Origin of the sequence: Cytobacillus massiliigabonensis, from assembly GCF_900199725.1 — a bacterium.
GTDB classification, from domain to species: Bacteria; Bacillota; Bacilli; order Bacillales; family Cytobacillaceae; genus Cytobacillus; species Cytobacillus massiliigabonensis.
This window is the reverse complement of record NZ_LT904904.1, coordinates 638,930-696,600: the sequence shown is the minus strand read 5'-3', so window position 1 is coordinate 696,600 and position 57,671 is coordinate 638,930. Positions and strand designations below refer to the sequence as shown.

The 57,671-nt window shown below is 38.0% G+C and carries 49 protein-coding genes (2 of these 49 running past the window's edge); 10 read left to right on the top strand and 39 right to left on the bottom strand.

Features of this window, described 5'->3' with window-relative positions:
- The 9 genes from flaG to C1726_RS14415 form a co-directional block, all read right to left on the bottom strand.
- Positions 1-281, bottom strand: partial view of a flagellar protein FlaG gene (gene flaG, locus C1726_RS14455; RefSeq protein ID WP_102273803.1) — the 5' portion only. It extends 85 nt beyond the left edge of the window; the window shows 281 of its 366 coding nt (coding positions 1-281); the start codon lies at positions 279-281; its stop codon lies beyond the left edge, outside the window.
- A gap of 542 nt (positions 282-823) precedes the next feature.
- Positions 824-2,044: a flagellin lysine-N-methylase gene (gene fliB, locus C1726_RS14450; RefSeq protein ID WP_102273802.1), complete on the bottom strand. Its 1,221-nt coding sequence runs from the start codon at positions 2,042-2,044 to the stop codon at positions 824-826.
- Between the two features lie 75 nt (positions 2,045-2,119).
- Complete coding sequence (locus C1726_RS14445; RefSeq protein ID WP_102273801.1) at positions 2,120-2,806, bottom strand: acylneuraminate cytidylyltransferase family protein; 687 nt, start codon at positions 2,804-2,806, stop codon at positions 2,120-2,122.
- Complete coding sequence (locus C1726_RS14440) at positions 2,803-3,855, bottom strand: nucleotidyltransferase family protein (protein ID WP_102275815.1); 1,053 nt, start codon at positions 3,853-3,855, stop codon at positions 2,803-2,805. Before C1726_RS14440 ends, C1726_RS14445 begins: the two co-directional genes overlap by 4 nt.
- A 3-nt stretch (positions 3,856-3,858) precedes the next feature.
- Positions 3,859-4,485, bottom strand: coding sequence for an acetyltransferase (locus C1726_RS14435; RefSeq protein WP_102273800.1), 627 nt, complete (start codon positions 4,483-4,485; stop codon positions 3,859-3,861).
- The gene (neuB, locus tag C1726_RS14430; protein WP_102273799.1) at positions 4,475-5,554 is read right to left on the bottom strand and encodes an N-acetylneuraminate synthase; all 1,080 of its coding nucleotides are present in this window, start codon (positions 5,552-5,554) and stop codon (positions 4,475-4,477) included. The genes C1726_RS14435 and neuB overlap by 11 nt, the downstream gene beginning before the upstream one ends.
- Entirely contained in the window at positions 5,551-6,681 is a 1,131-nt protein-coding gene (gene neuC / locus C1726_RS14425; protein WP_102273798.1) for a UDP-N-acetylglucosamine 2-epimerase, read from the bottom strand. The genes neuB and neuC overlap by 4 nt, the downstream gene beginning before the upstream one ends.
- 4 nt (positions 6,682-6,685) lie before the next feature.
- Positions 6,686-7,846: a LegC family aminotransferase gene (locus C1726_RS14420; RefSeq protein WP_102273797.1), complete on the bottom strand. Its 1,161-nt coding sequence runs from the start codon at positions 7,844-7,846 to the stop codon at positions 6,686-6,688.
- Positions 7,843-8,847: an NAD-dependent 4,6-dehydratase LegB gene (locus C1726_RS14415; protein ID WP_102273796.1), complete on the bottom strand. Its 1,005-nt coding sequence runs from the start codon at positions 8,845-8,847 to the stop codon at positions 7,843-7,845. Before C1726_RS14415 ends, C1726_RS14420 begins: the two co-directional genes overlap by 4 nt.
- Positions 8,848-8,980: 133 nt before the next feature.
- On the opposite strand from C1726_RS14415, the gene C1726_RS14410 reads away from it, so the two are divergent.
- A complete protein-coding gene (locus C1726_RS14410) occupies positions 8,981-11,587 on the top strand; it encodes an IPT/TIG domain-containing protein (RefSeq protein WP_102273795.1) in 2,607 nt (868 codons plus the stop codon).
- 66 nt (positions 11,588-11,653) lie between these two features.
- Here C1726_RS14410 and C1726_RS14405 read toward each other — a convergent pair whose 3' ends face one another.
- The 14 genes from C1726_RS14405 to C1726_RS14335 form a co-directional block, all read right to left on the bottom strand.
- Positions 11,654-13,348, bottom strand: a complete 1,695-nt coding sequence (locus C1726_RS14405; protein ID WP_180968207.1) for a motility associated factor glycosyltransferase family protein — start codon at positions 13,346-13,348, stop codon at positions 11,654-11,656.
- A gap of 1 nt (position 13,349) precedes the next feature.
- A complete protein-coding gene (locus C1726_RS14400) occupies positions 13,350-13,865 on the bottom strand; it encodes a hypothetical protein (protein WP_102273793.1) in 516 nt (171 codons plus the stop codon).
- Between the two features lie 72 nt (positions 13,866-13,937).
- Positions 13,938-14,750, bottom strand: a complete 813-nt coding sequence (gene hag, locus C1726_RS14395) for a flagellin Hag (protein WP_102273792.1) — start codon at positions 14,748-14,750, stop codon at positions 13,938-13,940.
- Positions 14,751-14,886: 136 nt separating this feature from the next.
- Positions 14,887-15,123 carry a carbon storage regulator CsrA gene (gene csrA, locus C1726_RS14390; protein WP_102273791.1) on the bottom strand — a complete coding sequence of 79 codons (237 nt, stop codon included), beginning with the start codon at positions 15,121-15,123 and terminating at the stop codon, positions 14,887-14,889.
- A complete protein-coding gene (gene fliW, locus C1726_RS14385; protein ID WP_102273790.1) occupies positions 15,124-15,570 on the bottom strand; it encodes a flagellar assembly protein FliW in 447 nt (148 codons plus the stop codon).
- Between the two features lie 11 nt (positions 15,571-15,581).
- On the bottom strand, positions 15,582-16,157 hold the full coding sequence (locus C1726_RS14380) for a DUF6470 family protein (RefSeq protein ID WP_102273789.1): 576 nt from the start codon (positions 16,155-16,157) through the stop codon (positions 15,582-15,584).
- Positions 16,158-16,203: 46 nt separating this feature from the next.
- The gene (gene flgL / locus C1726_RS14375; protein ID WP_102273788.1) at positions 16,204-17,091 is read right to left on the bottom strand and encodes a flagellar hook-associated protein FlgL; all 888 of its coding nucleotides are present in this window, start codon (positions 17,089-17,091) and stop codon (positions 16,204-16,206) included.
- A gap of 17 nt (positions 17,092-17,108) precedes the next feature.
- A complete protein-coding gene (gene flgK, locus C1726_RS14370; RefSeq protein ID WP_102273787.1) occupies positions 17,109-18,680 on the bottom strand; it encodes a flagellar hook-associated protein FlgK in 1,572 nt (523 codons plus the stop codon).
- 18 nt (positions 18,681-18,698) lie between these two features.
- Positions 18,699-19,184 (bottom strand): flagellar protein FlgN, encoded by a 486-nt coding sequence (locus C1726_RS14365; protein ID WP_102273786.1) that lies wholly within the window; start codon positions 19,182-19,184, stop codon positions 18,699-18,701.
- An 18-nt stretch (positions 19,185-19,202) separates the two neighbouring features.
- A complete protein-coding gene (gene flgM / locus C1726_RS14360; RefSeq protein WP_102273785.1) occupies positions 19,203-19,466 on the bottom strand; it encodes a flagellar biosynthesis anti-sigma factor FlgM in 264 nt (87 codons plus the stop codon).
- A gap of 234 nt (positions 19,467-19,700) precedes the next feature.
- The gene (locus C1726_RS14355; RefSeq protein WP_102273784.1) at positions 19,701-20,132 is read right to left on the bottom strand and encodes a TIGR03826 family flagellar region protein; all 432 of its coding nucleotides are present in this window, start codon (positions 20,130-20,132) and stop codon (positions 19,701-19,703) included.
- A gap of 89 nt (positions 20,133-20,221) precedes the next feature.
- Entirely contained in the window at positions 20,222-20,926 is a 705-nt protein-coding gene (locus C1726_RS14350) for a ComF family protein (protein WP_322090997.1), read from the bottom strand.
- The gene (locus C1726_RS14345) at positions 20,916-22,412 is read right to left on the bottom strand and encodes a DEAD/DEAH box helicase (RefSeq protein WP_102273782.1); all 1,497 of its coding nucleotides are present in this window, start codon (positions 22,410-22,412) and stop codon (positions 20,916-20,918) included. Before C1726_RS14345 ends, C1726_RS14350 begins: the two co-directional genes overlap by 11 nt.
- 692 nt (positions 22,413-23,104) lie before the next feature.
- Complete coding sequence (locus C1726_RS14335) at positions 23,105-24,601, bottom strand: DEAD/DEAH box helicase (RefSeq protein ID WP_102273782.1); 1,497 nt, start codon at positions 24,599-24,601, stop codon at positions 23,105-23,107.
- Between the two features lie 209 nt (positions 24,602-24,810).
- On the opposite strand from C1726_RS14335, the gene C1726_RS25925 reads away from it, so the two are divergent.
- A complete protein-coding gene (locus tag C1726_RS25925; RefSeq protein ID WP_142385095.1) occupies positions 24,811-25,122 on the top strand; it encodes a hypothetical protein in 312 nt (103 codons plus the stop codon).
- 181 nt (positions 25,123-25,303) lie between these two features.
- Here the strand turns inward: C1726_RS25925 and C1726_RS14320 are convergent, their stop codons facing one another.
- The gene (locus C1726_RS14320; RefSeq protein WP_102275813.1) at positions 25,304-26,146 is read right to left on the bottom strand and encodes a DegV family protein; all 843 of its coding nucleotides are present in this window, start codon (positions 26,144-26,146) and stop codon (positions 25,304-25,306) included.
- 235 nt (positions 26,147-26,381) lie between these two features.
- Positions 26,382-26,534 carry a sporulation histidine kinase inhibitor Sda gene (gene sda / locus C1726_RS14315; RefSeq protein WP_102273779.1) on the bottom strand — a complete coding sequence of 51 codons (153 nt, stop codon included), beginning with the start codon at positions 26,532-26,534 and terminating at the stop codon, positions 26,382-26,384.
- Positions 26,535-26,753: 219 nt separating this feature from the next.
- On the opposite strand from sda, the gene C1726_RS14310 reads away from it, so the two are divergent.
- Complete coding sequence (locus C1726_RS14310; RefSeq protein WP_142385094.1) at positions 26,754-26,978, top strand: hypothetical protein; 225 nt, start codon at positions 26,754-26,756, stop codon at positions 26,976-26,978.
- Between the two features lie 586 nt (positions 26,979-27,564).
- Here C1726_RS14310 and C1726_RS14305 read toward each other — a convergent pair.
- Both C1726_RS14305 and C1726_RS14300 read right to left on the bottom strand, forming a co-directional pair.
- Positions 27,565-28,251, bottom strand: coding sequence for a response regulator (locus C1726_RS14305; RefSeq protein ID WP_102273777.1), 687 nt, complete (start codon positions 28,249-28,251; stop codon positions 27,565-27,567).
- An 82-nt stretch (positions 28,252-28,333) separates the two neighbouring features.
- Positions 28,334-29,494 (bottom strand): sensor histidine kinase, encoded by a 1,161-nt coding sequence (locus C1726_RS14300; RefSeq protein ID WP_102273776.1) that lies wholly within the window; start codon positions 29,492-29,494, stop codon positions 28,334-28,336.
- A gap of 657 nt (positions 29,495-30,151) precedes the next feature.
- Between C1726_RS14300 and C1726_RS14295 the strand changes: the two genes are divergently transcribed.
- Both C1726_RS14295 and C1726_RS14290 read left to right on the top strand, forming a co-directional pair.
- Positions 30,152-30,790 carry a YigZ family protein gene (locus C1726_RS14295; RefSeq protein WP_102273775.1) on the top strand — a complete coding sequence of 213 codons (639 nt, stop codon included), beginning with the start codon at positions 30,152-30,154 and terminating at the stop codon, positions 30,788-30,790.
- Between the two features lie 112 nt (positions 30,791-30,902).
- On the top strand, positions 30,903-31,940 hold the full coding sequence (locus tag C1726_RS14290) for an LCP family protein (RefSeq protein WP_102273774.1): 1,038 nt from the start codon (positions 30,903-30,905) through the stop codon (positions 31,938-31,940).
- A gap of 254 nt (positions 31,941-32,194) precedes the next feature.
- Here C1726_RS14290 and C1726_RS14285 read toward each other — a convergent pair whose 3' ends face one another.
- Positions 32,195-33,259, bottom strand: a complete 1,065-nt coding sequence (locus C1726_RS14285; RefSeq protein ID WP_102273773.1) for a glycosyltransferase family 4 protein — start codon at positions 33,257-33,259, stop codon at positions 32,195-32,197.
- Between the two features lie 322 nt (positions 33,260-33,581).
- Here C1726_RS14285 and C1726_RS14280 point away from each other — a divergent pair, with 322 nt between their 5' ends.
- The gene (locus C1726_RS14280; RefSeq protein ID WP_235822783.1) at positions 33,582-33,806 is read left to right on the top strand and encodes a hypothetical protein; all 225 of its coding nucleotides are present in this window, start codon (positions 33,582-33,584) and stop codon (positions 33,804-33,806) included.
- Between the two features lie 14 nt (positions 33,807-33,820).
- Positions 33,821-35,209 carry a SpoIID/LytB domain-containing protein gene (locus C1726_RS14275; protein ID WP_180968206.1) on the top strand — a complete coding sequence of 463 codons (1,389 nt, stop codon included), beginning with the start codon at positions 33,821-33,823 and terminating at the stop codon, positions 35,207-35,209.
- Between the two features lie 70 nt (positions 35,210-35,279).
- Here the strand turns inward: C1726_RS14275 and C1726_RS14270 are convergent, their stop codons facing one another.
- From C1726_RS14270 to C1726_RS14225, 10 genes are all read right to left on the bottom strand, one after another.
- The gene (locus tag C1726_RS14270) at positions 35,280-36,080 is read right to left on the bottom strand and encodes an S-layer homology domain-containing protein (protein ID WP_102273771.1); all 801 of its coding nucleotides are present in this window, start codon (positions 36,078-36,080) and stop codon (positions 35,280-35,282) included.
- Positions 36,081-36,130: 50 nt separating this feature from the next.
- A complete protein-coding gene (murJ, locus tag C1726_RS14265; protein WP_102273770.1) occupies positions 36,131-37,633 on the bottom strand; it encodes a murein biosynthesis integral membrane protein MurJ in 1,503 nt (500 codons plus the stop codon).
- A gap of 55 nt (positions 37,634-37,688) precedes the next feature.
- The gene (locus C1726_RS14260) at positions 37,689-38,789 is read right to left on the bottom strand and encodes a glycosyltransferase (RefSeq protein WP_235822782.1); all 1,101 of its coding nucleotides are present in this window, start codon (positions 38,787-38,789) and stop codon (positions 37,689-37,691) included.
- A 2-nt stretch (positions 38,790-38,791) separates the two neighbouring features.
- On the bottom strand, positions 38,792-39,943 hold the full coding sequence (locus C1726_RS14255) for a polysaccharide pyruvyl transferase family protein (protein ID WP_102273769.1): 1,152 nt from the start codon (positions 39,941-39,943) through the stop codon (positions 38,792-38,794).
- Positions 39,944-40,205: 262 nt separating this feature from the next.
- Positions 40,206-41,846, bottom strand: coding sequence for an N-acetylmuramoyl-L-alanine amidase (locus C1726_RS14250; protein WP_102273768.1), 1,641 nt, complete (start codon positions 41,844-41,846; stop codon positions 40,206-40,208).
- Between the two features lie 135 nt (positions 41,847-41,981).
- Complete coding sequence (locus C1726_RS14245; protein WP_102273767.1) at positions 41,982-44,279, bottom strand: S-layer homology domain-containing protein; 2,298 nt, start codon at positions 44,277-44,279, stop codon at positions 41,982-41,984.
- A 312-nt stretch (positions 44,280-44,591) separates the two neighbouring features.
- On the bottom strand, positions 44,592-46,025 hold the full coding sequence (locus tag C1726_RS14240) for an O-antigen ligase family protein (protein WP_102273766.1): 1,434 nt from the start codon (positions 46,023-46,025) through the stop codon (positions 44,592-44,594).
- Between the two features lie 124 nt (positions 46,026-46,149).
- Complete coding sequence (locus C1726_RS14235) at positions 46,150-47,766, bottom strand: hypothetical protein (protein WP_102273765.1); 1,617 nt, start codon at positions 47,764-47,766, stop codon at positions 46,150-46,152.
- Positions 47,767-47,929: 163 nt separating this feature from the next.
- On the bottom strand, positions 47,930-49,012 hold the full coding sequence (locus tag C1726_RS14230) for an S-layer homology domain-containing protein (RefSeq protein ID WP_102273764.1): 1,083 nt from the start codon (positions 49,010-49,012) through the stop codon (positions 47,930-47,932).
- Between the two features lie 952 nt (positions 49,013-49,964).
- Positions 49,965-52,760, bottom strand: a complete 2,796-nt coding sequence (locus tag C1726_RS14225; RefSeq protein WP_102273763.1) for an S-layer homology domain-containing protein — start codon at positions 52,758-52,760, stop codon at positions 49,965-49,967.
- Positions 52,761-53,779: 1,019 nt separating this feature from the next.
- Here C1726_RS14225 and C1726_RS14220 point away from each other — a divergent pair.
- The 3 genes from C1726_RS14220 (at position 53,780) to C1726_RS14210 (ending at position 56,793) form a co-directional block, all read left to right on the top strand.
- Complete coding sequence (locus C1726_RS14220) at positions 53,780-54,442, top strand: hypothetical protein (RefSeq protein ID WP_102273762.1); 663 nt, start codon at positions 53,780-53,782, stop codon at positions 54,440-54,442.
- A gap of 15 nt (positions 54,443-54,457) precedes the next feature.
- Entirely contained in the window at positions 54,458-55,666 is a 1,209-nt protein-coding gene (locus C1726_RS14215; RefSeq protein ID WP_102273761.1) for an efflux RND transporter periplasmic adaptor subunit, read from the top strand.
- A 131-nt stretch (positions 55,667-55,797) separates the two neighbouring features.
- Positions 55,798-56,793, top strand: coding sequence for a C40 family peptidase (locus C1726_RS14210; protein WP_102273760.1), 996 nt, complete (start codon positions 55,798-55,800; stop codon positions 56,791-56,793).
- Between the two features lie 70 nt (positions 56,794-56,863).
- Here the strand turns inward: C1726_RS14210 and C1726_RS14205 are convergent, their stop codons facing one another.
- On the bottom strand, positions 56,864-57,671 hold the 3' end of the coding sequence (locus C1726_RS14205; RefSeq protein ID WP_102273759.1) for a 5'-nucleotidase C-terminal domain-containing protein. It continues 1,427 nt past the right edge of the window; 808 of the gene's 2,235 nt are visible here — the last part of the coding sequence; its start codon lies beyond the right edge, outside the window — the gene reads right to left on this strand; its stop codon occupies positions 56,864-56,866.

Here is a 57,671-nt window from a genome sequence, read left to right as displayed (position 1 = left end):
ACTGTTTCCTTTGTAGAATCATCTACAATTCTTACATAATACTCATTCAATTTCTCATGATACTCAAACCTTATAGAAGTCTGCGCTGGTTCTAGGAACGAATTCATACTTTCTACAATTTCCCGAACTTCCTTTTCTTTCGGTTGATATCCCTTTTCGTTATTCAGTTGTTCTGAATAAGCAATCTTATCAATTTTCCCTTGGTAATATGAACTTATTCCTTCTGAAGTTGTGTTTCTAAGCTGTGAGGAAAGGACGTTAGTTGAAAGACTTTCTAGCATCACTCTTGCCTCCAATAGATTTAGTCACTTTTATATCGGAATAATTGACAAAGAATTTAATAATAAAAGGGGAATTCCATCGAATTAGTAAAAAAATTGTAGCCTTTAATGGAATTCAACTTTCATTTCTTTATTGTGATAGTTGATATCCACTTTTAGATAAAGCTGTCATTCACGCTAAGGATATCAATTTATATTTTTGAAACTTTAGATTAAGTAGATAATTATAGACAAGGACTTAGAGGAATATCTAGTAAGTGTAGAGGTGATAAATGGGGAATTGTCAATTGAAGAAACAGATAGTTTGAAAAAAACGTTTTATGAAAATTTTTTATAAAAAAAGATAAGTATTACACTAGTAAATTTAAGCGCTCGAGCTTAAGCTCGGCGCTTTTAGTGAAATAAGAGCCTCAATATTGGTTTCCTTTAGACTATCACCAAACGATTCAGCAAGTCTAAATAGTAGTGAGGAGCCTTTTTCCATCTTATATAATTATTCACAAATACCCACAATTCTAAATGCCACTGAACATAAAACTATTTTAGCTCTTCAGTAACACAACCATATGAGCCATCGTTGTATATCCATTATCAGTTAATAATTTCTGGACATTTGTTAAATATTGAAGGTTATGATCCACTGTTTTAGAAAAAGATTGAATTAACTTAATTACCAATTCAGTTGATAGTTTATCATTATACTTGGCAATACCAATAAGGTGCAGCTTTAGTAAAGCAAAATTCACTATCAACATCACATAACTATCGAAGAAATTTTTTTGATCGTATGGAAACAAGTTTTTAAAAATATAATTCACTAGGAAATTCTCTAATATATATGAATGTTGTTCAATAAATGGCATATAATGATTTTCATAAGCATCCTTATAACTGCTCATAACTACTTCTAAATTAGCACTCTCGTTAAATTTCAAACCTTCTAGCATTTCTTTCACGCATTCAATATACCTTTTACTAGTCACCCGTGAAGAGAAACGAAAATTAATTAAACTTTTGCAAACACTTAATTGAAAAGATATATTACTTGGAATATTTCCAACGGAGGCTAAAAAGGCTCCATTCGATATAGATGAAAAATATTCATCCATAATGATCGGTAGTCGGTCTTTCAAATCATGGGTTGCTATACTTGATATTTTTTGAAAAAACAATCCTAAAATAATTAGTCTATTTTCTATAGAAGTTGTTCTATCTTGCATAATACGGATGGAGAATATCCGTAAATCCCAAAATAATACATTATCTTTATCAGTAGAAAATTTTCCATCAATAAATCCAGGTGTATCTCTTGGTTCCTCCTCTTCTAAAAAATGAATTCCCTTCCCATTAAGGAGCGCTAATCTTGCCGCTTCTGGACAAGATAAAGTAGCACTTTTCTCAACAGTATTATCTACTTTATTTAACACTCTTGGATAAATAGCACATGTATTAGATAAAAATTCTTGACCTAACTCTTTTTGAATCTTACATAAATGATCTTCATCTAAAAATGTACATGCTCCCCCTTTATCCATTTTTATTTTCGCATAATTATCCGAAGAACTATTAGATCGATTTCTAGTAACATTCTTTTTCAATTGATCTTTCAAAACTGGGTTTGTCACTTTTCTATAACTAGTAAACGTCTCTTTATCAATATTAACATTCCATCCCGCACAGCATGTATCTTCACATGCTGAACCAATACATTGAAACTCTTTCATATACTCAGGAATTAAAATTGGTCTTGTATTCGATTTCATTCACATTGCCTCTTCACTTTTAGATTACTAACACTTTAAAGTTTTTCCAACTCTTTTGTAAAGCTATAAATCTATTTACGCTTTGGTCATCTTCCACTCACACAACAAAAAATCCTCTTCTGTATCAATATCATAAGATCTACTTTTTGACATAATAAATGCTGTAGTTTCTTCTGTTACAAATGTTTTTGTTTGAAGTAACCATTCTGTTTTTGCAACGTAGACTGCACCATTCAACATATAAACAGACGGTAAATCCTGACGCGGTACGGCCACTTCTTTTTGAGGGATGAACGGTTTCATCCCTCCATTCTCTAAAACTATATACATCCAGTAAGGTGATTTTTCTGATTCTGTCACACTGACACATGCTGAGGACTTTGTTCTCACCAATTGCTCAATGCATCCATCAATATCCTCTGCTAAGCGCAGCGGCGATGTCGGCTGCAACAAAACCACATAATCATAATCGGGTAACTCTTTTAAGGCATGGATCACTGGGTCTATACCTGGTGTCTTGTCCTCTGCCAGATGTTTCGGACGAATAAAAGGGACATCTGCTCCATAAGCTTTTGATATTCGAATTATTTCAGAGTCATCAGAAGAGACAATTACTCGATCAATATATTTCGATTTTTTTCCAGTCTCTATCGTCCAGGCGATTAATGGTTTACCTGCCAAATTACGGACATTCTTACGTGGGACCCCTTTAGAGCCTCCACGTGCCGGGACAATAGCTAATACCTTTTTATTGTTAATCATAGAAAGCCTCCACTGAATTCATAATTGGCCTTCTCGTAATCATCCATACGGCCAATATCAAGCCAGTACTCCCTCAATGGAAAAGCCGAAACTTCTTTTTGTTCATTCATCAACTGTTTAAATAAGTCCGGCATATCAAAAAATTCATTTTGAGGAACAGATTTCAGGACATCTGGACTCAATACGTAAATACCGGCATTTACAAAGCTTTTATGAACCGGTTTCTCTTCAATCGACAGAAGACGATGATTCTCTGTTGCTAAAACACCATACGGAATTTGATACTCATATTCACGAACACACATCGTCGCAACTGAATCCGTTTCATTATGAAAGCTTAGCAGTTGCTCATAATTAATTTTTGTCAGGAGATCACCATTCATGACAAAAAAGGGGTGACCAGGTTTGTCTGATAAAAGTGATAAGGCTCCTGCTGTTCCAAGTCTTTTTGTTTCTTCTATATACGATATATTTACACCAAGATGTCTACCATCCTGAAAATAGTCCTTAATCATTTCTTTCTTATAATTCACTGATAAAATAAAATTAGTAAAACCAAAACCTTTAAAACTATCAATAATTGTTTCTAAAATGGGCTTGTCCCCCACTTTCAACATTGGCTTTGGTACATGATCCGTCAAAGGCCGGAGTCTTGTACCAAGACCACCTGCCATTAAAATAACCGTATTTTCTTTTTTAAATGCTTGCTGATCTACATCATCTAAAAAAAGGATATCTTGAATCTGCTTTTCCTGATTCACTATCGGTAGTTGTTTCAGTTTTAGCTTTTTCATCAATTCATAATAATAAAATCGTTTCTTTCCCATTTGTTCATACACAGGTAGATCGTTCATAGCTTCTTGAATCGATGTGTCTAAAGACAACCCTTTCAATAACCCGCGTCGAATATCACCATCAGTTACTGTCCCTAGTATACGAGTATATTCATCAACAACAACAGCAAATTGCAAGGTAGTTTCATCAATTATTTTCATCGTATTCATAATAGATGTATGCGGACTAATCAATATATCTTTCCAGTTTTCCATCATCTACACTTCCTTAGCAGGCACCCCGAAAGCTTTGCTATTATCTCCTATAGTCCGTAGCACAAGCGATCCAGCACCGATTAATACTTGACTGCCAATCTGAACATTTTGAATGACTGTCGACCCTGTACCGATATGTGTAAGATCACCCACGGTTACATTGCCTGATAGCGTCGTACCTGGTGCTATGTGGCAATGCTTCCCGATGCGACAGTCATGATTAATGCTAGAAGAGGTATTTATAATAGTATTATCGGCAATTTCTACAAAAGCTTCAGTTACAGTTCCTGCCATTACTTGCACCCCTTCTCCTAACATGCAATAGGGAGAAATGACTGCACTTTGGTGAATAACTTGAGAAAACGTGTAACCTTTTTCTTTAAACTGTAGAAATATTTTTTCCCGTACCTTTGAAACAGCGATTGAACCTAAACCAAGTACAAGTTCAATATCATCGCTATTATATGAATCGATGACATCATCTGTACCTAGGTAAGGAATTCCAAATCGATTTTCCTGAATTGAAGGTGCTGTGAATCCAATAATCGAACAGTTTTGCTGCAGTAAAATATCTGTTAGTACAGTCGCATGCCCTCCATTTCCAATCAAAATAACTGGTTTATTCGCCAATTAGCTCATCCTCTTCATAGCTTTTCGATGCATTCGTTCCAATAATTGACCAATATTGAGAAGGGGACATTCCACTGCCTGGACGCTTAACAGTTACGTTTTCTTCCGTAAAAATTTCTCCTACTTCAATCGCCTTTGCAGCCACTAAGCTTTTACGTGCAGCTATTTGGTTTCGTTGCTCACTCATCGTCGGCTTCTTATCACCATTTCCTAACGATTGCTCAATGTTGCGAATCGTTCTTACCATTTCCGATAATTCATCCGGGTCTAAAGAAGCACGATGATCTGGACCTGGCAAAAGGCGACTGATAGTAAAATGCTTTTCAATCACTTTGGCGCCACGGGCAACTGCTGCAATTGGAACATAAATACCTACTGAATGATCAGAAAAACCAACATTAACTTGAATTTCTTTCTTTAAATGGTCCATCGCCCGCAAATTAATATCGGAGTATGGCGTAGGATACTCAGTCGTACAATGTAAAATCGTTACATAGTTCTTTAACCACTTCTTCGCTTCATCCGTATGATAAAATTCCTGAATAACTTCCTTTTCCACTTGTTTATCTGGATAGGCTAGACCGTATGCCATAAAAGACAAAGCTTCATGGATATCTCCCATCGTTGCCATACCTGTGGATAAAATAATCGGCTTTCGTTTTGTTGAGATATAGTGAACAAACGGCGCATTCGTTAATTCACCTGAAGGAATTTTCACTGTACGAATCCCTAGATCATCTACCAAAAAGTCAACACTTTCACGATCAAAAGGTGTCGATAGAAATTCAATCTTTTTTGCGTCACAGTATGATTTAAGCTGCATAAACTCTTCATAAGAAAGCTCTAATTTCTTCAACATGGCAAATTGAGACGTTTCTTCTCCGATATTATTCACCTGATAAGCAGCCTGCTTTGCCTTTTTCGTTACAAGATTCTCTGTCTTAAAGGTTTGAAACTTTACTGCATTTGCACCAGCTTTTACAGCTGCATCTACTAATGCAAAAGCAAGCTCAAGAGAACCATTATGATTCACACCCGCTTCGGCAATTATGTATGTTTGTTTATTCATAAGTCATAAAACTCCTTCTGAATCCAATAGGAAGGCACTTCTTTGAGAATGTCCACTATCTTCTGAGAAACATTTCCGTCACCAAAAATCTGTTCATAATCTTTATTAAATTGCAGAGCTTCTTCAATGCCTCTTCTAATTGACTCTTCTTTTAACTCAGTATCAAAAACAGAGGATGGTCTTTGTCTCCCAGCCTGACGATCCCCACAATTCACAGTAGGAGACTGAAGATATGGTACTTCAATAAGTCCACTAGATGAATTACCAATGACAGCATCAGCATGTTTCACTGCACTTAAATAGCGCACTTGCCCTAGCGAATCAAACAAATAGGCATGTTCGTTCTGTGCAGTATACCTTTCTATTGCCTCATTAATAAGTCTACCACCATTATCTGCATTGGACTTTGTAAAGACAAGATTCATATTAGAATATCCATTTAATGCTGATAGCAACGAATAAATTCCTTCTCCATCCCCATTCGTTTCAGGGTGATACGTAATAAGGAAAAGTGATTTGTTTTTATCGAGATTTAACTGAGTGTATAACTCATCCTTCGATAAAAGTGGCAATCTTAAAATATTCTCAATTCCCAATGCTCCAACATTCCAAACTCGATTTGGTGATTCACCAAGTTGAATCACTCGTTTTCTATGTTCATTAGTACTGGTAAAGTGCCATGTCGCTATTTTCGTAATCGCATGACGAATCGAATCATCATAAGCTCCGAATGTTAACTCTCCACCATGTAAATGTGCGACTGGGATACCCATAATTAATGCCACTTGTGACACAGCTAGCATTTCAAATCGATCGCCTAAAATCACAAGTACATCAGGCTCCAATCGATCAAGTGCATCAGCAAATCCGATTGTTGCAAGTCCCATCGATTTCACTACACCAACAGGAGTGTCTGATGATAGAAGCATTTCTACTTTCTCATCAATGACAAATCTATCTTTCTCAATCTGCTGATAGGTCAACCCGAATTCAGGAGATAGATGCATTCCTGTAACAATTAACTGTAAATCCAACTCATTATCTGCTTGGATTTCTTTCATCAGCCAATATAACAATCCATATTCTGCCCTAGTTGCTGTGACAACACAAATCTTACGTTTGTTCATTTTATCAGTCTTCCTTTATTGGCGTAGATGGAATATTAATGATTCTTTCGTTTAGCTCATTGGTCACTGATAAATCACCTGCTGGGCAATTTTTATACGGCATCAATTCATTCATTGGCACCCATATCGGTCTAGTCATTACGCCTTCGCTATTTAAAATCCCAAGCACCGCATCTCTGTTATGTTTATGCGCATCCAATATAATGGTTTGAAGCCAATAATTACTCGTCCCCAAAAAAGGTTCAGTAAATAATGTGATTCCTTCTATTGATTCAAATAACTTTTGATATCTCTGTGTTAGTTTTCTCTTAGAAAGGATAAACTCATCCATCTTCTCAAGTTGTGCACATCCTAATGCAGCATTAATATTTGGCATCCGATAGTTAAAAGCTATTTCATCGTGACGGTATTCCCAAGAATGAGGAATTTTAGCGGTTGTAGTAATATGCTTTGCATAGTCAGCTAATTTCTCATCATTCGTTAATATTGCTCCTCCTCCACCTGTTGTCATAATTTTATTGCCATTAAAGCTGAGTGCACTGACCGCTCCAAATCCCCCGGTATGCTTTCCTTTATAGAAAGAGCCTAATGATTCTGCTGCATCTTCGACAAGTACAAGATTATAACGATCACAGACATCTATTAATTCATCAAGAGCAACAGGATGACCAAATGTATGCATTGGAACTACTGCACGAATAACACGTCCAGTCTTTTTATTAATGAGTTGGCCATTTTTCATTTCACCAATTTCACGAATATGTTCTTCAAGCTTTACTGGATCCAATCCTAATGTTTGTTCTGAAACATCAACAAAATGAGGAACTGCTTGCAAATAAGAAACAGCATTTGCGGTAGCAATAAACGTCAGTGCGGGCATAAACACTTCATCATTTTCTTGTATTCCTACGGCTTTAAGCGCGATATGAAGAGCGGCTGTACCATTAACAACAGCAACCGCACGTTTCACCCCTGTATATTCTGCAAGTCTCTTCTCAAATTCATCTACATATTTCCCAACAGATGATACCCAGCCTGTTCGAATACAGTCTGTCACATACTCAATCTCTTTTTCATTGAACGTAGGCTCATGTAAAGGGATAAATTCTTTATTTCCATAAATTCCTTTTATACTTTGAGCTATTTCCTGCCACTCGCTACTCATATGTTGTATACATCTGCCTTATATTGAGATAAATTCTTCGGATTCGTAAACCATTCAGCCGTTTCTTTCAAACCACGCTTAAATCCATCCATTCCACCGTATAACGGCTCCCAGCTAAGCAATTCTTTTGCTTTTTGGTTATCTGCCCATAATCTTTCGACTTCGCTCTTTTCTGGGCGCAGCCGGATTTCATCTGTTTCAATTTCTACTTTTTTCCCCATCACTTCTGCGATTGCTTTAGCTGTTTCACCGATAGTAACTTCATAGTTACTCCCTATATTAATAACTTCGCCAATTGATCTTGCATTATTCATAACTGCGATAAATCCACTTACGGTATCCTTCACATAATTAAAATCTCTAGTAGGGCTTAATGCACCGAGTTTAATTTTCTCTTTACGAGAGGCAAGCTGTGTAATAATTGTTGGTATGACTGCACGCGCCGATTGTCTCGGTCCATATGTATTAAACGGACGGATAATTGAAACAGGTGTCTCAAATGACCGATAGAATGATAATGCCATTTGGTCCGCACCAATTTTTGAAGCAGAATAAGGCGATTGACCTTGTAAGGGATGCTCTTCATCAATGGGAACATATTTTGCTGTTCCATACACTTCACTTGTAGAAGTATGGACTACTTTAGAAACACCCAAATCCCTAGCAGCCTGCAAAACATTGAGAGTTCCTTTTATATTCGTATCGACGTAAGTATCTGGGGAGTGATAGGAATAAGGTATAGCTATAAGAGAAGCTAAGTGAAGTACAATGTCACACCCCTTCATCGCTGCCTTTACCCCATGCGGATCACGAATATCACCTGCAAAGATCTCTATCTCACTTTTTATTTGATCTGGTGATGAATCTAACCATCCCCATGAGTTAAATGAGTTATAGTATACAAATGCTTTCACCTCATATCCTTGCCTCACTAACTCCTCTGTTAAATGAGAGCCTATAAATCCATCTGCCCCTGTAATTAATACCTTTTTTGCCTTCATTTTTTAAAACTCCTTTACAACATATAAAAGTTTGTAAATCACCATACATATTTTTCCGCCCTTACCATTAAACTATCCTTATTTTTGACGATATAATAAATGGTTAGAAAATACTATAAAAGGTGGGAAATCAATGAAAAAGCAACACTACATAAGAACTATACTTTTAGTTGTAGCTCTTATATTCAGCTCCATTCTACCATACTCTGCAAATGCAGCAACACCTTCTGGAAGTGATCTAATGAAGATCACAAAAACAGTTGATGTTAATAGTTTGGTAGAAAACGATATTGCAAATGTAACATTATCAATTAAAGGAACTCCACAGGATTCCACAATTGTTAGACCAAATGATGTCATTTTAATTGTTGATAAATCTGGAAGTATGCAAAGCGACAATCGCTTAACTGCAGCCAAAAATGCAACAAAAGAATTTATTGATTTAATGGATCTAACTAAACATCAAGTGGGAATTGTTGATTATAGTGACACAGCATCTTCATTTCCTTTAACAACTGATGCGACAGCCGCAAAAGCATATGTAGATACAATCCAACTTGGCGGGGGAACAAATACGGGTGATGCAGTAAGAAAAGCAACTGCAATGCTAGCAAACCATCGCCCAGAAGCACAGCCAACGATTGTAATTCTTACAGATGGCGCTGCAAATAGTACTCCTGATGCGTTAGCAAGCGCAAAGGCTGCTAAAGATGCTGGAATTATTTTTTACTCAATTGCATTATTAGGAGCTAATGAAAACCCAGATACAAGTGCACCAAACAAATTATTAAAAGATATGTCTACATCAGCAGACCACCATCATTTTGTACTAGGTTCAGTTGGTTTATCTGATGTATACAAGAAAATTGTAGAGGAAATTGGATTAGCAAGCGCCTATAATGTGAAAATAACGGACACTGTTTCGCCTGAATTTGAAATCGTTCCTGGTTCATACGATAATAACATTCCAAAGCCTACAGTTAATGGAAACACATTAGAATGGGATGTACAGGAATTAAAATCAAAAGAACTAACATTTACTTATCAAATTCGTGCAAAGTCTACAACAAAAGCAGGAAAATATCCTTTAGGAAAAACATCAACAGTTTTTGAGGATCACCAGAAGATAAGCTATTCATTAGACACTGTGAATCCTACTATTGAAGTTCTTAACCCAAAACCAGTTATTTCAGCGATTAATCCTGAGAAAGGACTAACGACTGGTGGGGAAGAAGTTACGATTACAGGGAAGAACTTCCTACCAGGGGCGAAAGTTTATTTTGGTCAAAATCAAGCAACGGTTCTTTCTGAATCTCCAGATAAGCTTATTGTTAAAACTCCTATTGGAGCCCAAGGAGCAGTTGATGTAAAAGTAGTTAATAGTGATAATCAATTCGCTATCGGGTCGTTTATGTACTATGCTGAGCCAACTCTTTCTTATGTAACACCAGCAGAAGGAAAGATGGAAGGGGGCAATCAAATAGCCGTATTCGGCTCTAACTTTATGAATGGTGCGAAAGTTATTATTAATGGAATAGATGCATCTACAACTTTTGTCAATGCAAGCAAACTTTATGCGGTTGTTCCAGAATCGAAAACAGATGGTCTAGTCGCTGTAAAAGTGGTAAATCCTGATGGAACAGAAGTAGAGAAAGCTGATGCCTATACCTATTTAGTACCACCACCGCCACCAGTCATTCAACTAAACAGTCTTTCCGCTAATTCTGGTAAATTAACAGGTGGTGATACTGTTTATCTATTTGGCGCTAATTTTGATAGACAAGTTAAAGTTTATTTTGGGGATCAAGAAGCAGTTGTATACTCCTATGTAAATTCAAGTAAAATTGGAGTTACCGTCCCTGCATCAACAACTGTAGGCTTTGTTAATGTTAAAGCAGAAAACCCAGATGGTACTATCGCAGAGTTAACAAATGCCTATGAATATTTAGCACCACCACCGCCACCAGCACCAGAGATTACCCGATTATCAGAATCAACAGCATTAACTGGTGAACAAAAGATTATTTTTTTATTCGGCAAAAACATCACACGAACGTCTAAAGTCTATTTTGGCGATGAAGAGGCAGTCATAGATTTCATCACTACTAGCAAAATACGTATTAATATCCCTGTGAGCAATCAAGGTAAAACTGTTGATGTGAAATTAGTAAATCCTGATGGGCAATCTGCAGTACTAACCGGAGGATTCTCCTATACGGTACCAGTTATGGATCCTGCACCAACCATCACATCACTTTCAAATAATTCAGGGACTATTGCTGGAAATGAAGCGATCACGATTACCGGAAGCAACTTCAAAAAAGGAATGAAAGTTTATTTTGGCAATACTGCTGCTACGATTGTTTCAATGACTGATACAGAAGTTCAACTTATAACTCCAGTTTCTTCTGTTACTGGTTTAGTATCAGTTAAAGTAGTAAACCCAGATCAGCAAGAGTTCATCCTTACTGATAGCTATGAGTATATCCCAATTCCCATTACTGTTACAAGGCTTTCTGTAACTAGCGGCCCTGTAAAAGGCGGTAACGTAGTTTATATATATGGAACAAATTTCAATAATAAAATGGCTATTACTGTTAATGGACAAGCAGTGGATTATACGTACTACGGAACCACTCGCATCCGTATCACAATGCCAGCAGCTGCAGCAGCGGGCACAGTTGATATTACGGTTGACAAAGAAGGGGCTCAAGCTTCCATCCAATATACTTACAATTAATGAAGTATTCTCTTTGAAGAAGCTCTACGAAATAAAAAAGACTGGACTATTTATAGCCAGTCTTTTTTATTTATATTTCATTAATCGTTCATCCGCCAATAGCTGATTAATATATGTATTAACCAGTTCATAAAAGCGATTTAATTCATGAACAAGTTCGAGTAAATCATCACTTGAATACTTCCCTTTATCATCAAAATAAGCAAACTTATTAATGATTGAATCAAACATAAACGTGACCCTAGATAAGATAATGTCTTCCAACAGTTGATGTTTCGCCACTTTACGGAACCGTTTTACAACTTTAATCATATCATCTGGGGAAACCAATCCAATCTTTATATATCTGTTTAAATGCTTACTAGCTTCACTAACCTCTATTTTTAATAAGTCTAATTTGTTTAGAAACTCAGCAATCGAAACATTTAAATCTTTATCAATAGAAGGTTGAATCGTATTTCTTTCAAAGATGATGGATTTTTTAGGCTCGGTTAGTTCTATCATATTGGATGAAACATATTTTGTTCCTTCAATTTTCGCACCAAGTTTTGATAAATTATAGATCTTTAAACTTTCTGGAAGTGTTTTAATAAGTGATTCAAAAGATTCCAAAAAGATCTTTAATGCTTTCGTTGTTCCAACTTGAACACCTTGATTATTCTCTACCCACAGTTCATCTTTTAAATCTTTCATCCCTGAATGGTGCTTAACTCCCTCAGCATAGTATGCTCCACCAATTAGCGCTAAATCTTGACCTACTAAATATACTTCCGAAAAACCTAAGTAAGCTATTACTTGCAGCGTATAAATAGCTACTGAAGGTGCTGCATTTGGAAAAGGATAAATATCTTTAAAGAAGTGTGACGTTACATTATCTGTTAATGCTCTCGAGACAACAAGCGAGCCTTGGTGATGCTTTTGAATATTCGAATTGGACATTGTTTCATAAATAAGTGTCCCTTTATAATCTAAACCTTCAAAATGCGTTGCATAATTCAGATTACTTGCATCAACACTCAATACATAATCAGGGTGAATTCCGCTTTTTAACAATGCCCTTAATGCTGAGCCTACCGAAAACAGGTGATAGGAATCTTGCCTTTCCTCCAAAAAATCCATATGTTCTTTAAGTGATGGACCAGCTGCTATTAGAACCGCTCGTTCGCCTTTAAACTTCCCTTGAAGGGCTTTAATATTAATTGACTTTGAAATATGTTGGATATTTAATAAAGGCTCGACAATCCAATCTACTGCAAATTTCATTTCGGTATTATTTAATATTTGCTTCGTCTCAGTACCCTCATGGATAATTTTCAAACATTCTCTAACCGTTTTCTGATTAGCTTTTAAATAGTTAGGATGCGTTTGAATACATATTGGTATTGAAATATATTTTGATATAAATTGAGCAAATATAAGGGAAGTAAAATCCTTTAAATAAAAAAAGGATAATTTATTCGATTTCGAAATGCAGGATAGATGTTTTTCACTAAGTTTAATTTCAGAAAAAGGCTCGATAAAAAGAAAGTGCACATTTTTTTCAAACACTTTGCTTTGCATGAGAGTATCCAGAAGAACCCCATTACCAACCCCAATAAAAACGATAAATTGTTTATTTAGTTCACTTAGTTTTTTTAAATATCGCTGAGCCTCTTTCACCGGTGAATAAAGTGAATTTAATGGAACAATCGTTTCATTTTCTTCATATATAAATACGTTATGTCCCGAATCTGATAGTTGTTCTCTAATTTGGTAAACCATACTACATTTCCTCATTAATTTCATCAACAAATTCATTAAGAACAGGAAGTAGTTCATACTCCATTAAATCAAGTAAATACTCTAAATTGCCCATTTCCATTTGTTTAAATGCCTTCTCTGTAATGCTGGTCAAAACAATTGGGTCCATTAAATCTTTGTGTAAGAAAGTAGACACGCTAGAGAACTCCATTAAAGCTTCGATAACCTGCACAAAACTAACATTTACCGTAGAGAAATCCTCTTTATCCCTTGTGTTTTCAATATACTCATCGACTTTCTTAATATATAACTGCAATTCCGCTCTGAAATCTCGAAGAAGAATAGACGTATGAACAGCTTCGAAATAATGATCACTTAACGTTTCCGATAGTAATTCAGCTTGCTCTTCTGGTCCTAATGGTTGACCCTCTTTATCAACTAACACTAATTTCTCTCTAACCAAATATTTTTTTACGATTTGTTCAACCTCGATTGGATCCGTTTCGTTTGTAACTAACTCATCATTAATAAAAATCATTTTTGCTCTCTCCAATTTAAAAAATAGATAGCCGGATTCACGGCTATCTATTTATTATTTTTCATTTACCTATTAACGAAGTAATTGAAGTACACCTTGTGGCTGTTGGTTAGCTTGTGCAAGCATTGCTTGAGCTGCTTGAGAAAGAATAGAATTCTTCGTTTGGTTCATCATTTCTTTCGCCATATCCACATCGCGAATACGTGATTCAGCAGCAGATAAGTTCTCAGAAGAAGTACCTAAGTTATTAATTGTATGCTCTAAACGGTTTTGAAGAGCACCAAGATTAGAACGCTCTGCAGATACTCGACTAATCGCTTTGTTGATAGCAGAAAGAGATTTGTTAGCTTCTTTATTATCAGTAACAGCTAAAGCATCTACACCTAATGCACCTGAACTCATACTTTCAATTTTTAATGTAATAGTTTGAGAAACGTTCGCACCTACTTGGAAGATTGTATTTGTAATTCCGCCACTTAATAACTTCTGAGTATTAAATTCAGTTGTAGACGAGATACGATCAATTTCATTTACAAGTTGATTGATTTCTTTATCAATTTCCGCACGGTCTTCTGCTGTGTTTGTGTCGTTCGCACCTTGTACAGCAAGCTCACGCATACGTTGTAGGATTGAGTGTGTTTCATTTAATGCACCTTCAGCTGTTTGAATGAAAGAAATTGCATCTTGTGAGTTTTTAGCAGCCATATCTAAACCGCGGATTTGTCCACGCATTTTTTCAGAGATCGCTAGACCTGCTGCATCATCACCTGCACGGTTGATTTTAAGACCTGAAGCTAATTTCTCCATTGATTTAGCTTGAGCGTTGCCTGCATAACCTAATTGACGGTGTGTGTTCATTGCTGAAATATTGTGATTGATAATCATGTTTGTTTCCTCCTTGAGTGTTATATCCCACATCCATGTGGTTTTTAAGTTAAATAAGACAAAAGTCGGCCGCCTTATTCCTTATTCAACTTTACATTACTAATATCGACACGACCTGAGATTTATTTAGCAAAAATTAATTATTTTTTTGTTTGAAATAATTACCAAGGTCAGTAAGTAGTTTCGTCTCCGTCTTAATCGCATGCGTATTTTCTTCTTGAATCGAAAGATAGACTTCTTTTCGATGGATTTCAATGCTATTTGGTGCATTGATACCTAATTTTATCTGTTCCCCATCTATTGATAACACAATGATTTCTATGTCATCCCCAATAATAATTGATTCCTTTTGCTTTCTTGTTAATACTAGCATTTATTCCCCCTCCTGTTGAGTGCTCAGAGGTTCAATAAAAAGATGTCTAGTTGTGTAAGATGTATTGTTTAGAATTACTTGTTTCCCCTGCTTTATTGTCTGATTAATTATTATGGGCGCCTGCAAATTAGCCGTCGTTTGATGAAATGGATCTTTTATAGTTAAAATAACAAATACAACAACATCCTTTTCTGCTTCCACTTTCAGAGTATCAACTAGATCCTGCGGCAGTTCAAATTCATATTGTGGGAAAAAACTAAAAGGGTCTGTTATGATAAACGCAACCTCTTTTATATGAATCGATTGCAAAACAACCAGAGCCGTTTCTTCAAGCGGAATAAGGTAAAACTCCTTTTCTTCTAAAAAACCAGGAATGCCTGCAGGAAACGATATGATTTTTTCTGCTTCAATTTCCTGATCCCCATGAAATTTTGTTTTTATAATCATTTTTTCACCACTTACTTATTTTTTTCGGGAAACAAATTGACAAAGTCGATATCCAGACTGTTCCACTCCAATACTCCAACAGTTGTTTTACCAGGAGTATAATTATGGATTGGTTTTTGGACTTGTACATTTATAATCGGCTTTTGTGGTTCCACATGAATATTTACCTTTGCGGGTTCATAGTTCAGCTTTACACTAAAATGAGAAGGGATCCAGCCAATATTAAACTGCTTCATTGGCTTTTCACCATTTTCTTTCCCTTGTGCAGCAAGCGGATTCCCTTTGTTTTCAATTCTCATCAACTCATCCCCCTGCACCATTCTTCTTTGTATTCCCTTTAACGAATCACTGTATCCACTTTGAGCAAATTCCCTAATTCTAACCGCAACACTCTTTAAATCCATATCTGCACGTGCTTTTGTTTGATCAATTGTTAACCTGCCAGGTGTTGTTTTGATTTCTACAATGGCCTTCGGCTGTTCAATTGATTGAATCGCCTTTGGCTGTTCAATTTCCTGTACTGGATGTTCAATATTTAGCCCAATTTTAATAAAGTTCGATTGGAGCCTAATTTGAGGTAACTGCATATAAAACACTCCCTATAAAAAAAGCTATCTATAAAAATAGATAGCATTATCTTAAAAAGTCAACTAATGTCGGCTGAATGATTCGAGATCCGACACTTAAGGATGCACGGAGGACGCTTTCTGCCGTAGTCATTTCAATGATTGCCTTTTCCATATCAAGATCTTCATTACTAGAAAGAATTTGTGTTGAGAATACTTCCTGCTGTCCGAGTCTTTCATTCATCATCTCTACCCGATTTTGTCTTGCTCCAACTGTTGCACGTTCGCTGAGAAACTTATCTATGTGGTCATCAATATTATCTAGCTCACCGGTAATATCCTCGCCAGTTCCAGTTCTTATCTTATTAATCAAATCATCAAGATACGAATTTATTGGCTGTCCATTAGTTATATCTGTACCTCCAACTAATGGTCCAAATAGGTCTTTACCAACAGTGTTAATTGGCAATGTAATGCCTGAGAATACTTCTAATCTAATTTCTCCATCGCTATACCCATCAGAAGGTCTTTTATTCGTATCCTCCCCATTGAATATATATTGACCCCCAACTTCTGTGTCACCAATACTCTCAAGCTGACCTTTCAACTGCTCAATTTCCTTTGTAATTGCTTCTCGCTGGTCTTTTTCATGCGTGTCATTACTTGCTTTCACAGTAAGTTCTCTAATTCGCTGCAATGCAGATATTGCATTATCTAATGCGCTATCCGTACTATCTACCCATTTCTGTACTTCACCAATATTTCTTTGGTATTGTTGGATTCTTGATAAATCCGTTCGATATCCAAGCCCTAACATTGCAGCGACTGGATTATCTGATGGCTTTGTGAATTTCTTTTGAGTATTCATTTGCTCTTGGAGTTTGCCAAGTCTGTTATAATTATTATTTAAGTTTCTTAGCATATTATTTGAAAGCATTGTCTGAGTTACGCGCATTATTTAATATTCACTCCTTATCGTCCAACTACACCCATACCATTAATTATTTTATCGAGCATTTCATCAACCACAGTAATGTTTCTTGCTGAAGCATTGTAGGCATGCTGAAACTTGATCATATTTGACATTTCTTCATCCATGGATACCGCACTAACTGATTGTCTATTTACATCAACAGCATCTGCTAGAATCGCTGTATTTTCAGTGTTTTTAATTGCCTTTTGTGAATCGACCCCAAGTTTTCCGATGATTCCAGAATAGAATGTGTCAAGGCTCCCTGATAGTTTTCCAGGATTACCAGTGAGATAAGAAGAAAAATTTTTGGTCTTCAAGTCTGCTAACTCCTGTGCATTTCCGTTATCACCTGAAGCTCCACTTTTTTCACCCGCTGCAATTAAGCTTGGATTTTTAATTATGTCAGCATTCACTTTAATTAGTTGGGCGTAGTTACCAGTATTAGGAATATTTTTATCCCAAACAAAAAATTCAGGTGCTGGCTCGATGTCTCCTAATGTATGACCACCCATATGAATACGATTAAATTCTTCCACAAATGCAAACGTCATCTTATTCAAATTATCAATCATCTCTGGATAAGTTCCTTTGATGTCCCCAACTCCATCTTTATACCCATAGCTTTCAATTAATCCTGCAAGATCTCCTTTAAAGCTATTATCTGTGACTAGCTGTCCATTTCCAAATCTAACTCCTGTTACAGCACCTTTTGGATCTTTTGTATTTTCAAATTGAACCGATACTCCATTCGTTCTTTTAATACCTGATTTAGTCACACTCACTAGGTCAATAGGCGGATCGTAAGATTTGCCATCTTCCTTAACAACTTCAATATTATATAATCCTTCAGCAATCTCTTTGGCATTCCCGTAATTAGTCGGTTTAACATTTGTAACTTTAATATTAATTAGTTTCGAAAGATTATCTACCAATAAATCGCGTTGATCATATAGATCATTTGGCAAATAGCCATTTGGTTCTACTTCAGAAATTTGTTGATTAACTTGTGCAATGCTATCAATAAGGGTATTAATTTCTTTTGTTTTAACTTCAATTTGCTTTCCAACTTCGTCTTGTACCCGGGTTAAAGAGTTATAATAATAATTCAGTGTATCCGCAACCATTTGACCTGATGCGCCTACTACATCACGAGCACCTGAATTATTTGTATGGCTAGAAAGATCTTGCAAGGATTTCCAAAACTTCTCCATCACAGAGTGTAAACCTGAATCTGAAGGTTCATTCATAATCCCTTCCATTTTCGAAAGAGATTCGCTTAATGTGCCGTAGTAGCCAAATTTACTATATTCCGTACGGAACTGTGCATCAAGGAAGCCGTCTCTAATTCTTTGTATCGATCCTGCCTCAACACCGGTGCCCATTTGGCCAGGTAAGTAAGGACTATTCATACCTACCGGTGGATAAGGCAAGGTTGGCTGAAAGTTAACTCTTTGTCTTGAATAACCCGGTGTATTTGCATTTGAAATATTATGTCCTGTTGTATATAAAGCGCTTTGCTGGGTGAACATGCCACGGCGGGCTGTTTCTAGTCCCATAAAGGTTGAACGCATGTTTGTTCCTCCATCCTCTTATGCTTTTGAGTTAAACATTCCTTTGGCATTTTTGTTGTAAGGGTTGTTTGATTTTGTCGGTGGTCCATAATTTATATTTTCCGGCTGTGGCCATAGTAAGCTCATAGAAACATTGACGAATTGCAGTGAATTATGAACGAGCTGCTGATTTAAATAATTCTGTTCCTTTAATCTCAAGACCAGCTGGATAAGTTCATTTGTTGCGTTCATTACTTTTTCTTGTTCAGCAGCTGCAAAATTTTCTATGCAATCTGATACTGTTGGTTGATCAATATGTGGAACAATGACCTTTGCTAACTTTTGGCGTTCCTTTTCCATTCGATCAATGGCAGCGATATGTGACTGCTCATCTTTTAATAATTGGTCAAGGGCGTCCATGTCCCCAGTTTTGATGATATCCGTTTTTTTTATTGCAAGTTCATATAAGCTTTTATGAAGCTTGCACAGCTTTTCCATTGATGCAATTAACAATTCAGCAGACATGTGAACCCCTTCCAATCATTATTGTTTATAGAAATTGAGGATGCTTCTTGCTACCTCATTTGGGTTGATCTTGTAAGTACCGTTCTCCACTTGGATTTTTAGCTCATCTACCTTTGTTTGGCGATTGACGGCATATTGGGAGACTTGCTGCATTTCTTTTGCTGTTGATGAAATTTCTATTTTATCGGTTGCATTTGCTGTTGTTCTTGCAGCATTTTCAAGTTTATTCATTTGACGTTTATACGGGTTCACACCTGAAGTGCCAAAGTTATTGATTTTCATTGATATCCCTCACTTTCATACCGAGCGAATTTCTATATAGTTATTATCGGTAAAAGTGTAATGTTTTTAAATATTATTTTTCGATTAGCCGAAATCACTTCTAATTACCTATTGAAAAGAAAGATGATTTGTTTATTTTGAACTAGTAAATATCAACTTTTGAAATAAAAAACCTGTAAGATATTCAAGCAGATCATCAATCCTCTCCATATCCAACAGGTCATTTTCAATATGCTATTTTCTCCCTTTGATCTTCTCATCCATCGCAAAATAAGTTGCATTCTTCTTTCTTCTCTCAATTTCCAATCTCCGCTCTTCTTCCATTGCAAAAATATCAAGCTCTTTCCGAAGAATCTCCGCACAACTATCACAAAGCTTTCCAGTACGAATGATCGCCCCGCATTTATCACACGGGTATCCAAGATTTGGAAATTGCGTCAATTTAAGTCGGCCGGTTTTGATGAATTTTAAGATTAGTTCTTCTTCTACTTCTGTTGCATTTACGACCTGTTCCATTGTTGCTGCACGGTTTTCACGTTTGCGGATGAATTGGTAAACAGTTTCATATGCCTTTTCTTCCTCTTTCCAGCAATTTTGGCAGATGTCGCGGAATTGTGTTTTTACAAATATGTCATTACAGTTTGGACAGTTTGTCAGTTCAGACACGCTGGCTCCTCCTTATTATCTTTAAAATCATTTTTCCACATTATAGCCCTAATGCCGGAATTAGGAAATGTCAGATTTGTGAAATTCTGTTATCCTCTTGCTATCGTGAGCGAGGCTATTGATCCGGCACCTGCATCTTTAAGCACTTTCGCGGCATGTCTAATCGTAGAACCTGTAGTATATATATCGTCAATAAGGAGGATTTTTTTATTTGGAATATTTATCTTTGTTTGAAAAACTTGTCGAAGATGAATTCGTTCTGTGCGGGATTTCTTTGATTGCTTTTCTGAATGGGTTCTTGTAAGGAGGTTGTTGGGCTGATAACCGCTAGCCGCAATCAAAGCTTCTGATTGATTGAAGCCCCGTTCATAGAGGCGTTTCTCGCTCAGCGGGATCGGAACAATTGTGTCAAAGGGGATCGAGCGGAGCTTTTGCTTGATTAATGGTGCAAATATATATGCAAGCATATAATCCCCGCGGTATTTGTATTGGGCGATTACTTCCTGTGCAAAATCGTTGTACTGAATAAGAGAATAGTTCCTTTCAAGCGTACCTGCCCATTGGTCATCCGCCTCCCAGCGAATACAATCCAAGCATCGGTTATCCACTATATATTGCGGTTCAACTCTTGCTAGTGGGCGATCGCATGTCTGGCAGGTTACACCTTCTATTTTTTCAAATTTTGTGTAGCATTCCGTACACATGAAGTTCGATTCTTCTTTAGAAAATAATGCAGTCCACCCCATTTGAGGCATTAATTCTGAAAAGCAGACAAGACAATGTTCAATAATCAATCAGTCCTTTCTTTCGCGCTTCTTCATTCATTTTTACGATTTTATTTTTCGCGCGTATCATTGCTTTTGTTTTTCCATAGTGAAAAAAAGTGATCTCTCCGCTTGGAGCCTGCCAACTCCTGCCCACACGGCCGGCAATTTGAACGAGGGCACTTTCTGTAAATATACGATCCTCTGCACCTAATACGGCCACATCAATATTAGGGAAAGTTACTCCTCTTTCTAAAATCGTAGTAGTTAGCAGCATAGGGGTTTCTTTGTTCCGCATCGCCATTACTTTTTCCTTCCTTTTTGGATCTTCTGCATGGACAGCCTCTATATTCGGGTTCAATGTTCTTATAAGCGGAAGAATTTTTTCCATTTTATCAATTTTTGGAATGAAGAGGAGGCATTGTTTGTTGGCGTCCAGACGTTTTTTTACCCATTGAAGGATATTTTGAGGAAGACGATTCTTCTTAAGCAATTTCTCCCAATTGCCACACCATTGAAAACGTGGGACCGGCAGTGGATGACGATGGAAGCGAGCGGGAATTGTAACAATTTCCTTTTTTCCTTGAAGGCATTCTGTTTGCCATTTTTCATTTGGAGTAGCAGTAAGGTAGATCATAGAGGATGACTGTTTCCGGGCTTGTCGGACCGCATGCTGGAGAGTTTCTTCCACAGAATAAGGAAAGGCATCGACTTCATCGAGAATGACCGTATCAAAAGCCTGGTAGAATCGCAGAAGCTGGTGGGTTGTTGTGATTGTTAGAGGGGCATTCAAATGGCGATCTTCGCTGCCCCCATAGAGTGAAGCAACCTGTATGTTCGGGAAGACATTTTTTAGACGAGGGGTCAGCTCAAGCACAACATCTGTTCTTGGCGTTGCCAGGCATACTCTTTTCCCAGAAGTTAGCGCAGTGTCAATCCCTTGAAAAAGCACTTCGGTTTTCCCAGCCCCGCACACAGCCCATACGAGCAGCTCTTTGTTTTCATTGATCGCCTGAACCACTCGTTGTGAGGCTGTTTGCTGTCCTTCAGATAGGGAGCCGTTCCAAGAAAGCTGTGGGCTATTCATTTCCCATAGTGTCGTTGGTCCAGTCCAGCTGATTAATGGGGTACATGCACTGATCCTTCCCATCATAATGCATTTCCGGCAGTAAAGGCAGTCTTCCCCGCAGCGGGAACATGGGAAGTGAGCGAAAAAGTGTTTATCTTTATTGCCGCATCGTGTGCAAGCAGGTTTGTTTTTTTCAATTGAAATTCCTTTGCGGTAAATGAGGCAGCCATTTTCGTAGTGTTCTTGGAGTTCTTCGATGGGAAAAGCGAGATCATCCAGCAATAGCTGTTTGCCTATTAACTGTTGTTGGAGTTCTATGTTGTAGGAGTAATTTAGATTCATTTGATTAAAGGGAATTTGATCGATAGATGAGATTGGGAGTGTTATCTCAGGGGATGTAAGGAGTTTATCAGGAATGAGTTTCGAATGTACAATTGCAAATCTCAAAGAAACACCTCATTTATAACTATATGGTTTTTGTTAGTCACAAAATAATCTAACAGCCGCCTTATTTTAATAACTAGTTTTGAATAAGACGACCGTTATCTTTATTGAAATTACTATTAAACCTATTAGGTTATTCGTAAAATGCTTTTTCTTGCTTCATGAACGCTTCTTGGCTGCCAGTTTTTCGGTCTTAATCTTTTTCGGGCGGCATGAACGCTTCTTGGCTACCAGTTTTTCGGTCTTTCTCATATTCGATCGGCATGAGCACTTCATGGCTACCAATTTTTTCGGGCTTTCTCTTTTTCGGGCGACATGAGCGCTTCTTGGCTACCAGTTTTTCGGGCTTTCTCATATTCGATCGGCATGAACGCTTCATGGCNTCCCCGCGGTATTTGTATTGGGCGATTACTTCCTGTGCAAAATCGTTGTACTGAATAAGAGAATAGTTCCTTTCAAGCGTACCTGCCCATTGGTCATCCGCCTCCCAGCGAATACAATCCAAGCATCGGTTATCCACTATATATTGCGGTTCAACTCTTGCTAGTGGGCGATCGCATGTCTGGCAGGTTACACCTTCTATTTTTTCAAATTTTGTGTAGCATTCCGTACACATGAAGTTCGATTCTTCTTTAGAAAATAATGCAGTCCACCCCATTTGAGGCATTAATTCTGAAAAGCAGACAAGACAATGTTCAATAATCAATCAGTCCTTTCTTTCGCGCTTCTTCATTCATTTTTACGATTTTATTTTTCGCGCGTATCATTGCTTTTGTTTTTCCATAGTGAAAAAAAGTGATCTCTCCGCTTGGAGCCTGCCAACTCCTGCCCACACGGCCGGCAATTTGAACGAGGGCACTTTCTGTAAATATACGATCCTCTGCACCTAATACGGCCACATCAATATTAGGGAAAGTTACTCCTCTTTCTAAAATCGTAGTAGTTAGCAGCATAGGGGTTTCTTTGTTCCGCATCGCCATTACTTTTTCCTTCCTTTTTGGATCTTCTGCATGGACAGCCTCTATATTCGGGTTCAATGTTCTTATAAGCGGAAGAATTTTTTCCATTTTATCAATTTTTGGAATGAAGAGGAGGCATTGTTTGTTGGCGTCCAGACGTTTTTTTACCCATTGAAGGATATTTTGAGGAAGACGATTCTTCTTAAGCAATTTCTCCCAATTGCCACACCATTGAAAACGTGGGACCGGCAGTGGATGACGATGGAAGCGAGCGGGAATTGTAACAATTTCCTTTTTTCCTTGAAGGCATTCTGTTTGCCATTTTTCATTTGGAGTAGCAGTAAGGTAGATCATAGAGGATGACTGTTTCCGGGCTTGTCGGACCGCATGCTGGAGAGTTTCTTCCACAGAATAAGGAAAGGCATCGACTTCATCGAGAATGACCGTATCAAAAGCCTGGTAGAATCGCAGAAGCTGGTGGGTTGTTGTGATTGTTAGAGGGGCATTCAAATGGCGATCTTCGCTGCCCCCATAGAGTGAAGCAACCTGTATGTTCGGGAAGACATTTTTTAGACGAGGGGTCAGCTCAAGCACAACATCTGTTCTTGGCGTTGCCAGGCATACTCTTTTCCCAGAAGTTAGCGCAGTGTCAATCCCTTGAAAAAGCACTTCGGTTTTCCCAGCCCCGCACACAGCCCATACGAGCAGCTCTTTGTTTTCATTGATCGCCTGAACCACTCGTTGTGAGGCTGTTTGCTGTCCTTCAGATAGGGAGCCGTTCCAAGAAAGCTGTGGGCTATTCATTTCCCATAGTGTCGTTGGTCCAGTCCAGCTGATTAATGGGGTACATGCACTGATCCTTCCCATCATAATGCATTTCCGGCAGTAAAGGCAGTCTTCCCCGCAGCGGGAACATGGGAAGTGAGCGAAAAAGTGTTTATCTTTATTGCCGCATCGTGTGCAAGCAGGTTTGTTTTTTTCAATTGAAATTCCTTTGCGGTAAATGAGGCAGCCATTTTCGTAGTGTTCTTGGAGTTCTTCGATGGGAAAAGCGAGATCATCCAGCAATAGCTGTTTGCCTATTAACTGTTGTTGGAGTTCTATGTTGTAGGAGTAATTTAGATTCATTTGATTAAAGGGAATTTGATCGATAGATGAGATTGGGAGTGTTATCTCAGGGGATGTAAGGAGTTTATCAGGAATGAGTTTCGAATGTACAATTGCAAATCTCAAAGAAACACCTCATTTATAACTATATGGTTTTTGTTAGTCACAAAATAATCTAACAGCCGCCTTATTTTAATAACTAGTTTTGAATAAGACGACCGTTATCTTTATTGAAATTACTATTAAACCTATTAGGTTATTCGTAAAATGCTTTTTCTTGCTTCATGAACGCTTCTTGGCTGCCAGTTTTTCGGTCTTAATCTTTTTCGGGCGGCATGAACGCTTCTTGGCTACCAGTTTTTCGGTCTTTCTCATATTCGATCGGCATGAGCACTTCATGGCTACCAATTTTTTCGGGCTTTCTCTTTTTCGGGCGACATGAGCGCTTCTTGGCTACCAGTTTTTCGGGCTTTCTCATATTCGATCGGCATGAACGCTTCATGGCTGCCAGTTTTTTCGGGCTTTCTCTTTTTCAGGCGGCATGGGCGCTTCTTGGCTACCAGTTTTTCTGTCTTTCTCTTTTTTGGGCGGCATGGGTGCTTCATGGCTACCAGTTTTTCGGGCTTTCTCTTTTTCGGGCGGCATGAACGCTTCTTGGCTACCCGTTTTTTCGGTCTTTCTCATATTCGTGCGGCATGAACGCTTCATGGCTGCCAGTTTTTTCGGTCTTTCTCTTTTTTGGGCGGCATGGGCGCTTCATGGCTACCAGTTTTTTCCGCCCTCACTTTTTCGAGCGGCATGGCCCCTTAATCCCCTTGAACCAATAACTTATCTCTTCTTCACCCAGCCAAGTCCCATGGAACCCTCACCAAGATGGGTACCGATGACAGGACCGAAGTAGCTGATCATAAATTCAACATTCGGGAATTGAGCTTCGAGCTCATTTTTCCACTCATTTGCCTCTTCTTCCCGGTTGGCATGAATAATTGCTGCCCGATAAGGATCACCGCTTTTGGCGTCTTCTTCAAGCAGTTCGACAATTCTTTTCATTGCCTTTTTACGTGTACGGATTTTTTCAAACGGGACAATGACTTTCTCTTCAAAATGGAGAAGCGGTTTTACTTGAAGCAAGCTGCCAATAAGTGCTTGGGCACTTGAAAGGCGTCCGCCGCGCTGAAGATGTGATAGATCATCGACCATGAAATATGCTCGAATAGATTGCTTCATTTCTTCAAGGCGTTTCATTATTTCCTGCGGTGATTCTCCAGCTGCGGCCATTTCCGCTGCTTCCAGTACATAAAAACCTTGCACCATGCAGCTGATTTCGGAATCAAATGGATATACCTCGATTCCTTCCGCCATACCGCCAGCTGTAACCGCACCTTGGTATGTACCGCTAATCCCGCTTGATAAATGAACGCTGATAACAGCATCGTATTCCTTCGATAGTTTTTCAAAAAGCTCTACAAACTGCCCAACAGGGGGCTGTGAGGTCGTTGGAAGCTCTTTATGCTTTACCTCTTCATAAAAATCAGAAGCGCTTATATCGATTTCTTCCTGATATGTTTCATTTCCAAAAATTACACTGAGCGGAATCATATATATATTTAATTTTTCCCGTAGTTCCTTTGGGATATAGGCTGTACTATCCGTGACTACTGCCGTTTTCATATTTGGGATACCATCCTTATTCATTTTCTATTTCCCATTTTATATGAAATTGATAGGAAATGCATTAAATTTGGGGTGATTTGAGGGTATTACGATGAATAGGGAGAAATTCTTATGTGTGCAGGAGCTTTTGATGACAATATCTTTAATAGCACAATGAAAATAGTAATAAAGAATGTAACATAGAGGGAGCCCTATTTTGGAGAGATCTAGACTGAGGAAGCGGAAAATGAGGTTAATTCAATTGTTTTTCATAAGAAACATCTAAGCCTCTTTTATTAATTTCTAATAACAGAAATTCAATAAATTTTGGTTCAAGATCAATGGCAACTGCTTTATAGAATGTTTCAACTAATAATAGATCAGGCAGCTTCTCTAAACTAGACATATCCACTCACTCCTTGTAAGTATATATCCCCATTTTGGTTAAATATACCTGTTTTGTAAATAGGTATAAAGTAAGTGTCATGAATTTTACATTTTCTCTTGATACTGGGTATGCGCTCTCTACATTCTTGGCATGATAGTACAAGAATTATCTAATAGGGTGGCGTTCTATATGCACAAAAGGGCCTACGTTAATTTGCATTACCTGGGGACAGATCATGTGAAAAACATTCATACATTTAAAAATATAGTAAAGGCATATAAGTCAATTAGAGTTTCTACTATTAAGCATTCTATTACTGGGGAAGAGCTAGCAGATTGGCTCGCTGAAGTTTGTACTCCACAGGAAATAGAAGAAGTTCTATTTATGATTTACTGTGCACAGAAAAGAGGCTCGGAAATAAGAAATATTTTACAGACGCTTGCAACTGCAGTTTTAAAATGATTATGTTTTTTTAATAGAGTGCTTTGTTTTTTATTTGCTAATTTACTTTTTAACAATATTTTAGATCGATTCTTGTATGGAATTGATCTCTTTTGATTTCACCCTACTTGTCCGAATTCACCCCTTCTTCGGACTCGTTCGACCTTAATTTCAGCATTCCTTTCCGAACTTGGCTCTTCTTCGGACTCGTTCGAACTTAATTTCAGCATTCCTGTCCGAACTTGGCTCTTCTTCGGACTCGTTCGCTCTTGATTTCAGCATTCCTGTCCGAACTTCTCTCTTCTTCGAACTCGTTCGCTCTTAATTTCAGCATTCCTGTCCGAACTTGGCTCTTCTTCGGACTCGTTCGCCCTTAATTTAAGCATTCCTGTCCGAACTTCACCACTCTTCGGACTCCTTCGCCCTTAATTTCACCAATCCTGTCCGAACTTCTCTCTTCTTCGGACTCGATCACTCTTGATTTCACTAACCTTGTCCGAAGGCAAAAACATTTCTCCTCCTAACAACATTAGAAAATAATCACCCGCGATACCCGCAAAAAAAGAGCCATTGCTCCACAGCAACAGCTCTTTTCCAAAAGTAAATACTATCTGACTTCCACCCAGCCATTTTTAATCGCGACTACTACCGCTTGTGTACGGTCGTTTACGTTCATTTTTTGTAAGATATTGCTGACGTGGTTTTTAACTGTTTTTTCACTAATAAAGATAGCTTCACCAATTCCGCGGTTGCTTTTTCCGTCTGCTAGCAGCTGGAGCACTTCGCATTCACGGCGAGTCAGAAGGTGAAGAGGACGGCGAATTTCTACGCGCGGCAAGTGGGATTGACCTTGTCCAGCTTCCTCCAATGCCAGTCTGCGGTATTCGTTTACCAGATTATGAGTTACCTTCGGGTGTAGGTATGAACCGCCATCAGCTACTACTTTGACAGCTTCAATTAGTGCGTCTGCATCCATTTCTTTCAGCAGATAGCCGCTTGCGCCTGTCTTTAGTGCATGCGAAACATAGTTTTCATCATCATGGATTGAAAGAATAATAACCTTTGATTCAGGAAATTTTTCTATCAGCTGGCGTGTGGCTTCTACTCCATTGATTGTTGGCATATTAATATCCATAATAATTACATCTGGACGGAACTGTTCAACAATGGATACAGCCTCACTTCCATCATCCCCTTCAGCTACTACCTCAAATGATTTTTCAAAATCTAAAATGCGTTTTACGCCTTCTCTAAATAATTGGTGGTCATCAATTATGACAATCTTTGTAGTCATTTCTTCCCCTCCTAAATTCTTAGCATAAACTATATCTGAATAATTGCTGGTGTTTAATATTTGCATAGGACTCATTTATCTATCACTTATCATTCGAGTCACAAATAATAGGAACCTGAATGAGCACAACTGTCCCTTTTCCTATTTTTGAATCAATGGAAAGCTCGCCTTCTAATAGCTCTACCCTTTCTCTCATGCCGATTAGGCCAAATGAATTGGTCTTTTTCTGAGAGGTATCAAAGCCGGTTCCATCATCTTTAATAACAACTGAAACCTTTGATTTATCAATTTCCAACTTTACTTGTATTTCAGATGACTGGGCATGCTTTATCGCATTTTGGACAGATTCTTGGATGAGACGAAAAAGGGCCACTTCATAATTTGCTGGGAGTCTTTTTTCTTCTTTAAGATTGGCAAAGACAATTTTTGTTTTCTTATGATATTCTTCGGTTGTCTGCAAGTATTTTTTGAGGGTCGGAACTAACCCTAAATCGTCAAGAGCCATCGGACGCAGGTCATAAATAATCCTCCGTACTTCATATAGTGCATTTCTGACCATTTTTTTCAGGTCGCGAATTTCCTTGAACGCTTCATCGCTGCCTCTTTCCCGATACACCCGTTCAATTAAATCCGAACGCATCATGACATTTGCCATCATTTGTGCAGGACCATCATGAATTTCCCTTGATACACGTTTTCGCTCTTCCTCTTGCGCTGCGATAATTTTCAGCCCAAAGTCTTGTTTCAACTTGGCATCCTCGAGCATTTCCCCCACTTGCTGAAGATCACTAGTTAAATAATTCATTACGACCGTAATCTGGGAAATGAGATGCTCCGCACGCTCAATCGTTTCTTGCAAGCCAATAAGCCTTCTCTCAATATCATCGCGCCGATCCCGAAGCTGCTTTTCTATTTGCTGGTTCATGGAATAATTCATTTGCAGCTGATGGGCTTTTTCATAGGCATCGCGGACTTCCGCTTCCGTATAATCCTTAAAATGCATGCTGACTTCAGAAAGACGTTTTCTTGCAAAACGAGTTTGAACCTCAAGCCTGTCCCCTTCGCTTATGGTCTTTGCAACTAGTTCCTTCATTTCTTTTAGCTCATCACTTAAGGTCACATGATCTTTCCGGCATTGCTCCCCAATGCGAAAAATTTCATTCTTGCTAATGTCAACCGTGTCAATCATTTTTTCTAATATTAAATCAAGCGTTTTTGTATCAAGTTTCTTTTTTTTGCTCATTCAATATCCTCCAATCGAAAAGCATTCCGCTTAGCGACCTATGGACTGTATAGCATGTGAAAAAAGCTTATGTACTGTAAATGCTTCTCTTCTACCCAGCATAGACCTACTTCTAAACAAATTTTCTTCCACTAATCCCCTTTATTCTAGCTTGAAATTGGCGGTTATACTATCTCTGAACACCTAAAAATAGGTGAAAAAGGGCAAAATTCCGTAAAAAGACTTAGTATTATGTTTCAAACACATGACTTATATCCTATAATATGACCATGAATTATCGTTATTAGCCATCAATATTCTGCGAAAACTAAAAAGACGAATTTTCACCATTTGAATATTGTTATTATAACACGGAGACTTTTTTACAATATTAAAGTTTCATTACATTCAGCTTATAATTGAAGTTTTACAACTTGTCGAATTATAATGAAGAAAGGCGAAAACGCCTCGATCTTCGCCGTATAAACTGGAGGGTCTTATTCTTTCGATAAAGGAAACACGGTGAGCGTAAACGAACCGATGTTGACGCAATCGTTGCGGAGGAGACCTGAAGTTTGATAGGCGATAGGCGCTTTCGCCAGACAATTCTCCAACACAATATTAATATTTTTTATCGCAAGTATAAATTGCCGAATTAGATTGGAAAGGAGCGGTTATATGCTGCCCCGTTACTATACTGTAAAAGGTTACGGAGAACATGAAATTATCATACAAAAATCGCGATTTATCGCTTATGTCGAAAGAGCGGAATCAGAGGAAGAAGCACAAGAATTTATCCAAAAAATAAAAAAACAGAATTGGGATGCGACACATAATTGCTCTGCCTATATGATTGGAGAAAATGATCAGATCCAGAAAGCAAACGATGATGGCGAACCGAGCGGAACTGCAGGCGTTCCCATTCTTGAAGTACTCAAGAAAAAGCAATTAAAAGATACGGTGGTTGTCATTACTCGATACTTCGGCGGAATCAAGCTTGGAGCCGGCGGTCTTATCCGCGCTTATGGAAAAAGCACCTCTGAAGGAATCGATGCAACAGGCGTTGTTCAAAGAAAGCTGATGCGAGTCATGCATACGAAAGTGGACTATACTTGGCTTGGAAAGCTCGAAAATGAACTTCGCTCCTCCGTTTATGCACTGAAGGAAATTCATTATTTAGATACAGTGGAAATCGAAACATTTGTGGAGGAAGAACAAACAGCTGCCTTCACAGAATGGATGATCGAGCTAACAAATGGACAGGGAGAAATCACTGAAGGCGATGTTGTTTATTTGGAGGAAGTCGTGGAAAAATAAACAATTTACGAATTTGACCAATAGTTGTAAAATAGTAATGGCTTATCTAAAATTTCAACAAATTTAGTCAAAAAACGCAGTATACAATATGTTTTGATAAAGGAGAAAACACATGTCTAATACTAGACAGACTTATAAAGTACGAAAAAAGCGTAAGAATAGAAGAAGAATATTCCTATTTTTGGTTGTACCGATATTAGTTCTTGTATTAGGAGCAACCTCATATGGTGCTGTTCTCTATTTTAAAGCACAATCAGCCATGGATAGTTCTTACACTCCTATTGAAAGAGAATCAAAAAAACGGGAACAGCCTGTTAATCCACATGTAGATAATGTTTCAATTTTAATTATTGGCGTGGATGATAGCGATACAAGAAACTATAAAAGCGGATCCAGATCAGATGCACTTATGGTTGCTACCCTCAATGAGAAGAAAAAGTCAGTGAAGCTATTAAGTATCCCGCGCGACTCATATGTCTATATTCCTGAAGTTGGCTATGAAGATAAAATCACTCATGCCCATGCATTTGGAGGAGTCGAAGCATCTATCGAAACGGTGGAAGAAATGTTAGATATCCCGATTGATTATTATGTAAAAATGAATTTTAATGCATTTATTGATGTCGTAAACGCTCTAGACGGAATTGAAGTTGAGGTTCCATACTCATTAAGTGAAAAAGATTCAAAAGACCGCAGCCATGCAATTAATTTAGAGCCAGGGCTTCAAGTACTGGATGGAGAAGAAGCTTTAGCACTTGCACGTACAAGGAAAAAAGACACCGACTTTGAGCGCGGAAAACGTCAGCAGGAAATTTTAAAGGCGATTGTAAATAAAGCTATTTCAGTAAAAGGCTTCACAAAATACGGAGATGTGATTAAAGCTGTTGGTGATAATATGTCAACTGATTTATCCTTTAGTGAGATGAAATCATTCTTTGACTATGCTGCAGCAGGTTCTGGTTTAGATATTGAAACCATTAATTTAACTGGGGAGGATTCTTATATTAATGGGGTTTATTATTACCAGTTAAGTGAAGAATCTTTAGACGAAATACAGCAAACACTGAAAACTCATCTTGAGGTTTCTAGTGATACAACAAACAGTACGGATAGTAATCAAACAGAAACGGATGAAAATTCGGATGAATAAATTGAAAGTCCAATCAAATTGATTGGGCTTTTTTATTTAAGCGGATACTGGAACTGTAATTTTCACCAAATTTATAGAAAAGCGGACACCAAGTACCGCTATTTACGAAATAAACAATGAAATCACTGCAATTTTTCAAATTAGCTGAACGTTTGTCCGTAAACATAAGGTATTAACCCATTCTGTCACAAATAATAAATGAGCGGGTGTCCTCCAAGCAAAAAGACCAAATCGTATACGATTTGGTCTTTTGCTTATTCATTATCAGGACGTTGACCTTGCATAAATTTGTGCAGCGGGCGATGGTCTTTCCCCATTAACCCTACTTTTTCCGCAAATACCTCGATCAGTAAAAGAAGTACTGCAATGACGATTAGTGCCCACCATACTGTTGCTTGCGAGAAGATGACAGCTGTAAGCCCAAAGAATGCAGCAATTGCATAAATGATGAGTACAGTCTGACGGTGTGAATATCCTAAGCCCAGCAAGCAATGATGCAAATGCGATTTGTCAGGTGCTGACAGCGGCTTCTTATTTACAACACGGCGAATAATCGCGAAAAGTGTATCGGAAATTGGAACGCCGAGGATAATAATAGGAACGATTAATGAAATTAACGTAACGTTTTTAAAACCTAGCAAGGCCAAAACAGAAATCATATATCCTAAAAACAAGGCACCTGTATCACCCATGAAAATTTTCGCAGGGTGGAAATTATAAAATAAAAATCCTAATGTGCTGACCAATAAAATGGAACCAACAATAACAACGTAAGTGTCCCCCATAATAATGGCCATTCCAGAAATAGTTATTAAGGCAATAGAAGAGACTCCGGCAGCCAAGCCGTCTAGTCCATCAATTAAATTGATGGCATTTGTTATGCCGACAATCCACAAAATGGTCACTGGGATGCTAAAGTATCCGAATTGCAATTCTCCGCCAAATGGGAGGTTAATGAATTCAACAGACACGCCGCCCCATACAACGACAATAATCGCGGCTACCAGCTGTCCAAGCATTTTGACCTTTGCTGAAATTTCAAACATATCATCCAGTATACCTGTGATGATAATAACAACACTACCTACAACAATGGATATTCCAATGGCAGGTCCATTAGGGTCTTCTGGCTGCAAAATAAACATGCCGATGATGAAACTTAAATATATCGCTAAACCGCCTAAACGCGGCATAATCTTTTGATGTACTTTACGCTGATTGGGTTTATCTGTTGCTCCAATTTTAAACGCTAACTTTTTAACAAGCGGTGTTAACAATATTGTTGCCATAAAGCAAACAAATAAGGTCAAATAAAACATGCAGACCCTCCTTAGGAATATCATGCCCAATTCTTCTTAAGTAAAAAACAAGCAGATCATTGATATTAATCAACAAACTGTTTTTTGTAACAAATTTTACCGATAAAATATAGCTGACTTGTTCTGGTATAATTATAGAATAGTTTGCAACTAGATTCGCCAGATTGAATTATAACACATGAATTGAATTATTGGGAGTAGGAAACATAATATGATAAAAATCTACTAAACTCTCCAAAATATAATATTAAAAACTCAAAATCTAGCCTTTTTTGTTATAATCTATTTATACCATATAATTCATGCTTAGGGGGATTTTTCATTGAAAAGAAAAAGTACATTTTTACTTACTGCTGGGTTGGCTTTATGTATTACTTTAGGCTTCGGAGCTAAGACATTTGCAGACTCTGAACCAGTCATTGCAAGTGTTGAATGGGTCATGTCAAAAATTAACCCTTTAAGTCAAAAAGTTTCGAACTTAGAACAAAAAGTCACTGAGCTTGAAAGTCAAGTAAAACAGCTTAAAGATCAAGTGAACAACAAATAAGGATGGATTCTTTTATGAAAAAGTCACCTTTCTATTTAGTAGTTTTTGCCTTTCTTTTATTCTTTTCTCCAAATATATTTCATGCATCTGGAGATAGTGTACCAACACCTGCAATCAACTATTTGACGGAAGTAAAAGTGAAATTGTTACCTGATTCTACAAAATTTTCAGTTACACCTAGAGGTAATTACGAAATTGTGAACGTGGATACACAATCACTCGTTCCATTCTCTGCTTCTGCATCCTTTGAAATGGTAAGCGGAAAAGTCCAAATGATTTCAGGGTCAGAAAAAATAGCTTCTGCAAAAGGGTTTCTTATTAATGAAGTGAAAAGTGATGAATCAAATGAAGTGAAAGTAAGCAAAATACAAACGGCGAACGGAGTAGCTGATACAGCCTATCGCGGTTCATTTGAAATCAAACCAGGACAGAAGGTTCCTCTTCTTATCAATCGATTAGATATAGAGAATTACTTAAAAGGTGTCGTGCCAAGCGAAATGCCTACTAGCTGGCATATGGAGGCACTAAAGGCACAGGCAGTATCAGCCCGGAGCTATGCCTACACTCAAATTAAAAATAGCGCAGGCAATGGTTACCTGGAAATGACTGTTTCAAGCCAAGTATACGGCGGAAAATCAAAAGAATCTGACCGCGGAAATCAGGCTGTAAATGAAACAAAAGGAATATATGCTACTTATAATAATGTACCCATTAATGCTTTCTTTCACTCCACTTCTGGAGGACATACGGAAGACAGTGAAAATGTTTGGGGAAGTGCAGTTCCTTATATAAGGGCAGTTGATGATTCCTATGATAAGATGCCAGGGAATACTCATTATGGCTGGGAAACAATTGGGAAAACATCTGTTATCAGCCAAAAACTTAAGCTTTCTGGCACCCAGGTTCTAACAGGATTAAAAGTAACTGAACGCGGGTCAAGCAATGCGGTCACTCAAATGACAGCCACTGTTTATGATAAGGCAACGAAGCAAAAAACCAATATTGCATTAAAGCCAAGCTTAGTTGCCACACCAGATCGACTACGGTCCTTTTTTGGTATAACACTAAAAAGTATTAAATTCAATGTGTACAATAATGCATCATCTTTAATAAAACTTGCAGATGGGACAGAGAAAAAAACCACTCATCTTGTCGGCTATAAAATTCAAAAAGCCGACGGTTCAACAGAATATATTGAAGACAGCAGCTTAAACGTTCGTACAAAGTCAAGCACGACCCTTGTTAATACTGTACCAACTGAGTATACATTTAAAGGAGATGGCTGGGGACATCTTTTAGGCTTGAGCCAATGGGGAGCAAGGGGAATGGCAGAAGCAGGCTACGGCTATGAAGAGATCCTTAAGCACTATTACACAGGTATCGAAGTGAAAACGATCAATTAATGCCAGTTTTGATTACAGCATAAAACCAGCAAGCATTTAAAGCTTGCTGGTTTTTTTATGAATAATTATTCTATTTTAATGCACGATATAAAAAGACGGAGAATTGTGATCGTTTTGTTGGCTCATATGGTTTAAAGTAGCCTTCGCTGCCCTTTGCTACACCATGCTGTGACACAGCTTGAATATAAAGATATCCATCATCCGATTTAGGAACATCTTTGTACCCTTCATACGGATCAGATGTAGGCTCTAATTCAAACGAACGCTGCAATACAACTGCCATATGCTTTCTTTTCATTGGATCATTTGGCATAAATTTATTGCCGCTTCCCTTGAAATACCCTTTTTCTACTACAGTCATAATGGCTCTGCGAGACCAATCTCCATTTTTCACATCAGAAAAAGAAGATGGCGTATCACTTAAAGGCAGCTTTAGTGCTTTAACAAGCATAGAGGCTGCTTGAGCGCGTGTAATTGAATTTTCTGGCAAGAACTTTTGAATATCCGTATAACCCGAAATAATCTTCTGATCATACATCTTCATTATTTCTGTGAATGCCCAGTAATCTGGCTTTACATCAAGGAAGACACTTCCTGAAGCAGGCGGAACTGACGGCTCAGGCTGTCCATTTCCGTCCCCTGGATCCGTTGTTCCGGGTGGCTTTCCGAGTAAAGCATTTACTTCATTCTGAAGCTCTTTCGTTCTTGCATCCAGATCAAAAACTTGTCCATCAACCTTTGAAAGCTCGTCCTCCGTCCATTCAACACCTGCTGCCTCTAAAGCTTCTCCAGCATCAGCCTCTTTACTTGAACATCCAGTCACAACTGTAAATAAGAGAAGGAGAAGGAACGGAATGATACCTTTTTTCATTGTTGTATACCCCCAAAGTGAAAATCTTCTATCTTATACATGTTTCAGATTTATGCCTTTCCTCTTCCAAGAACCATCTTAATTTCTGGAAACTTTAACAGCTTTAGAAGCCCAGCAAAAGTAAGAAGGAATACAACTCCTCCAATAATCATATCAAGCCATGCATTTCCAACTAATAAATACTTTGACGAAATAAACATGATGCCTATTATGAAAGCGTAAAGAATAAGAGATTTGCCAATTGACCGGAAGTTTTCAGTCATATTTAATTTTAACATGAATTTTGCTAAGAAGACCATAAGTATAAAATTGACAATTGAGCTAATCGATGTACCCCATGCAATTGCCTCAGCTCCAAGCTGATCCTTAAATGCTACGATTATTCCAATATTTATACCAAATACACAAGCAATGCTAATGATAACTGGCATATAGGAGTTTTCCATCGCATAGAAGAATCGAGTAATATATACATTACCAGCCAATGCGAACATAGACAGTGAAAAAATTTGCAGCAGCGGAGTCGTCATCCGGGTAGACTCTTCTGTAAAGTTCCCATATTGAAAAATAATCTGGACAAATTCTTTTGAATAAAAGAAAACATAAATCGTAACCGGGATAAGCAGCAGCCCTAACAAGTTTAGGCCTCTTTGATAAAGAGCAGCTATACTTTCCTTCTCATTCGCCGCTACCTTTTTCGCAAGCATCGGGTAAATAACCGTTGTTACTGCTGTCATAAGAACAGCCTGAGGAAACTGAGTCAGCTTGGAAGCATAGTTAAGAGCAGCGATATACCCTTGAAAATCATCTGCAAAGATCCTTTGAATAAAAGCATAGAATTGAAGAGCCGCCCCGCCAAGCATGATCGGCGAAGCAATAATAATTAGCCGTTTCAAATCATTGGAATAGCCGAAGTTAAATCGAAAGTATTTCAGATGCTCTTTTCTTAATCCAATTAACAGCATGACCACCATAATGATTGATGCGACTAGTGCCCCCACCCCATAGGAATCAACATGCATGAGGGGCGTTAGCACAACTGCAATGGCTACAAAACAAAAGTTATACAGCAAGGTAGAAAAAGAAGATAAATGAAATTTGTCATGAACATTCAATATTCCGCTCAGCCACATCGACAGAACTAAAAAGAATGTCGAAGGGACCATCCAATAATAGAGACCTTTTGTTAACTCAATTACTTCATCCTCTAGATCGCCAAAAAACAAATGCAAAATCGGCTCAGCAAACACAGTAAGAATGATCGTTAAAAGCCCAATAAATAACGTAATATATGTGAAGGTGGAAGAGATAAACTGCTTCGGATCTTCCCCTTCTAGCTTTTTGCTATAAACAGAAATAAAGGCGGTTGTAATTGCACCGCCGATAGCAATATAAATAAAGTTTGGAATTGTATACGCAGTAGTAATACTATCTGCATAATCTGATGTTCCATATTGGTAGCCAATCACCATTTCTCGTGCAAATCCGATTAATCGGGCAAGAATATTAATGACAGCAACTGCTCCAATAATCTTTAATAATTTGCCTTTCATACATCCACAACCTTTTCAGCCACTCCACTATAAATGGAGCCTCTGATTTTCTAGTCTACTTTTTCTTTACTTGATTATATATGTCTTGAAGCTTCACAATTAGTTTCTTTTCATCGTTGGCAGCTGCCTTTTTTTCTCCATTTTGGATCAGCATATCCTTCACAGCCTCATGTTCAATAACCTTTAGAATGCCTTCAGCCAAGCTTGCCGGATTTTTGGGCGCTGACAGTATGCCGTAATCATCCCGCAATAAATAGCTTAGACCGCCAACCTCGCTTCCAACGACAGGCGTGTGGCAGGACATCGCTTCAACGGCAACTAATCCAAAGCCTTCTATATGTGAAGGCAGAACAAAGACTTCCGCAGCTGACATCCATTTAGCAAGCTCCATTTGAGGCAATGGATCTTTAAAGGCAACCGTCTGAAGCTCCTCGCTCTTGATGATCTCTTCAAGCTCCTGACGATAAGCTTCATTTCGGCTAGCACCAATTAAATAGAGCGCGGCTTCCGGCACCTTCTCCTTTACCGTTTTAAAAGCCAATAATAATTCATTCAATCCCTTTTCACGAATCATATTTCCAACGAAAAGAATGGGCTTTTCATTTTCATTGATCCCTAGCTCCGCGCGAATATCCTTCTTCGGATAAGGCTTGAACACGTCACGATTCACACCCATATTCAGAATCGAAAGCCGATCCCTTTCAACGCCATATTGTTTATTTATTTCCTCATACAGAGCATCCCCTACCGCAATGACATGGTCTGCTTCTCGAAGAATGGCCGTTGTCCACCCGCGAATTCGTGCATTTTTCTTCGCCATCCGGTCGATATCTCCTCCATGGGAAGTGACAACAAAAGGCGTTTTCCAAAGCTTCTTGTAGGCACGCGCGAGCATGCCAGACGGAAACACGTAATGCGCATGAACAACATCATATTTTTTCCCTTTAAAAAGAAGATTCAATACGGTCTGAAGAAACCAGATGATATACTTTTTTAATACGCGCAGCTTTCCGTTTTTCGGATCTGTAATGGCGATAACATCCACTTCATCCCCCATATTCTCTAAAGCCTGCACCTGGTTTTTTACAAAGATTCCAAATGTCCGGTTCTCTGCAGTTGGATACATATTACTAATAACAAGTATTTTCTTCCCCATTATTATCCCCTTTTTTTCGGCAGCATATGGAATTGATCCAGTCCTTTAGCAGCCTTTGCCTTCAAACTGGAAGAAATGGCCTCTGCCTCCTGCTGAACAGCATCCCATTCGCTATCCATCCGTTCAATAATCGCAGAAAACTGCATAGGATCAGAAGATAGCTCGTCCATTGATAAGCATTGGTCTTCCTTGCCAATCATTTGCATGAAATGCTTTACTTTATGATGGTACGCAACTCCAATGACAGGTGTTTCAGCATCTAAGGATAGAATAATCGAGTGCAGCCTTGTCCCGATCACAACATCCTGCTCGCCGCACACATCAATTAATTGGGCTGGGGAAAGATGTTCTTCATTCATAACAGCATTTTCCTTATGTTCCATTGCTTCATAAATATCTTTAGTTACCCACACATCCTGTGGATATTTTGTGGAAAAGAACGTGACCTCCACGCCTTTTTTCTCAATTAATTGATCTAGATTTCTAGCCATGCCTGTTACATAGGCTTGATACTTTGCCTCATCCGCTTCCGGCCAATATTTAATATTGTAGTAGGGAACAGCTGTTACACCCACTTTTTTTATCGACTCTGATTTCTTGTGCTTGTTGACAGTCGTTAATGTAAAAGCTGGGTCTCCAATAATTTGAATATCCTTATTAATGCCAACAGATTGAAGCAATGCCTTTGATTCTGGATCTCGAACAGAAATCGAATCAGCCGCCTTAGCCAATCTTTTAATAAAAAACTTTCCAATGGAAGAGGTTAGTGGTCCCGCACCGCAGCCATAAACAACTACCTTTGCCCCTGCCTGCTTGCCCATGAGTCCATACGTTCCATAAAGAGGGGCTTCCCTCTTATACAGATCCATAAGTATGCCTCCACCGCCAATAATCACCACATCGAGATCTTTTATATACTTTCGGCTTTGTTTAACGGTTTCCAAGAATGTTTTTGGTGCAGAACCTTTTTTATAATACAGCGGAAAAGATTTTACACCGTATCTCTCTTGAGTTTGTTCAGGATTATTGCTGAAAACAGTGATTTGTTCTCTTTGAATGTCAAAGTTTGCAGTCAGCTGCGTGATAATTCCTAATAATATTGCTTCGTCCCCATTATTGTTATTGCCGTAATTACCTACAATTCCTATATTCATATGATTACTTCCTTTACTCACATTAATAAAACGCAACCCTTATTATATCATAGATAGAAATAAGGACGAAAACTGAAACTGAGATCTATTTATAAAAAAAACTTTCATGAGCATCTGCTTACAACTAAGTATGTAAATGTCGGTCTGCTTAATTTCTCTGCTCTGGTTATTACTTCGTACATAAAGGCTTGTTCAATTAATCAGACCGACAAGTTACTTTTTTATACAGAAAAATGCCAGGCATTTATTGCCTGGCATTCCCTTACTTCACATAGTAATTCTTAACTCCTTGGTAGATCGCCTCGGCATATTTATTTAAATATGTCTCAGATGTTAGCTTGCTGCGATCCTCACTGTTCGATAAAAACCCTAACTCAACTAAAACAGCTGGAATTTGATTGTATTTGATAACATAGAAGCCGGTATCTTTGATTTTTCTATCAGTCATATTTGCTTGACTGACTAATTGCTGCTGAATTTCATGTGCAAGCAGCTTGCTTTGTGCACCATTTTGATTATTTGAAGTATCATAATATGTTTCCGAACCTTTTGCTGAACTGCTGCCTGCTGAATTTACATGGACACTGACAAAAATTTCGCCGTATACAGATTTTGTGAAATCAACACGCTCCTGCAGCGTTAAGAAATTGTCTGTTTTCCGTGTCATTACAACATTGGCACCAGCAGCCTGCAGCTTTGCAGAAACTCTTTTTGCAACATCTAAGGTAATATTCTTTTCATAAAAACCGTTGCTTGATGTTCCTGGATCATGTGCACCATGCCCGGCATCAACTACGATGATGCGATCCTTTAATGGGTATCGGCTATCATTCGATTGAAGCTTTAAATAGGATTTATGGACATAGCCGACTTTCCCATTGTAGCTTATTTTCGCCCAATAACCATCAAATGCATAAATCGTTACCTTTGTTCCTTTTTGCAGGCTTCCAAGCTTCGCATCTTTGTCTGATGGACCTTGTCTGACATTTAAAGGAGTTGAAGATGTAACTGTTCCCGTAGAAATTCCATCCCCTTCAACTACTTCGTTTCGGTCAGGTACTGATAACTTAAATTGATCATCAATCGCTCTTGATAAAAAGGCAGTAAACTGCGCTCTCGTAATTTCATCCTCAGGAAGGAATCGGAAATTATTTCCGTTTGAAATTCCGTTATAATGCACCTTTTCAATATACTCGTAAGCCCAATAACTGCGTGATACATCGCTAAAAACCGGAGATCCTGGTGTATAGCCGTTGTAATCAAGGTTCCAAGCTTCTACAAGCACTTTAGCCATTTGCGATCTTTTTAACGTATTATTCGGTCCGAATGACCCGTTTTCATAGCCTCCAAAAACGCCTAACTGATAGGCACGATCAATATATCCAGCAGCCCAATGATTAGCTGGAACATCATTAAATCTGGCCTGTACATTTTCAGTTGGCTTCTCGCCTAATGCTTCAACTACCATCTTTGCAGCCTGAGCTCTAGTAACCTTATCATCAGGAAGGAAATAAGAAGTGCCTTCTGGATTCTTATATCCGCTAATAATCTCTTGTCCAGAAAGGTGCTGGATATTGGTATATGCCCAATAGTCGCTTGGAACGTCAGTAAAGCTGACAGCCATTGTTTGAACGGCATTGCTGTTCATGCGCAACTGCATCGTCTGTTCATCTGAAGAAGCTGAACTTTCCAGTTCTGAATCAACCTCTTCCATATCAAGTTCCTCCAGCTCCACACCTTCGTACTCAACTACTTTCACTAATTCCCCTTGACCTTGATTCTGCTCAACATTTGTTTGGTCTCCTGTTATGTTCGCTTCTTCTGCCTTCACCCAGTTAGATGTGAGGGGAGAAAAAATAAGAAGGGAACAAATTAAATAACCAAACAATACTTTCCTCGACATATTTCGCCTTCCTTCCTGCTAAAATTATCATATTAATAGAATAACAGAAGTTTTTGTCAAGGAACATAACTTTTTGTCAGAAAGTCAGTCCCTCCTATACATTTCACTTCTCTGCTCTATTACTTTCACAATCTATTATTTCGTCAAAATCCGATACAAAAATGCACTGTATTGCGCTCTAGTAACTGTATCGCCTGGTTTAAATGTATTATCAGGGTATCCTGTAGTAATTTCATTGTAAGCTAAAGCTCCTATTGCCCGATACGCCCAATAACTTGGCTTAACATCTGCAAAGTCTTTTGAAGGCATCCCTTGAAGCTTATACGCATTTTGCAAAATCCCTGCCATTTGTGCTCTCGTTAGTTTTCCTTCAGGGTCGAAGAGATTTCCTTCTTTCCCGCCCATAATTCCCGCATTTGCAACGGACGCAATAATGGAATAATAACGATGTGTTTGAGGAACATCTTTAAATCCAGGATCTTTAATGTTTGCTGTGTTTAAATTTAACGCTCTTGCCAAGAGTATCGCTGCATGGGAACGCGTTAATTGGTCTCCCGGTTTAAACTCCCCTGTCGGATACCCGCTAATAATCCCCTTGTCAGCTAAATACATGATTTCTTTGTATGCCCAGTATTTGCTGTTTACATCTTTGAATGTGCCATTATCAGGTGTTGGTGTTGATGCCCCATTCACCTCAACAGGAATAGACTTTGATGACTTACCGATGGTCGCTGTTATTTTACCAGTTGCTGTTTCGCTTCCAGCAGTGAATAGACCATCCTTTGTGATCGTGCCTATATTTCCGCTCACAGACCACTTCACTTGGGATTTATCATAAATAATCGCTTTTCCAGCACTATCTTTTCCAGCAGTTGTTAAAGCTTTTGTTTGTCCAGCTGCCAGTTTTAAACTAGTTGGCGCAACTGAAAACTGATCAATTGTATCAACTACGGTGATAGGAAGGTTTTTTACCGCATTCCCGTATTTACCGGTAATCATCCCTTCACCTTTTTGCTTAGCTGTAAATTGGTTTCCTGTCATCTCACCGACATTATTAGAAACAGTGAGTGCCAGCTGCTTAGGATCCACACTTAATGGATTGTAATATTGATCAAGAACATAGTTCGTATTTACAGCTACTGAGGATCCTACCATCACCTTTCCCGCTGTTTTTTGCGAGATTGATAGAATAGATGGCTGACCTAATGGGGCTGTACTAATTGCCTGCAATGTCGTCGAAACTAAACGTTCAGATCCGCCAGATGGTTTATTGACAAGCGACACTTGAGCATTGCCATAATTTCTTACCGCCATAGCCGTCGATCCGCCACCATCAAGATTAAGCGCACGATCCACACCTAAGCTAACTAAATATTGAGCAAACTCACTTAAACTCATGCCTGTACTAAATCCAGGCTGACGGCCATCCACCGTAACGAAAAAGACCTTTTTCTTCGTTTTATCAATAGCTACAGCTGTTCTAGGCGCCTTTTCCTTTGCCCTTGGGCTGTTTGGGTCAATTGTTAAAAAGACCTTCCCATCCTTCACAAGCATCGGACCGCTTGCCATCATATATTTTGAATTTTGCCATTTACTATCAATATTAACTTGGACTTGAACAGCATCGCCCACCTTCATCGCTTGAAGCTGATCCATCCATTTGGTGCCGTTAACAGATAAAACAAACTCATTTTCACGTACCAGTGTGTTCGTTTTATCGCCATATTGCCTAATTGCTCGAACTTTACCGCTTAGTATGTCCCCAAATTGAATCGGTTTATTTATTTTTGTATCAGAAGTGATAATATATTCCACACCATAGCTATTCGTATTTGTATAGCCATTTCCATAACCAGGTGTATAAATGATCGCCTCATTCGCATCTCTCATGCGATTAAAGCCAGACAGCTCAAATTTCTTCCCATTAAAGGTTAATGTGTTTTTAAATTGGTACGTATCAATTTCAGCCTGTCCATTGTTTAAAATCCCAAAGGCAATTGGCTCACTTACGTATTTATCTTTTCCCTCTGAAATTAAGCCCCCATTTACAATTCCGTTATCTTTCGCTAACAAATACATTGGAAGCTTCGTTGTCATATCGAAGAAAGACCCATTGATCGCTCCGACTACTCGATGACCATCGTAACTATTAGCCTGTGCGGCCTTTGTTGTAGTAGCCAGCTTACTTACTGGATTGGGAATCCCCACTTCCAAAGTAGTATAAGAGTCCGCTAGATTCACTTCCATTAAGTTGATCGATTGCTTTACAGATGAATTTGTCAGTTTAATATTTTTGTAATCAACTCCAGGTGACACTTTGAACTGCTTATTAATGGTACTGCTTGCGGCTTCAGCTGGTGATCCTGCAAAGCCGAAAGACATAACCTGCACTAAAAGGATAATAGCTGCTAAGCCTGATAGTTTTTTCCTCACGTCCTGTTCCTCCTTCTGTCAAAACTATATGTTTTTATGTATCTAACACACTATTACATATGTTAACAAAAACCGCCAATTTTCTCTATCATTCTATTATCCTTTTTTAAATCGACTTAGATATATTGCTCATTGCGTAAATATAACAGTTATAAGCATTTAGCTCACAGCCGCGTATGTAAATGTCGTTCTGCCTAATTTCACGGCGCTTGTTATTACTTCGTACATAAAGGCTTGTTCAATTACTCAGTCCGTCCATTTATTCTTCAAAAAAAAAACTGCTATCCGAATGGATAGCAGCAAATGAGTGATTTAATTTTTCCTGTAAAATCCTTTAAGTGATGCGTATGCGCCAAAAATCAGGAAGAAATAAAGGGTATACACCTTCAGCTCCCATATATTGTAGTACATCCCGCTTACGCCAGTCGCAAACCACAAAGCAATCATGAACTTTGGAAAATTGCCTTCGTGACGCTGTTTCCAAAACATCCAAACCATAAGCAGAAGAAATGCAGCAAACAAAATAACTCCAATGGCTCCTGTTTCAGCTATGACCTGAATATATTGGTTATCAGAGTAAAAGTATTTTCCACCATAGATATCTGAGCGAATTCCGTATTCATCGTAAATAGGAGACCCGTACGATAAGGTAGCTGAACCGCCAAAAGTTCCAAATCCCGTACCAGTTATTGGATGATCTTTAAACACTTCGAATCCCTTTTTAATGTAAAAGAACCGGCCGCTTTGTGCCATTAATTCCAAATTCTCTTCATCAAAGGTTTCCTTAAAACGATCTGTTAAGCCGCCAGCACCATGCCCGCCACCGTCAACTCCAAGCGATTGAACAAGTCCGACACCAGCGTTAACAGGAAGATAGATAAGAACAAAGCCAAGAACGGCGGTAATAAGAAGCGGCTTCAATAGCTTCCAATATTTAGAGAGGATAAAGAACAGGACCCCGCCAGTAATAATTGAAATCCAAGTACCTCTAGAATACGTTAATAGAAGCACACCTATAAATAAAGTTAAGCAAGCATAAAGCCATTTACGTTCTTTTCCTTTTGCCATTTCCAGCAGAAAAAGAACTAAAACAATTGTAAATCCTAAAAATAACGCAAGTGAATTCGGATTGCCTGGTAATCCATATATCCGAACAAAATTGGTTGCAGAGAGCATTTTCTCGCTCCACGCATCAGGCAATAGAAGCTGCCTTAGGGACAGTTTTTCAATAATCCCATGAATACTAATCAACACAGATAACCCAATAGTTACCCAAGAAAAGTGAAGCATATCTGCTTTATCAATCTTCATGCGTGAAACAATATAGTATAGAAGATACATAATCACAAATGTACGGATCTGAAATACTAGGGCTGCAATTGAAACACCTGTGGCAAAACCAATGGCTGTCCCAAACGCAAGAAAAGCAAAGAAGGCCCATTCAAATGTTTTGAAGCGGAATAAGCTTTTCCAATCTTTTCTTGCATCGTAAAAGATGCGCAGCAGCAAAACAAACGTGATTGCGTCTCCAACAAGCTTAAGACCTGGATTAATTTCAATAAGAAATGGACGAATAGGTACATAAACTAGTAAAAGCAGAAGACCTTGTTTCGGCTGGAAGAAGGATAATATCGTTAATATCCCTGTTACTAACACTAGACTGATCTTATTAGGTAATATCAGTCCTACTAATAATAGTAGGAATCCGACAATTACTATACGATATGGTTGAAGCTGTAATTTCATCGTCAAATCCCTTTCCTGGATGAGTAATTCTTGCTTATGCTATTCATGCAGTTATTTCATTCTTTTCCATCTTACAAAATTTCAAGGCCGCAGTCAAAGCTAATATAATTGGTAATTTCCCATGCTAGATTCCAATTCCATAAGAATATAGCTCATTCTGAATATCGCTAGGAATTGTGAAACCTGCCGCTTTTAAATATGACGTTTTCGATACTAAAAAGGTTTCAATCATTTCAAGCTGAGATTGGTCAATTTCGGACCAAAGACGGTAGGATTTAAGCAAATCTTCAACCGTTAATAGCTCATAGTCTCTTCCTACAAACGTAAGATCAGGATTTACTTTATACCAAGTATCCCCATCTTCTCTTAACCATTGTTTCCCTAGACCATTTATCCCTTCTTGAACAACTTGTGCGCCTTCTAAATATTTTTCATCCTTCGTAGCTAAATAGGCTTCCAGCAAAAGATTCATCCCGCCTAGTCCATGATTTAAAGAAGTATGCGTTAGAATAGGGTCAAATACAGCGAAATAGTCAGGAATAAGCGCGCCTTTTTCATTAATTCTTATTACATTATCTGTTTCAATTTGCTCTAATAAGAAATCTGCATAAGTAAGAAGCGGTTCTGTTAAGGCATCTAATTGCAATTCCTTGCCCATATCTCGCAAATACAATGCAATGTATTCATTAAATCTTGTATCAATAAAAGGAGCCGTAATATTATACAAACTTGTTAAATACGTACTTGTTACCTCTGTTTCCCAAAACTTTCTTTCTCCTCTGAAGTTCAAAAGATCCGCAACCGAGTTAAGCGCTAAATTATAATAATAGCGTTCATTCGTACGCTTATATCTTTCTAATGCTTCAGCTTCGCGGAAGGTCAGAAGTGTTCGCCCGTAACCCATTTTTGACAATGGCTGCGGCTCAACAGTCAAAACCATCTTGTTATAGGGACCATCTGCTGTATACCATTTATTTGTCTTTCGATAGTTTGCTGCACTATATTTCATCCAGTTCGTAAGCTCTTCTTTATTTTTGAAAAGCTGCTCATCTGAAACCATTAGCCATTGCTCAACAATATCCTTGCCAGAAGACTGCAAGGAAACAATCATTTGCTTTTCTGTATTTTTTTCTTCAATAGTAAGCGCGTCTGATTCCGAAAACAGCTCTCTTACTACACTTTTATTTACATTTTCATATCTTTTGATTAGCTCTCTGGAACGGTAAGCCTTCCCTACCATAACTTGCTTAACATGCTGACCGTCTTTCGTGATTTCTAACAATCCAGTTGGATAGGAAGTCGGATCCTCTCCCATTGTAGTTGAAGTGCCTGTTGGTTTTGGAAAAGTGCTAAATGGAACTAAATTTGTCTCAGTTCCTTCTGGAAGCGCCCATTCGATTTCCATATAAAAATCAAATAATTTATTATTATCTACTTTAGAAAATAAGAAATAATCGCCATTGTTAAATTGGCGTTTAACAATCTCAAGCTCGCCAGCCTTTGCATTAAAGCGTTTAATTGAATATGTATACGTTGTCTCTTGGACATTTGGGTACTCATCCGTTGCTTTCTTCTCTAGTTCGATTGGATGTGTGGTCCTTAATAATATATGTTCACCATCAGAAACTGGAAGATTTGTTACATGATACGTTTCCTGTCTATTCGCTGCATATGCCTCATCTGAAAAAATTCCTGCAAAAAGCAGCAGCCCTACTAACACAATCCATCCTTTCAATCTCACAAAACCACTCCTATATGTCTATTTATATGCAATACTCGCAAAGCAAGCAAAAAACTAATAATAATAGATTATAGGAAATGATGGAAAAGTTCAATCTATACGGGAAGATCGTCACATGCAAAAAGCCCCGCAGGCATTATCCTGCAGAGCCTTTTAAGAGATTCTATTCCATTTGTTCTTCAATCAGTTCTTCCTCATCAAAGGAAGGAAGATTATAATAGATTTTCCATGCTCCACTAGCTGAATCCTTTTTCAAGCTATATACACTATCCATTGGAATCGTCATATCAAAGTTGAAGCTATCATCTGCACTTTTAAATACAAAGGTTCCAACCATGCCAGTAACCTCTACAGTTGCAAATCTATCAGACTTCGATAGAACTTTTAAGTTTAGATTCGCATCATCAATCGTAGAAGTTAGTTCTCCTTCTTCATCAATTGGAAAAGCAGAACCGCCTAGCTCCGTTCCCTCCATCAGATAGTACCCAGTGCCGTTCTCTTCATAAAGCTTAAGAAGATCTTCCGTAGAATTTGATTCTGCTATTCTGTTCTCACGAATAATATGATCTTTCAGGAACGCTGTAATTTCTTCATCTGAAGAGACATTTCCTTGCTCCTGCTGTAAAGCTCTATGAATCATCACAATCGCCTGTGCTCTTGTAGCAAAGTTCCGCGGTTTAAAAATCGTATCATACCCTTTAACAATCCCATTTGCAGCCGCTTTGTTTACATACTCATAAGCCCAATAGTTCTGATCTACATCTGTAAATGTTTTTGTCGCTTCAGCAGGAAATTCAACCGTCTTTTCAAATGCAAGCACAATCATCTTTGTCATTTGATCACGTGTAATATTTGCATTAGGTGCAAATGTCCCATCATTCTTCCCGCTAATAATCCCTAAGCTGCTTGCAATAGTAACATACTCATAATGCCAGTTATCCTTTTTCACATCAGTGAATACTTTTCCGTCGCCTTCAGCCTTCAGCCCAAGAGCATTCACCAGGATTTTCACAAACTGTGCACGCGTAATTTTATTCTCCGGCTTCACCGTCATATTCAAATCTTCATCCATGTAGCCATCGATAATATCCGCATTAATGAAATTATCGATTTCCTCATACGCCCAATACGACTCATCTATATCCATTGGAATATAATGATCGAATGTTTTCCCGCTAGCAGCGGATGCAGAATGAAATGGAATAAATGCAAAAACCAAAACTAGCAGAAACTTTAGTCCCTTCAATTAGTGTTTCCCCTCTCGCTGTTAAATTATTTGTGTACTGCTAATTTAATTATAATAAGATTTAGAATTTAAGATAGGTGTAAATAGTGGAAATAGGTTGGGGGATTAATAGCAGTTACAGATTGAAGGTTTGATGGGTGCAAAAGGCTTGGGATCCATGGCTAAAGAGATTTTTTTTACTGATACAAATATCTGTTGGAAAATATGAATGGTGAAAAATCCTTCTTAGGGTGTTCTTAATTTTGGGGATTTAGTGTTGAAAGTCAATTTTGCAAGCTCTCATTCATTTTTTGCTATCTTTGATAAAAAAAGGGTCTTGATCTGCTTGCCTATTCTTTTAGTTTAGTCATCATTTCACTATGTATTGAAATTTGGTACTAATGCAAGTTATCTAGTCTTGTATCCATTTGGTCTATCCTTACTTCCATATTAGGTTGCTTATATATAAATTTCCTACCATTAAAATTAATTGATAACATACACTCAAGCTAGTCTAAACAGATTTCATCTATCTTCCCCCATTCTATTAGATATAGATACTACACGTTCGTTCTTAAAAATTTCCAAAAATCGTATTTACAGGGATATGCTATAGGAAAGGGTGGACATTTCTAAAATGAATGTTATTAATTAATACCTTGTAAACTAAAAAGCCCTGTGGAGAAGAAACTCTCAACGGGACTATCTAATATGAAACATTATTGTGTAACACGATTTTAGAATGGTGATAGACACCCTACCTAATCACTCTAATAGATTCGGCATTGAAGACAAATAAGCCCTTAAAGAATATATCACTATAGAGCCTCTAGTATTCATTATTCTGGGACTAGGTACCCGTATCCCTTCTTACCCTTAAATTCATAAAAAAAGGAAAGCCCATAAGAGCCTTCCTTTTAACTTTGGGAATAATATCTTTTCCCTAATATTTATTTATCTACTATATTAATAATTAGTTTAAAGTAATATCTGCAGTGTTGATACGATTACCTTGAGCATCAACTAGGTTTAGATCATCTGTAGCAACCAACTTAACTGATTTTCCAGCTGCGATTGCTGTAGATAAATCTTTATTGATTTGGAATGTAACTGTTGTAGTTGCAGTTGTACCTTGGTCACCAGTTACAGTAATAGCTGGAGTTTCAACTACTTTTACACCATCAATATATAGAGCATAATCATCTGAAGCAGTAACTGAAGTTTCTTTTACTGCTTCGTTAAACGTTACAGCAACAGAAGTTGATGTACCAGCTGTAAATGTAATAGCTTTAGAAGCAACTTTTGCTCCAACATTTTCTTGGATAACTAATGGGTTAGTTACAGCATCCATTTCAGTCACACTAGAAGAGTAACCTTTAACACCTTTAACTGTTACATTGTAAGTACCAGCTGTAGTGATTGTATCATTAGTAAGGTACACTTTTACTGAAGCTCCAGAAGTACTGTTGCTTACTAATTCTACATTAGTTACATTAGAACCTTCAACTGTGTAGTTAGAAAGTGTTTTTGCAGATGTAGGATCAACTGCAGATGCAAAATCAACTTGTACGTATGCACCTTTCTTAAGATCAACGCCATTTGAAAGAGGTGATCCAGTTAGTGCTAACTTAGTAGAAGTTTCTTTAGAACCTGTGTTAGTAAAAGTAATAGTTTTTGCAACTGATTCATTTTTGTATAAATCTTCGAAGTAACCTGTTCCAAATTTAACAGTATAAGTTTCATCTGTTGGAATAGCTACAGGAGTACCAGCATTGTCAAATAATTTAACTTTAACAATACTTGCATCAGTTGTATCCACAGAAACATTTGCTGCAGGAACTGTTTTTGTTTGAGCTACACCAAACTTATCTTCATAGCTCATTGTTAAGTTAGTAACATTTCCAGGAGTTGTAGTATTTAAGCGTACTTTTTCGCTTAATTGAAGCACTAAGTAGTTATCACCACTTGCATCAGTTACCACTTTAGAAGATTCAATAGTTGGTGCTACTTTATCTACTGCAAAGTTGATTAAATGAGATGAAGCTACAGATGTGTTTCCACTTAAATCGGTTGTAGCTCCAGCTGCTAGTGCAAGATAACCAGCTGTTGTTTGTTCAGCAGGCAATGTTACTACATATTTAGTTTGTGTAGTATCGCCTGATACTGGAAGTACTGAAGTTACAGCAGCTCCATTATATGTGAAATTTGCTGCAGTAACTGTAACAGCTTCTGAGAAAGTTACTTCAATTGTTTCAGCTGATGTTGAAGCTGCTGAAACAACTGTAGCTGGAGTTTTATCTGCATCAGAAACAGTTACTTTTTGAGTTAACGGAACTGATACATTACCTGCTAAATCAGTTAAAGCTGGAACTGATAGATTAATTTCTTTTCCAGCAACGATTGTTCCAGTTAATGTTACACGAATTGTTTTATTATTATCACGTAATGTTGCACCAGCTACAGAACCAGCAAATGTAGTTCCATCTGTATATGCTGCAGATACTGCACCAGTTGAAGCAACTGGTTCACTTAAAGTAATATCAAATACATATTTGCTAACTTGCTTAACACCAGTAATTGAGGCACGAGTTTCATCTTTTACATTGATAGTAGTTGTAGATGCTGCAACAAACTTACCAGTAGTATCTGTTACTTTATCTTTTGTTACGTTGAAGTTGTAAGCTCCAGAAAGAGCTGATCCAGTATAGATAGTTAATGTTTTACCATCTAATTCGGCATTCATACCGTTTACAGCTACAGTACCACCAGCAGCTGTTGTCAAAGTGAATACTCCATCAACTAATGTGCCTTGGCCTGCACCTGATTGTTCAACAACAGTTGATTCTTTGATAGCTTTATTAAAAGTTACAACGATTGTACCAGCGTTAATCGCACTAACACTCTCAACAGCTGGAGCAACCGCTTCAACAGTTACTTTTACAGCAGCTTTAAGCTCAGTTCCTTCTACTGTACCTTCAACGTTGTATACGCCTGGTTTTGAGAAGTCAGTTTCTTTCCAAGTTACAGCAACTTCTTTTTTGCTGTCGTCTTTGTATGTTACTTCAACAGTTTTAGGAAGTTCTACTTTTTCGCCTTCTTTAACTGTGATGTCTTTTAAAGAACCAATGCTTGCGATTTCTTTTACTACAGTGTCAACGTTCATTGCACGGTATAAGAATGTTGCGAAGTGTGCACGGCTTACGTTGCCTTTAGGGTTGAACATGCCGTCGTTTGTTACTGTTACTTTGTTTTGGGCAAGAATGATTACATTTTCACGGTGTGAAGCACTGATTTTATCTAAGTCAGCAATTTCAACTTCTTCGCCAGTGTTTTTAAGATCAAATGCACGTACTAGTACAGATGCCATTTGCTCACGAGTTAATTGATCAGCAGCACCGAACTTGCCGTTGCTTCCGCCGAAGATTCCAGCTGCTTTAGTAGCTGCTGCACCTTCTGCAAATACTGAAGCTGAGCTTACATCGTCGAATGCTTTAAGATCAGATGGAATTTCAAGATCTAATGCATTTGTTAATAGGTTAGCAGCTTGTCCGCGGTTTAAGATTAATGATGGACGGAAAGTTCCATCTTCATAACCATTTACAACGCCAGCTTGAGCTAATGCGTTAATCGCATCTGCAGCCCAGTTTCCTTCTACATCAGAGAAAGATTTTGATTCAGCTGCACTTACAGCTGGTACGATTGCTGAAGCAACAACAGCTGCTGTTACTGAACCAGCGATGAACTTGTTTAACTTAGACTTAGAAGACATTAATTAGTTCCCCCTGTGTATATAGTAATATATGATTCAAGTAATTTATTGGTCGCGGACGTTTTACAATATTTGTAATCCGTACCCCGCTGACAAACTTATAGTAACATGAGATAATACTGAAACAATAGCGGTTAATTATGGTAGTCAAGGAAGTAATCTGAAATAATTCCGCAAAAATGGCTATAAAATCCAGAATTCTGGCAATTTCTAATAAGATGTTCCTAGATGGCCATAAAATTCCAAAAAAATGGATGCACCCTATTGCTAAGTCAATCCTTCAGTTAAAGATTCATATATTATAGAAGGAAAAGGTTAACATGATTATTGATTAATAATAATTAATTATTACTATTGAACCTATTACCCTACTATATAGTAAATAAACGCAATTAAATTTATCCTTTTTTATGTGAATAAAATATAAGAGTGACTCAATTAATATCATTTGAAAATAAAAAAGGGACTATCCCAAGTGGAATAGCCCCTAAACACAAGGTTGTCTATCTAATAAATAGGCATCCTCGGTTGGTAACTTAATTTTACCTTTTCGCTGCCAAAATGCATACATGAAAATTATGGAATGAAATTATACTCCTCTGACCGTTCCCATTAAATCAAGGCTTCTCTCCAAACGATTTCCACATAATCACTTTCCTGCCAAAAATATTAGAATGAATATTATTTATATCTGAGGCTATAATAAAGCTACGATAAGATTTTGGTTGGTAAACCAGCCAATCTTTCCTTTTTGCCCACTGCTGGTAACAGTGGGTCTTTTTTCTGTTTATAAATAAATAGTCGGTCTGATTAATTAAGCCTTTATGTGCAGACCGGCATTTACATTTGCATCCATAATAATGGGTGCATTTTTTTATGGTCAAATATCTTACTTATTCAGTACTTCCTTCCTATCTATTAATTTCTCTCCCCCTAATACTAGTAAAATCTGTCAGATTTACGATAGAATAAGGGAGTTAGGATCTGACCTACAATCTAAGATGCGAGGGATTTCATTTATGATCTATCGAATAAGGTTTTTGAAGGATATTCGATATCCACAAACGTTCTTCTATCAATTAAAAAATGCTGAAATACACAATGGGTTCTGGTCCCGATTTTCTTTGTTAGCTCTTGTAAGTATAGCGATTTCATTCATCTATGCTTATTACGGCATTGGGACAGAAGCCATTTCTAAAGAAATTTATCAGCTTTCAGGCTCAGAATTTGAAATGAAGAAGGCTATTTTTGCTGCTGGAAAGCTGCTTTTCGGGCTTGTCTATCCATTTTTAATTGTTTTCCTGCCTAGCCTATTTTTTTGGAGTGTAACAGATGGTTCTTTTAAGAAAATCGCCATCATTCAGGTGTTTGTTTTATTAATAGTTTTAATCGAAAAAGCACTTTTTATTCCATTTGCAATTTCTTTAGGCATTCATCCCGAGTCGTCCCCCTTCACATTAGGCGTGATTATGCAATACATAACAAATGCAGATATTCTAATCTATTTCTTCGGTATGATTTCCATTTTTAAAGTATTGGCAATGGTTCTTCAATACTTTGGATTAAAAGAATTAACGAGCAAAGAACCAATATTCATCTTTTGGATGGTAATGGCGATTAATGGCTTCTTTTGGTTAGTTTCCGCTCTTTTATCCTATATAAAAATTGAAAATCTCCTCTAAAGGCGGTGTACTCTTATGAAAAAATGGCAGCTTTTCTTATTAGCAAGTGTTATTTTTATGATGATCAATATCTTTTTTATTATAAAAAGCAACAGTAAAATCGAGCATACACAGTATGTTAAGAAATGGACACCCGTTAAACAAGAGGATATCGTTCAAACACTTAGTACTTCAGGTGTAGGAAAACCAACTGAGGAATTCCATTACTATTTCGATGAGAAAAATGGCTCATTCCATCAATTCTTAGTTAAGCAAGGGGATACAATCGAAGCAAACACGCCATTATATATGTATACGTCCCATAATATTGATTTAGAAAAGGAAAGATTACAGACGGAAAAAGAGGAGTTAGAAGGAAAAATTGACAGCCTTGAAACACATATCGATCGGCTGTCAGACTATCAATCATCTGTTGAAACGAACAACAAGTCAGAGGAAGAAAAAGACTCCGGACAACAAATCGTTTCTCACTCTATCGAACAAGAAATATATGACAAAGAGTTAGAAATTGCCTTCTTTGAAAATGAAATAGGAAAAATTGAACAACTGCTTACAAGCTTGAATAATAATGTGGCAGATCTCACTATTCAAAGCCAAACAAGTGGAATTGTAAAGGAAATTCGCTATGATTTGCAAAATCCGGTTCTTACGCTTATGTCAGAAACCCCATCTGTTTATGGAACACTTTCTGAGAGTGATGTCTTCAAAGTCGAAGAAGGAATGAAGGCATTTGTATACAATAGCAAAGCAAAAGAAAAAATCACAGGTACCCTGTCTTACGTTCAAACATTCCCTGAAAATGAGCCCAGCGTAGACAAGGAGAGCAGATTTCCTTTCACTGTTCATTTTGAAGGAGAGGAAGAAGGACCTTCTGTTGGAGCCCATTCAAAAGTAGATATCGTAACCAATGAAGTGCTAGATGCATTAATTGTCCCTAAAGAAAGTGTGCACAAGAAGAAAAAGAAACGTTATGTTTGGCTCTTAACATCAAGTGGGGAAATTGAAAAACGTAGTGTAACAACGGGTTTGAAAGAGCGTGGAATGATAGAGATAACTAAAGGGATAGAAAAAGGTGAGAAAATCATCCCTCATTCAGCCAAAATCCATGGAAACAATATAAGCATTTTTACTCCCTTAAAGCTTGAAAAACTGCAGAAAAGTGATTTGAAAAATACGACAAAAAAAGAAAAAGCAAAGTATTTGTTAGCTGGATTTTTGAATTAACCTTGGAAAATGCTCCTAAATTTAGGGGCATTTTTTCATTCCTCTAAAAATACGACAATTTTCGTCTAGTCCTGTCTCTAAATAGAATGCTATGATAGTAGCAGCTAAATGAAGAGAGAGGAAGAGTTTTAATGTTCAAGCGTCTATGTCTGACATTTATTGCAGGAGTATCCATCCTAGCCTTTCATCAGCCAAAAATAGAAGCATCGGCTGCGATTAATTACAACCATATTTTGCCTCTATCAAAGCTTTATATTGGATCCCCTTATCAATTTGGCGGGACTAGCCCTGTAGGCTTTGACTGCTCCGGCTATATCCAATTTGTTTTTAAAAAAATGGGTGTACAGCTGCCGCGTACGACGGCTGATCAATATCATTTTGGCAAAGATATTGATCGGGCTCAGCTTCGTGTAGGGGATATCGTATTTTTTGAAACATATAAAGATGGGCCTTCACATGACGGCATTTACTTAGGCGATAACCAATTTATTCATGCTTCCACATCAAAGGGAGTCATGTTTTCTAGTTTAGACGATCCTTATTATTGGAAGGAACGATACATAGGGGCAAAAAGAGTATTGGATTACCAAATGCCACTCGGGCAGTTCAAGGACATTCCTTCTAGTTTCTGGGCAGAATCGCAAATAGCTGATTTAAATAAGCAGGAAATTATTATCGGTTATGAGGGAAGTCAATTTAAACCCGATCTCCGAATCACTCGCGGAGAAGTAGCCGCATTGCTTGCTGAAGCCTTCGAGCTTCCTGTTGCGGACCGTTCAAAAAAATTCAATGATGTAACAGAAGATCATTGGGCATTAGGTGCCATCAATGCTGTTGACAAGGCTGGCATTATCAAAGGGGATGAAGCTGGCAATTTCAGACCAGAGGAAACACTTTCGAGAGAACATCTAGCGATAATTTTTTCCCGTGCCTTTGAACTGGCACCTGCACAGTCAGCCGTATCTTTCACTGATATCCCACAAGGCTATTATGCAGCAGATGACATACAGAAGTTAGCTGCATCCGGTATTACTACAGGCAAAGAAGATGGTTCCTTTGCACCAAAAGAACTCGTGAATAGAACGCAATTTGCCGTATTTCTATCCCGAGGGATTGATAATAAATAAACATTTGCACTTGAGGATAAAAGGCATCGCCCATATGGACGATGCCTTTTATTTTTCTGCCCTTTTATGCTTATTCAGCTATAACAGGCGCTCCAGTTTTTGTTGCTAAATCGATAATACGGCCTTCGATTTTTGGTTCCACTGTTTTTAACTTGATTACATAATCTCTTAAGTTTTCCCAATCAGCAAATCCTAAATCTGTTACGCGGCCTTCCTTGTATGCTTTACCAAGTGCCTCATAGCCCTCTTGGCCTTTTGCCGTAAAGCCGTTTGTTGCAACGACATATTCCTTTTCTTTATCTAGCGGTGTGAATTCGCCGGCTTTTTCAGCAACCTCAACAGTGACAATTCTTTCACCTGCTGGTTTTGAACTGTCATAAGTAAATTTCATTCCTGATACATGCAGGAATCTGCCATGTTCTTTCGGTGCCTCTTTTACACTATGCTCTAGCGTTTCTAAAATTTCTGCACCCGTTAATTTCACTGTTGCCAGCGTATTGCCGAAAGATAATGTAGTCAGAATTTCACCTAAAGTGATTGGTCCTGCATCAATAGCTGCTCGGATTCCTCCGCCGTTTTGCATAGCAATAACCGTATTCGGATTAAATTCCTTCGCTTTATCTAGCATCCCATCAGTAATTAAGTTTCCTAATGCCGTCTCATTGCTTCTTACACTTTCTAGCGAGCCCGAACCTTGACGAGGATTTGGCAATTCTACAGCAGCAACTGCACCGACTTCTTGATTCTTAATTACTGCAACTTTGCTTGAATATTGTTTAAGCATTTCTGCTGCTTCTGGATCTTCAGCCTGGTCTGCGACCTTAATCAATTCCCCAGCTTGTCCAACTACTTTTCCATCCTTATCAAATTCAACATCA

Bases quoted from the DNA above. Each gene is read 5' to 3' on its own strand.
- sda (WP_102273779.1), bottom strand. From the start codon at position 26,534: ATGTCTAGTTTAGAGAAGCTGCCTGATCTATTATTAGTTGAAACATTC.
- neuC (WP_102273798.1), bottom strand. From the start codon at position 6,681: ATGAACAAACGTAAGATTTGTGTTGTCACAGCAACTAGGGCAGAATAT.
- flgM (WP_102273785.1), bottom strand. From the start codon at position 19,466: ATGAAAATCAATAACTTTGGCACTTCAGGTGTGAACCCGTATAAACGT.
- C1726_RS14225 (WP_102273763.1), bottom strand. From the start codon at position 52,760: ATGTCTTCTAAGTCTAAGTTAAACAAGTTCATCGCTGGTTCAGTAACA.
- C1726_RS14405 (WP_180968207.1), bottom strand. From the start codon at position 13,348: ATGGTTTACCAAATTAGAGAACAACTATCAGATTCGGGACATAACGTA.
- fliB (WP_102273802.1), bottom strand. From the start codon at position 2,044: ATGAAATCGAATACAAGACCAATTTTAATTCCTGAGTATATGAAAGAG.
- C1726_RS14260 (WP_235822782.1), bottom strand. From the start codon at position 38,789: ATGGGGAAGAAAATACTTGTTATTAGTAATATGTATCCAACTGCAGAG.
- C1726_RS14380 (WP_102273789.1), bottom strand. From the start codon at position 16,157: ATGCAGTTACCTCAAATTAGGCTCCAATCGAACTTTATTAAAATTGGG.
- C1726_RS14275 (WP_180968206.1), top strand. From the start codon at position 33,821: ATGAAAAAGTCACCTTTCTATTTAGTAGTTTTTGCCTTTCTTTTATTC.
- C1726_RS14215 (WP_102273761.1), top strand. From the start codon at position 54,458: ATGAAAAAATGGCAGCTTTTCTTATTAGCAAGTGTTATTTTTATGATG.
- hag (WP_102273792.1), bottom strand. From the start codon at position 14,750: ATGATTATCAATCACAATATTTCAGCAATGAACACACACCGTCAATTA.
- C1726_RS14300 (WP_102273776.1), bottom strand. From the start codon at position 29,494: ATGAGCAAAAAAAAGAAACTTGATACAAAAACGCTTGATTTAATATTA.
- flgK (WP_102273787.1), bottom strand. From the start codon at position 18,680: ATGCGTTCAACCTTTATGGGACTAGAAACAGCCCGCCGTGGCATGTTC.
- C1726_RS14250 (WP_102273768.1), bottom strand. From the start codon at position 41,846: ATGTCGAGGAAAGTATTGTTTGGTTATTTAATTTGTTCCCTTCTTATT.
- C1726_RS14410 (WP_102273795.1), top strand. From the start codon at position 8,981: ATGAAAAAGCAACACTACATAAGAACTATACTTTTAGTTGTAGCTCTT.
- C1726_RS14270 (WP_102273771.1), bottom strand. From the start codon at position 36,080: ATGAAAAAAGGTATCATTCCGTTCCTTCTCCTTCTCTTATTTACAGTT.
- C1726_RS14210 (WP_102273760.1), top strand. From the start codon at position 55,798: ATGTTCAAGCGTCTATGTCTGACATTTATTGCAGGAGTATCCATCCTA.
- C1726_RS14290 (WP_102273774.1), top strand. From the start codon at position 30,903: ATGTCTAATACTAGACAGACTTATAAAGTACGAAAAAAGCGTAAGAAT.
- C1726_RS14305 (WP_102273777.1), bottom strand. From the start codon at position 28,251: ATGACTACAAAGATTGTCATAATTGATGACCACCAATTATTTAGAGAA.
- C1726_RS14445 (WP_102273801.1), bottom strand. From the start codon at position 2,806: ATGATTAACAATAAAAAGGTATTAGCTATTGTCCCGGCACGTGGAGGC.
- C1726_RS14415 (WP_102273796.1), bottom strand. From the start codon at position 8,847: ATGAAGGCAAAAAAGGTATTAATTACAGGGGCAGATGGATTTATAGGC.
- C1726_RS14295 (WP_102273775.1), top strand. From the start codon at position 30,152: ATGCTGCCCCGTTACTATACTGTAAAAGGTTACGGAGAACATGAAATT.
- C1726_RS14255 (WP_102273769.1), bottom strand. From the start codon at position 39,943: ATGAATATAGGAATTGTAGGTAATTACGGCAATAACAATAATGGGGAC.
- fliW (WP_102273790.1), bottom strand. From the start codon at position 15,570: ATGATTATAAAAACAAAATTTCATGGGGATCAGGAAATTGAAGCAGAA.
- C1726_RS25925 (WP_142385095.1), top strand. From the start codon at position 24,811: ATGAACGCTTCTTGGCTACCAGTTTTTCGGTCTTTCTCATATTCGATC.
- flgL (WP_102273788.1), bottom strand. From the start codon at position 17,091: ATGCGCGTAACTCAGACAATGCTTTCAAATAATATGCTAAGAAACTTA.
- C1726_RS14420 (WP_102273797.1), bottom strand. From the start codon at position 7,846: ATGAGTAGCGAGTGGCAGGAAATAGCTCAAAGTATAAAAGGAATTTAT.
- csrA (WP_102273791.1), bottom strand. From the start codon at position 15,123: ATGCTAGTATTAACAAGAAAGCAAAAGGAATCAATTATTATTGGGGAT.
- C1726_RS14240 (WP_102273766.1), bottom strand. From the start codon at position 46,025: ATGAAATTACAGCTTCAACCATATCGTATAGTAATTGTCGGATTCCTA.
- C1726_RS14220 (WP_102273762.1), top strand. From the start codon at position 53,780: ATGATCTATCGAATAAGGTTTTTGAAGGATATTCGATATCCACAAACG.
- C1726_RS14320 (WP_102275813.1), bottom strand. From the start codon at position 26,146: ATGAAAACGGCAGTAGTCACGGATAGTACAGCCTATATCCCAAAGGAA.
- C1726_RS14285 (WP_102273773.1), bottom strand. From the start codon at position 33,259: ATGTTTTATTTGACCTTATTTGTTTGCTTTATGGCAACAATATTGTTA.
- C1726_RS14400 (WP_102273793.1), bottom strand. From the start codon at position 13,865: ATGATTTTTATTAATGATGAGTTAGTTACAAACGAAACGGATCCAATC.
- murJ (WP_102273770.1), bottom strand. From the start codon at position 37,633: ATGAAAGGCAAATTATTAAAGATTATTGGAGCAGTTGCTGTCATTAAT.
- C1726_RS14365 (WP_102273786.1), bottom strand. From the start codon at position 19,184: ATGTCTGCTGAATTGTTAATTGCATCAATGGAAAAGCTGTGCAAGCTT.
- neuB (WP_102273799.1), bottom strand. From the start codon at position 5,554: ATGAATAAACAAACATACATAATTGCCGAAGCGGGTGTGAATCATAAT.
- C1726_RS14440 (WP_102275815.1), bottom strand. From the start codon at position 3,855: ATGGAAAACTGGAAAGATATATTGATTAGTCCGCATACATCTATTATG.